This window comes from Thauera sp. DNT-1, assembly GCF_055393985.1.
The window spans coordinates 2,532,584-2,589,219 of sequence record NZ_AP043752.1; the positions used below are offsets into that span (position 1 = coordinate 2,532,584).

52 protein-coding genes (1 of these 52 cut by a window edge) are annotated in these 56,636 nt (G+C 68.7%); 25 read left to right on the forward strand and 27 right to left on the reverse strand.

Translation table 11 applies throughout. The annotated features are described in order from the left end of the window. Positions 1-488, forward strand: partial view of a hypothetical protein gene (locus tag ACZ5PP_RS11710; protein ID WP_004322380.1) — the 3' portion only. 163 nt of this gene lie to the left of the window's left edge; the window shows 488 of its 651 coding nt (coding positions 164-651); its start codon lies beyond the left edge, outside the window; it ends in the stop codon at positions 486-488. Positions 489-736: 248 nt separating this feature from the next. Here ACZ5PP_RS11710 and ACZ5PP_RS11715 read toward each other — a convergent pair whose 3' ends face one another. The 7 genes from ACZ5PP_RS11715 to thiS form a co-directional block, all read right to left on the reverse strand. Beyond that, on the reverse strand, positions 737-1,957 hold the full coding sequence (locus ACZ5PP_RS11715; RefSeq protein ID WP_464826059.1) for a toxic anion resistance protein: 1,221 nt from the start codon (positions 1,955-1,957) through the stop codon (positions 737-739). Positions 1,958-1,973: 16 nt separating this feature from the next. Next, positions 1,974-2,903: a hypothetical protein gene (locus ACZ5PP_RS11720; protein WP_012586308.1), complete on the reverse strand. Its 930-nt coding sequence runs from the start codon at positions 2,901-2,903 to the stop codon at positions 1,974-1,976. Positions 2,904-2,973: 70 nt separating this feature from the next. Further along, positions 2,974-3,606: a YbhB/YbcL family Raf kinase inhibitor-like protein gene (locus ACZ5PP_RS11725; RefSeq protein ID WP_004330286.1), complete on the reverse strand. Its 633-nt coding sequence runs from the start codon at positions 3,604-3,606 to the stop codon at positions 2,974-2,976. A gap of 44 nt (positions 3,607-3,650) precedes the next feature. Beyond that, complete coding sequence (sppA, locus tag ACZ5PP_RS11730) at positions 3,651-5,492, reverse strand: signal peptide peptidase SppA (protein WP_464826060.1); 1,842 nt, start codon at positions 5,490-5,492, stop codon at positions 3,651-3,653. A 25-nt stretch (positions 5,493-5,517) separates the two neighbouring features. Then, complete coding sequence (gene trmB / locus ACZ5PP_RS11735) at positions 5,518-6,261, reverse strand: tRNA (guanosine(46)-N7)-methyltransferase TrmB (protein ID WP_012586311.1); 744 nt, start codon at positions 6,259-6,261, stop codon at positions 5,518-5,520. Continuing rightward, entirely contained in the window at positions 6,258-7,043 is a 786-nt protein-coding gene (locus ACZ5PP_RS11740; protein ID WP_004325777.1) for a thiazole synthase, read from the reverse strand. The genes trmB and ACZ5PP_RS11740 overlap by 4 nt, the downstream gene beginning before the upstream one ends. Positions 7,044-7,239: 196 nt before the next feature. Then, entirely contained in the window at positions 7,240-7,443 is a 204-nt protein-coding gene (gene thiS, locus ACZ5PP_RS11745; protein WP_004325779.1) for a sulfur carrier protein ThiS, read from the reverse strand. A gap of 195 nt (positions 7,444-7,638) precedes the next feature. On the opposite strand from thiS, the gene metX reads away from it, so the two are divergent. From metX to ACZ5PP_RS11760, 3 genes are all read left to right on the forward strand, one after another. Then, the gene (gene metX / locus ACZ5PP_RS11750) at positions 7,639-8,766 is read left to right on the forward strand and encodes a homoserine O-succinyltransferase MetX (protein WP_004325782.1); all 1,128 of its coding nucleotides are present in this window, start codon (positions 7,639-7,641) and stop codon (positions 8,764-8,766) included. Positions 8,767-8,849: 83 nt separating this feature from the next. Continuing rightward, positions 8,850-9,440 (forward strand): methionine biosynthesis protein MetW, encoded by a 591-nt coding sequence (gene metW, locus ACZ5PP_RS11755; RefSeq protein ID WP_004325783.1) that lies wholly within the window; start codon positions 8,850-8,852, stop codon positions 9,438-9,440. A gap of 74 nt (positions 9,441-9,514) precedes the next feature. Further along, positions 9,515-11,200, forward strand: coding sequence for a hypothetical protein (locus ACZ5PP_RS11760; RefSeq protein WP_464826061.1), 1,686 nt, complete (start codon positions 9,515-9,517; stop codon positions 11,198-11,200). Between the two features lie 13 nt (positions 11,201-11,213). Here ACZ5PP_RS11760 and ACZ5PP_RS11765 read toward each other — a convergent pair whose 3' ends face one another. Then, positions 11,214-11,531, reverse strand: coding sequence for a hypothetical protein (locus ACZ5PP_RS11765; RefSeq protein ID WP_004324381.1), 318 nt, complete (start codon positions 11,529-11,531; stop codon positions 11,214-11,216). 154 nt (positions 11,532-11,685) lie between these two features. On the opposite strand from ACZ5PP_RS11765, the gene ACZ5PP_RS11770 reads away from it, so the two are divergent. Genes ACZ5PP_RS11770 through ACZ5PP_RS11785 form a run of 4 tightly spaced genes read left to right on the forward strand, consistent with a single transcriptional unit; the run spans position 11,686 to position 15,003 of the window. Then, positions 11,686-13,215 (forward strand): AmpG family muropeptide MFS transporter, encoded by a 1,530-nt coding sequence (locus tag ACZ5PP_RS11770; RefSeq protein ID WP_464826062.1) that lies wholly within the window; start codon positions 11,686-11,688, stop codon positions 13,213-13,215. After that, positions 13,215-13,958, forward strand: coding sequence for an AzlC family ABC transporter permease (locus tag ACZ5PP_RS11775; protein WP_464826063.1), 744 nt, complete (start codon positions 13,215-13,217; stop codon positions 13,956-13,958). Before ACZ5PP_RS11770 ends, ACZ5PP_RS11775 begins: the two co-directional genes overlap by 1 nt. Next, positions 13,955-14,284, forward strand: coding sequence for an AzlD domain-containing protein (locus tag ACZ5PP_RS11780; protein WP_004324376.1), 330 nt, complete (start codon positions 13,955-13,957; stop codon positions 14,282-14,284). Before ACZ5PP_RS11775 ends, ACZ5PP_RS11780 begins: the two co-directional genes overlap by 4 nt. Further along, entirely contained in the window at positions 14,281-15,003 is a 723-nt protein-coding gene (locus ACZ5PP_RS11785) for a uracil-DNA glycosylase family protein (RefSeq protein ID WP_464826064.1), read from the forward strand. The genes ACZ5PP_RS11780 and ACZ5PP_RS11785 overlap by 4 nt, the downstream gene beginning before the upstream one ends. 119 nt (positions 15,004-15,122) lie before the next feature. On the opposite strand, the gene ACZ5PP_RS11790 is transcribed toward ACZ5PP_RS11785, so the two are convergent. Together ACZ5PP_RS11790 and ACZ5PP_RS11795 are read right to left on the reverse strand one after the other, a co-directional pair. Continuing rightward, positions 15,123-15,956 (reverse strand): aldo/keto reductase, encoded by an 834-nt coding sequence (locus ACZ5PP_RS11790; protein WP_464826065.1) that lies wholly within the window; start codon positions 15,954-15,956, stop codon positions 15,123-15,125. Positions 15,957-16,198: 242 nt separating this feature from the next. Continuing rightward, positions 16,199-17,173: a YcjF family protein gene (locus ACZ5PP_RS11795; RefSeq protein ID WP_464826066.1), complete on the reverse strand. Its 975-nt coding sequence runs from the start codon at positions 17,171-17,173 to the stop codon at positions 16,199-16,201. A 199-nt stretch (positions 17,174-17,372) separates the two neighbouring features. On the opposite strand from ACZ5PP_RS11795, the gene can reads away from it, so the two are divergent. Then, a complete protein-coding gene (can, locus tag ACZ5PP_RS11800; RefSeq protein ID WP_464826067.1) occupies positions 17,373-18,020 on the forward strand; it encodes a carbonate dehydratase in 648 nt (215 codons plus the stop codon). Between the two features lie 16 nt (positions 18,021-18,036). Then, positions 18,037-18,942, forward strand: a complete 906-nt coding sequence (locus ACZ5PP_RS11805; protein ID WP_464826068.1) for an ROK family protein — start codon at positions 18,037-18,039, stop codon at positions 18,940-18,942. 267 nt (positions 18,943-19,209) lie between these two features. Here ACZ5PP_RS11805 and ACZ5PP_RS11810 read toward each other — a convergent pair whose 3' ends face one another. The 15 genes from ACZ5PP_RS11810 to rpmH all read right to left on the reverse strand — a co-directional run bounded on the left by ACZ5PP_RS11810 (position 19,210) and on the right by rpmH (position 36,972). Then, complete coding sequence (locus tag ACZ5PP_RS11810) at positions 19,210-21,384, reverse strand: primosomal protein N' (protein WP_276661082.1); 2,175 nt, start codon at positions 21,382-21,384, stop codon at positions 19,210-19,212. 391 nt (positions 21,385-21,775) lie between these two features. Further along, positions 21,776-22,846: a uroporphyrinogen decarboxylase gene (gene hemE, locus ACZ5PP_RS11815; RefSeq protein ID WP_004315390.1), complete on the reverse strand. Its 1,071-nt coding sequence runs from the start codon at positions 22,844-22,846 to the stop codon at positions 21,776-21,778. Between the two features lie 100 nt (positions 22,847-22,946). Next, positions 22,947-24,422 (reverse strand): TrkH family potassium uptake protein, encoded by a 1,476-nt coding sequence (locus ACZ5PP_RS11820; protein WP_012586319.1) that lies wholly within the window; start codon positions 24,420-24,422, stop codon positions 22,947-22,949. Between the two features lies 1 nt (position 24,423). After that, positions 24,424-25,827, reverse strand: a complete 1,404-nt coding sequence (gene trkA / locus ACZ5PP_RS11825) for a Trk system potassium transporter TrkA (protein WP_004315386.1) — start codon at positions 25,825-25,827, stop codon at positions 24,424-24,426. 130 nt (positions 25,828-25,957) lie between these two features. Further along, positions 25,958-27,205 (reverse strand): sigma-54-dependent transcriptional regulator, encoded by a 1,248-nt coding sequence (locus tag ACZ5PP_RS11830; protein ID WP_012586320.1) that lies wholly within the window; start codon positions 27,203-27,205, stop codon positions 25,958-25,960. A 9-nt stretch (positions 27,206-27,214) separates the two neighbouring features. Further along, a complete protein-coding gene (locus tag ACZ5PP_RS11835) occupies positions 27,215-29,332 on the reverse strand; it encodes a sensor histidine kinase (RefSeq protein WP_012586321.1) in 2,118 nt (705 codons plus the stop codon). Beyond that, positions 29,329-29,928: a DUF4390 domain-containing protein gene (locus ACZ5PP_RS11840; protein WP_012586322.1), complete on the reverse strand. Its 600-nt coding sequence runs from the start codon at positions 29,926-29,928 to the stop codon at positions 29,329-29,331. The genes ACZ5PP_RS11835 and ACZ5PP_RS11840 overlap by 4 nt, the downstream gene beginning before the upstream one ends. Further along, entirely contained in the window at positions 29,888-31,195 is a 1,308-nt protein-coding gene (gene rsmB, locus ACZ5PP_RS11845) for a 16S rRNA (cytosine(967)-C(5))-methyltransferase RsmB (RefSeq protein ID WP_464826069.1), read from the reverse strand. The genes ACZ5PP_RS11840 and rsmB overlap by 41 nt, the downstream gene beginning before the upstream one ends. 108 nt (positions 31,196-31,303) lie before the next feature. After that, positions 31,304-32,194, reverse strand: a complete 891-nt coding sequence (speE, locus tag ACZ5PP_RS11850; RefSeq protein ID WP_464826070.1) for a polyamine aminopropyltransferase — start codon at positions 32,192-32,194, stop codon at positions 31,304-31,306. A 137-nt stretch (positions 32,195-32,331) separates the two neighbouring features. Next, on the reverse strand, positions 32,332-33,102 hold the full coding sequence (locus tag ACZ5PP_RS11855) for a sulfite exporter TauE/SafE family protein (protein WP_464826071.1): 771 nt from the start codon (positions 33,100-33,102) through the stop codon (positions 32,332-32,334). Positions 33,103-33,270: 168 nt separating this feature from the next. Beyond that, positions 33,271-34,617 carry a tRNA uridine-5-carboxymethylaminomethyl(34) synthesis GTPase MnmE gene (gene mnmE, locus ACZ5PP_RS11860; protein ID WP_464826072.1) on the reverse strand — a complete coding sequence of 449 codons (1,347 nt, stop codon included), beginning with the start codon at positions 34,615-34,617 and terminating at the stop codon, positions 33,271-33,273. Then, the gene (gene yidC, locus ACZ5PP_RS11865; RefSeq protein ID WP_464826073.1) at positions 34,589-36,247 is read right to left on the reverse strand and encodes a membrane protein insertase YidC; all 1,659 of its coding nucleotides are present in this window, start codon (positions 36,245-36,247) and stop codon (positions 34,589-34,591) included. The genes mnmE and yidC overlap by 29 nt, the downstream gene beginning before the upstream one ends. 20 nt (positions 36,248-36,267) lie before the next feature. Beyond that, positions 36,268-36,477 carry a membrane protein insertion efficiency factor YidD gene (gene yidD, locus ACZ5PP_RS11870; protein WP_004329522.1) on the reverse strand — a complete coding sequence of 70 codons (210 nt, stop codon included), beginning with the start codon at positions 36,475-36,477 and terminating at the stop codon, positions 36,268-36,270. Continuing rightward, entirely contained in the window at positions 36,474-36,788 is a 315-nt protein-coding gene (gene rnpA, locus ACZ5PP_RS11875; RefSeq protein WP_464827054.1) for a ribonuclease P protein component, read from the reverse strand. Before rnpA ends, yidD begins: the two co-directional genes overlap by 4 nt. Positions 36,789-36,837: 49 nt before the next feature. Next, positions 36,838-36,972 (reverse strand): 50S ribosomal protein L34, encoded by a 135-nt coding sequence (gene rpmH, locus ACZ5PP_RS11880; RefSeq protein WP_002926183.1) that lies wholly within the window; start codon positions 36,970-36,972, stop codon positions 36,838-36,840. 318 nt (positions 36,973-37,290) lie between these two features. On the opposite strand from rpmH, the gene dnaA reads away from it, so the two are divergent. Genes dnaA through gyrB form a run of 3 tightly spaced genes read left to right on the forward strand, consistent with a single transcriptional unit; the run spans position 37,291 to position 42,514 of the window. Further along, the gene (dnaA, locus tag ACZ5PP_RS11885; protein WP_464826074.1) at positions 37,291-38,793 is read left to right on the forward strand and encodes a chromosomal replication initiator protein DnaA; all 1,503 of its coding nucleotides are present in this window, start codon (positions 37,291-37,293) and stop codon (positions 38,791-38,793) included. A gap of 60 nt (positions 38,794-38,853) precedes the next feature. Further along, a complete protein-coding gene (gene dnaN / locus ACZ5PP_RS11890) occupies positions 38,854-39,963 on the forward strand; it encodes a DNA polymerase III subunit beta (protein WP_004315516.1) in 1,110 nt (369 codons plus the stop codon). A gap of 49 nt (positions 39,964-40,012) precedes the next feature. Next, on the forward strand, positions 40,013-42,514 hold the full coding sequence (gene gyrB, locus ACZ5PP_RS11895) for a DNA topoisomerase (ATP-hydrolyzing) subunit B (RefSeq protein ID WP_464826075.1): 2,502 nt from the start codon (positions 40,013-40,015) through the stop codon (positions 42,512-42,514). Between the two features lie 392 nt (positions 42,515-42,906). Here the strand turns inward: gyrB and ACZ5PP_RS11900 are convergent, their stop codons facing one another. Both ACZ5PP_RS11900 and ACZ5PP_RS11905 read right to left on the reverse strand, forming a co-directional pair. Then, a complete protein-coding gene (locus ACZ5PP_RS11900; protein WP_464826076.1) occupies positions 42,907-43,194 on the reverse strand; it encodes an addiction module antidote protein in 288 nt (95 codons plus the stop codon). Beyond that, complete coding sequence (locus tag ACZ5PP_RS11905) at positions 43,172-43,498, reverse strand: type II toxin-antitoxin system RelE/ParE family toxin (RefSeq protein WP_464826077.1); 327 nt, start codon at positions 43,496-43,498, stop codon at positions 43,172-43,174. Before ACZ5PP_RS11905 ends, ACZ5PP_RS11900 begins: the two co-directional genes overlap by 23 nt. A 154-nt stretch (positions 43,499-43,652) precedes the next feature. On the opposite strand from ACZ5PP_RS11905, the gene ACZ5PP_RS11910 reads away from it, so the two are divergent. The 12 genes from ACZ5PP_RS11910 to ACZ5PP_RS11965 all read left to right on the forward strand — a co-directional run bounded on the left by ACZ5PP_RS11910 (position 43,653) and on the right by ACZ5PP_RS11965 (position 56,558). After that, positions 43,653-44,264, forward strand: coding sequence for a hypothetical protein (locus tag ACZ5PP_RS11910; protein ID WP_464826078.1), 612 nt, complete (start codon positions 43,653-43,655; stop codon positions 44,262-44,264). Then, the gene (locus tag ACZ5PP_RS11915; protein ID WP_464826079.1) at positions 44,261-45,451 is read left to right on the forward strand and encodes a hypothetical protein; all 1,191 of its coding nucleotides are present in this window, start codon (positions 44,261-44,263) and stop codon (positions 45,449-45,451) included. Before ACZ5PP_RS11910 ends, ACZ5PP_RS11915 begins: the two co-directional genes overlap by 4 nt. A 115-nt stretch (positions 45,452-45,566) precedes the next feature. Further along, complete coding sequence (locus ACZ5PP_RS11920) at positions 45,567-45,809, forward strand: type II toxin-antitoxin system Phd/YefM family antitoxin (protein ID WP_012584201.1); 243 nt, start codon at positions 45,567-45,569, stop codon at positions 45,807-45,809. Then, positions 45,806-46,069: a Txe/YoeB family addiction module toxin gene (locus tag ACZ5PP_RS11925; RefSeq protein WP_012584202.1), complete on the forward strand. Its 264-nt coding sequence runs from the start codon at positions 45,806-45,808 to the stop codon at positions 46,067-46,069. The genes ACZ5PP_RS11920 and ACZ5PP_RS11925 overlap by 4 nt, the downstream gene beginning before the upstream one ends. A gap of 125 nt (positions 46,070-46,194) precedes the next feature. Continuing rightward, positions 46,195-46,422, forward strand: a complete 228-nt coding sequence (locus ACZ5PP_RS11930) for a DUF2281 domain-containing protein (protein ID WP_012584203.1) — start codon at positions 46,195-46,197, stop codon at positions 46,420-46,422. Next, a complete protein-coding gene (locus ACZ5PP_RS11935; RefSeq protein ID WP_464826080.1) occupies positions 46,419-46,805 on the forward strand; it encodes a type II toxin-antitoxin system VapC family toxin in 387 nt (128 codons plus the stop codon). The genes ACZ5PP_RS11930 and ACZ5PP_RS11935 overlap by 4 nt, the downstream gene beginning before the upstream one ends. Before the next feature lie 35 nt (positions 46,806-46,840). Next, positions 46,841-48,295, forward strand: a complete 1,455-nt coding sequence (locus tag ACZ5PP_RS11940; protein WP_012584205.1) for a DUF3375 domain-containing protein — start codon at positions 46,841-46,843, stop codon at positions 48,293-48,295. A gap of 163 nt (positions 48,296-48,458) precedes the next feature. Then, a complete protein-coding gene (locus tag ACZ5PP_RS11945; RefSeq protein ID WP_464826081.1) occupies positions 48,459-49,130 on the forward strand; it encodes a DUF4194 domain-containing protein in 672 nt (223 codons plus the stop codon). A gap of 542 nt (positions 49,131-49,672) precedes the next feature. After that, positions 49,673-53,095 (forward strand): ATP-binding protein, encoded by a 3,423-nt coding sequence (locus tag ACZ5PP_RS11950; protein WP_464826082.1) that lies wholly within the window; start codon positions 49,673-49,675, stop codon positions 53,093-53,095. Next, positions 53,092-54,417, forward strand: a complete 1,326-nt coding sequence (locus ACZ5PP_RS11955; RefSeq protein ID WP_012584208.1) for a DUF3322 domain-containing protein — start codon at positions 53,092-53,094, stop codon at positions 54,415-54,417. Before ACZ5PP_RS11950 ends, ACZ5PP_RS11955 begins: the two co-directional genes overlap by 4 nt. A 369-nt stretch (positions 54,418-54,786) precedes the next feature. Beyond that, positions 54,787-55,980, forward strand: coding sequence for an AAA family ATPase (locus ACZ5PP_RS11960; protein ID WP_012584209.1), 1,194 nt, complete (start codon positions 54,787-54,789; stop codon positions 55,978-55,980). Then, entirely contained in the window at positions 55,977-56,558 is a 582-nt protein-coding gene (locus ACZ5PP_RS11965) for a DUF4276 family protein (protein ID WP_012584210.1), read from the forward strand. Before ACZ5PP_RS11960 ends, ACZ5PP_RS11965 begins: the two co-directional genes overlap by 4 nt. The last annotated feature ends 78 nt before the right edge of the window (positions 56,559-56,636 follow it).

The following is a 56,636-nucleotide window of genomic DNA, read 5'->3' on the forward strand; positions in this document are numbered from 1 at the left end:
GCCTGTGGGGCCTGTGCGAGAAGGCGGACCTGGTGCTGCCGCGGCAATTCCTGCGCTGGCTGATGAACGAGGGCGGCCTGCATCCCGACGGCACGGGCTACGAGCACCTGCTCGCGCATCCCGAGGGGCGGGCACAGATCGAGGCCTTCACCACCTCGCAGCAGCGCGAGATCCGCGCGCAGATGGTGGGCCTGATGGCCGGACCGGCGGCCGAGCAGCGGTTCACGGATGGGGAGGCGCGCCTGTGCAGGGGCAGCGCGCTGCATGAAGTGCGCAAGGCGGAGGACCTGTCGTGGCTGCTGCCCGGGCGCGACGACTTCGAGCATGCCGCCGAACTGACCGCGCTCACCTTGCGTCGGGCGGAGGTGTGGGCGGCGGTCGAGCACCTGGCCGACGCGCTCGAACGTGCCGGCACGCTCGCGCACGGCATCCGTGCGCTGCTTCCCGCCGCCCTGCCCGGCTGGCCCCCGCGCGGCGCATCGGCGTAGCGCTCTTCCTGCCTGTCGCCCCGGCGGCAACACCGCGGCGACCGCGGCCCGAAGAAGCGATCGCCGCAATCGCGCCTTGCGGCGCTCCTACAGGAAGCGCGGCACCCGGTAGCGAACCTGGCGTGCGGAGGGAACAGCCCGCGTGCGAGCCTGCGTCGCTTCTACAGGAAGCGTCGCGGCGCACCGGAGCGACGGAAGCGGCGAGCCGGGCTGTGGTGTTCATGCCCGGGGACAAAACGAGCGCCGGCTTAAGGCTGCGGCTCGGCGCGGTTGCCTTCGTCCATGCGCCGGATGGCCTGCGCGCCCTGGCGCGCCAGCGCGGCGAGGCGGTCGATCTGGGCATCGAGCTTGGGCAGGGCCTCGCGGCGGTAGCGCGACAGATCGTCGATGGCGCCGAGCACATCGCCGAAGGCCTGTTCGAGCCGGCCCATGTCGAGCATGGACGAAGAGGCGCGGGTCTGGATGTCCACCCCCTGGGTGCGCAGGGCCTGGGCAGTGCCGGCGATGAGCGCGGAGGTGGTCTCGTTGAGCGCGGCGACGCGGTCGAGCACGAGGCGCTGGTTGGCCAGCCCGAGCGCGACGGTGACGGCGACGTTGAGCGCCGAGACGGTGACGTTGATCGCGCGGTCCACGCCGCGGATGAGCTCGCGGTTGTTGCGGATCACCACCTCGAGCGCGAGCACGCCCTGCTGGCTCACCGCCACCTGCTGCTGCAGGTCGATGACGCGCTGGCGTAGCGGGAAGAGCAGCTCTTCCTCGACGAAGGCGCGCCGCGGCGCGGGCAGGCTGGCGGAGGCGGCCTCGCGGGCCAGGCGGCGGTCGATCATGCGGCCGAGTTCGACCTGGCGCTCGAGCTGGGCGAGGATGGCGCGCAGCGATTGCTGGTCGTCGGCCAGGGTGAGGTTGTCGCGGCGCAGCATGTCGGCGCCGCCCTGCAGGTCGCGGATGATGGCGTCGAGCGCGTCCTGCGCCTTCTCGTATTTCTGGAAGTAGCGCTGCATCGGCTTGCCGACGCCGGGGATGAAGGACAGCGCGCGCGACAGGCCCTCGCCGCTCAGCTTCTGGCGCGCAGGGTCGAGGTCCTGCATCTTGTCGCGCAGCGCGAGCAGGGCCTGCGCGACCGGGCCGCCTTCGTCGCCCTGGTGGGCGAGCTTGCGGATCGGCGCCTGCAGCATCTCGCTGCGCCAGGCGGCCTGGCGCTGCAGCTCGATGCCCATGGTGTCGACCGCCTCGCGCTGGCGCTGCAGGGCCTCCTCGCCGGCGGCGAGCGCGTCGCGCACGAAGGCGTCGGCGAGCGGGGCGAGCTCGGCGTCCTCCGCCGGCTCGGCGTCCTGCGGCGGCAGGGTCTCGCGCGCGATGTCCTCGATCGGCGGCAGCGACAGGCCCGAGCGCGGGCGCCCGCCGCCGCCCGGGTCGCCCTCGGGGGCGTGCGGGAGGATACGGAGAAGGGATCGCAGCGGCAGGCTCATCGGGAGGTTCCTCGGTTCATTGCTGGCGGCCGTAGAGGCCGGCGCGCTCGGCGAAGCGGCGCAGCTCCTGCAGGGCCTGTTCGGTGGCGCCGGCGGGCTGGCCGCGGCCGGTGTCGATGCGCGACACCGCCACCGCGACGTGGTCGAGCGCGGTCAGCGCCGCCTCGTTGCCGGCGGCGATCTCGCCCAGGCGGCGTTCGGTCTCGTCGGCGAGCGCGAGCCGGCGCTGCAGCGCCTCGCGCTCGGTGCCGCCGATGCGGGCGGCCTCGCGCTCCAGGCGCTCGCGCACGAAGTCGGCGTCCAGCCCGACGCTGCCCTGCACCAGCGCGACCATCGCTCCCAGCCCGGCGGCAGCGCCGCTGCCGACCTCGCCCACCAGGCCGCGGGCGCGCTCGTAGGTGACTTCGCGGCGGTCGAACTTCTCGTCGAGCACGTCGAGCGCGCGGTGGTAGCGGGTGAACAGGCGATCTGCCTGCACGGCGAGATCGGGCCGACGCAGGCCGACGAGTTCGCGCTTGACCTCCCATAGCTGCATCACCACCGCATCGGCGTCGGCAGGAACGAAATCGGGGTCCAGGGTCAGCAGGTCGCGCTCGCGGCGTTCACGCGCGAGCTCGGTGCGCGCACGCTCGCGCGCGGCGGCACGCTCCTTGCCGGCACGCGCCTGCCGCCAGCGCCGCCAGCGCCGCTCCAGGAAGAGCGCGGCCGGAGCCGCGGCGAGGCCGGCGAGCCAGCCGCCCAGGCTGGCGCCGAAGCCACCCCACAGCGAGGTCAGCAGCAGCACGGTCGCGATCGAGGGCATGGCCACCGCGTAGCGCAGGATGACCTGCCAGCGCGAGGCGAGCTCCTCCGGCACCACCAGGCGCGGGTCGTACATCCCGGCCATGAACCAGGGCACGAAGGAGACCAGCAGCCCAAAGGCGATCCCCTGCAGGAATTCAAACATCCAGACGACTCCGGGTCAGCGCGAAAATAGGGGACAGACCCCAATTTCCGGGGTCTGTCCCCTATTTCCCTTACGCCGCGGCGAGCGCAGGGTTGAGCGAATAGGTGCCGGTGAGCTTGGCCTCGGCGAGCACGTGGCCGGCGATCGCCGCGCGCACGTCCGGGCCGGTGAAGCGGCCCTCGACCGCGCAGCGCGCCACGTCGAGCGCGTACAGCGTGAACACGTAATGGTGCACGATCTCGTCGTTCCACGGCGGGCAGGGACCGTCGTAGCCGTGATAGTCGCCCTTCATGGCTTCATCGCCGGCGAACCAGGCGGTGTAATCGTTGACGCCGTGGCGGGCGCCGAGCGCGGCCTCCGGCCCGGGCTTGCCGCCCGGCGTGACCTCGGCGGAGAAGTGGCCGGCGTCGATCGCGCGCAGCTCGGCGGGCAGGTCGACCACCACCCAATGGAAGAAGTCCACCCGCGGCAGGCTGGCCGGCACGGTGCGGCCTTCCTGGTTGACGTCGTCGCCCTGGCTCGGCACGTCGGGGTCGTGGCAGACGAGCACGAATGACTTCGTCCCCGCGGGCACGTCTGCCCACGACAGCTGCGGGTTGCGGTTGCCGCCCAGGCAGACGTGCCCTTCGTCGGCCGGGATGCAGAAGGCGAATTCGCCCGGGATGCGGGCGCCGTCGGTGAAGCTCTGGCTGGTGAGTTTCAAGTCATCCTCCTTGCGGTGTGATGTGGGTACGCGAACGCGCGCTTTCAAGGCGCGTCGCACAGGCAGTGCAGGTAGTGGTGGCGCGGATCGTTCCAGCGCAGCAGCGCGCGGGCGGCGCGCTCCACGTCCGCGGCCGCGGCGGCGAGCGGCGCGGCCGGCGCGCTGCGGCCGGCCAGGTCGATGCCGAGGTCCTCGCCAGTGCGCAGCAGCCGGCGCAACACGCGCTGCTCGAGGGACTCGCCCGCCGCCGGCCACACCACCTGATGCTCGGCGAGGCCGGCGCGCGCGGCCGCGGCGGCGATCGCGTCGTCCAGGCTGCCGAGCTTGTCGACCAGGCCGAGGCCGCTCGCCGCCTCTCCGGTCCACACGCGACCGCGGGCGACCGCGTCGACCTCCGCGACCGTCAGCTTGCGCGCCTGCGCGACGACCTCCAGGAAGCGCCGGTAGCCGTGCTCGATGCCGAGCTGCATGGCCTCGGCCGCGGCCGGGTCGAGCGGGCGACGCGGGTCGAGCGCGCCGGCGAGCGGCGCGGTGGCGACGCCATCGACGCCGATGCCGAGGCGGCGCAGCGGCTCGGAGAACTCCGGGAAGAGGCCGAAGATGCCGATCGAGCCGGTCACCGTGGAAGGCGCCGCCCAGATCTCGTCGGCACCGGTGGCGATCCAGTAGCCGCCCGAGGCCGCCACCGAGCTCATCGACGCGATCACCGGCTTGCCGGCCTGGCGGGTGAGTTCGAGTTCGCGACGGATGAGCTCCGAGGCCCAGGCGCTGCCGCCCGGGCTGTCGATGCGCAGCACCAGCGCCTTGATGTCCTCGTCCTCGCGCGCCTCGCGGATCAGGCGGGCGAAGGTGTCGCCGGCGACCACGCCGGCCGGCTCGGCGCCATCGACGATGGTGCCCTGGGCGACGATCACCGCCACGCTGCCGGCGGCGTGACGGGTGTCGTCCGCAGCGAGCGCGAGATAGGCCTCGGCCTCGATGGTGCGCACGTCCTTGCCCTCGTGGTCGGTGCCGACGGCCTCGATCAGGCGGGCGCGCCATTCTTCGCGGGTGCTGAAGCGGTCCACCAGGCCGGCGGCGAGCGCGGCCTTGGCGGCATCGCCCCCGGCGGCGGCGAGCGCGCCGCGGATGTCGTTCACATGCGCGTCGATCGCCGCGGGCGCGAGCTTGCGGCTGGCGGCGATGTCGTCGCGCATGAAGCGCCACAGCCCGTCGAGGAGGTCGCGGGTGGCCTCGCGGTCCTCGTCGGACATGTCGCTGCGGGTGAAGGGCTCGGAGAAGGACTTGTACTCGCCGACGCGGAACACGTGCACCTTGACCCCGAGCTTGTCGAGCGCGTCGCGGAAGTAGGTGCCGTAGCGCGCCAGGCCGCGCAGCAGCACGAAGCCGTCCGGCGACAGGTGGAGTTCGTCGGCCACCGAGGCGAGGTAGTACTGCGACTGGGTGAAGCGCTCGCCGCGCGCCAGCACCGGCTTGCCCGAGGCCTTGAAATCGGCGATCGCGGCGCGCAACTCGGCAAGCTTGGAGAAGCCGCCGCCGACCAGCTCGTCGGTCTCGATCACCAGCGCGGCGATGCGCGCGTCGTCGCGCGCCTTGCGCACCGCGTCCACCAGATCCGCCAGACGCAGCTGGCCGGCCGGTGCGCCCCCGGCGCGCAGCAGCGCCAGCGGTGGCTCGAGCTCGGCCTGCTCGACGATCGTGCCCACCGGTCGCAGCACCAGCGCGGACCCGGCTTGCACCTCGGGCTCGGGGTGGAAGAAGAAGGACACCAGCACACCGAGGCCGAAGATCAGCAGGGCGTAGAAGACGCCGCGCACGACGAGGTCGAGCGCGCGCACGAACATGCGCAGCACGTTCAATAGGAAGCGGAACAGGCCCCGGATCATGCTGCTTGTCCTCGTGACGGATGGTTCAGCCCGCGCGGCGGCGGAAGACGAGGTCCCATACCCCGTGTCCCAGCTTCAGACCACGGTTTTCGAATTTCGTCAGCGGACGATGCTCGGGACGCGGGGCGAAGCCGTCGGCGGTGTTCTCCAGCGCCGGCTCGGCGGAGAGGATCCCGAGCATCCAGTGCGCGTAGTCCTCCCAGTCGGTGGCGCAGTGGAAGTAGCCGCCGGGCGCGAGCTTGCGCGCGATCAGGGCGACGAAGTCGGGCTGCACGATGCGGCGCTTGAAGTGGCGCTTCTTGCGCCAGGGGTCGGGGAAAAACAGATGCACGCCGGCGAGCGCGCCGTCGCCGATCATGTCGCGCATCACCTCGACCGCGTCGTGCTGCATGATGCGCAGGTTGCCCAGATGGCCTTCCGCGATCAGCTTGCACAGCGCGCCGACGCCGGGCGTATGCACCTCGATGCCGAGGAAGTCGCGATCCGGCATCGCCGCGGCGATCTTCGCCGTAGTCTCGCCCATGCCGAAGCCGATCTCGAGGATCTTCGGCGCCTTGCGGCCGAAGGCCTCGTCCAGATCGAGCGGCGCGGCGCGGTAGTCGATGCCGACCTTCGGCAGCATGTCGTCGAGATAGCGCTGCTGCGCCTCGGACATGCGCCCCTGGCGCAGCACGAAGCTGCGGATGCTGCGGCTGGAGAAGCGGTGCTCGGGGCTGTCGCGGCCGATGATCTCGACACCGGCGACGGGTTCGTCAGGCACTTCGCTCATGAACCGATCAACCCCTGGGTCGGCGAGCTCGGGTCGGCGGTGTAGAACTTGCGCGGCATGCGCCCGGCGAGGAAGGCCTCGCGGCCGGCCTCGACCGCCTTGCGCATCGCGCTCGCCATCAGCACCGGCTTGCCGGCGGCGGCGATCGCGGTGTTCATCAGCACGCCGTCGCAGCCCAGCTCCATCGCGATCGCGGCATCCGATGCGGTGCCGACGCCGGCGTCGACCAGCACTGGCACCTTGGCGTTGTCGATGATCAGGCGCAGGTTCCACGGGTTGAGGATGCCCATGCCGGAGCCGATCAGCGAGGCCAGCGGCATGATCGCGACGCAGCCGATGTCTTCCAGCATCTTCGCCTGGATGGGGTCGTCGGCGCAGTAGACCATGACGTCGAAGCCGTCCTTGACCAGGGTCTCGGCGGCCTTGAGCGTCTCGGGCATGTTGGGGAACAGGCTCTTGGGGTCGCCGAGCACCTCCAGCTTGACCAGCGCGTGGCCATCGAGCAGCTCACGCGCAAGGCGCAGCGTGCGCACCGCGTCGTCGGCGGTGTAGCAGCCGGCGGTGTTGGGCAGGATGGTGAATTTCTCCGGCGGCAGCACGTCGAGCAGGTTGGGTTCGCCCGGGTTCTGGCCGATGTTGGTGCGGCGGATGGCCACGGTGACGATGGCAGCGCCGCTGGCGTCGATGGCCTCGCGCGTCTCGGCGAAGTCCTTGTACTTGCCGGTGCCGACAAGCAGGCGGGAGTGGTAGGCCTTGCCGGCGATGACCAGGGGGTCGTTCATGTTGGGAGCCTGTGAGGGTTTGTCTGAGGAATGGGAGCCAGTCGATGCACCGCCGCACGGTGCAGGACCCTGCAGGAGCGGCGCAAGCCGCGATCGGGGCGCCGGACCTCGGCGCGGTGCTGAGGGAGCGCGGTCGCCGCCGCCCGGCCGTAATCGCGGCTTGTGCCGCTCCTACGGGACACGCAGGTCGGGGGCTTCAGCCGCCGCCGACCGCGACGACGATTTCGAGCTTGTCGCCGTCGGCGAGCTTCACCTCGGCGTGGCGGGCCTTGGGCACGATCTCGCCGTTGCGCTCGACCGCGAGGCGCTTGCCGACGAGGCCGCGCGCCTCGAGCAGCGCAAGCACCGAGAGGTCGGGCTGGAGCGATTCGGGCTGACCGTTGAGGAGGACCTGGATCATGGCGTTCGAGGCTGTTCGGGAGCCGAAAATCTTATCACGCCAGCCGTTTGACTTTTCCCTTCGCGGGCGCTAAGTTCCAGCCACCTAGCGCCGATTTGATCAACAGCTTGCGGGCGCTCAACAAATACGGCTAAAGCGAGGGCACCCAGTCCGCGTTTGCAGCCGGCTGGGTTTTTTGTTTTGCAGATGACGAAAATGATCGCACCCCAATCGGTCGGCGTGGTCGTGCCGCAGCGGGCCGAGTTCACCACGCCGCTCGCGCTGCGCAGCGGCGGCACGCTGAACAACTACCACCTCGTCTACGAAACCTACGGCACGCTCAATGCGGACCGCAGCAACGCGGTACTGGTGTGCCATGCGCTGTCGGGCTCGCACCACGTCGCCGGCACCTACGCCGACGCGCCGCACAACGTCGGCTGGTGGGACAACCTGATCGGGCCGGGCAAGCCGCTCGACACGCGCAAGTTCTTCGTGATCGGGGTGAACAACCTCGGCGGCTGCTACGGCTCCTCTGGCCCCAACCAGATCAACCCCGCCACCGGCAAGCTGTGGGGGGCGGACTTCCCCTTCGTCACCGTGGAAGACTGGGTCGAATCGCAGGCGCGCCTAGCCGACCGGCTCGGCATCGAGCGCTTCGCCGCGGTGGTCGGCGGCTCGCTCGGCGGCATGCAGGCGATGTCGTGGGCGCTGCAGTACCCGGACCGCGTCGGCCACGTCGCGGTGATCGCCGCCGCGCCCAAGCTCACCGCGCAGAACATCGCCTTCAACGAGGTCGCCCGCCAGGCCATCCTGAGCGACCCCGAGTTCCACGGCGGCCACTACTATGCGCACGGCGTGGTGCCGACGCGTGGCCTCAAGCTGGCGCGCATGGTGGGTCACATCACCTACCTGTCCGACGACTCGATGGCGGAAAAATTCGGCCGCAGCCTGCGCCACGGCCGCAACACCTACAGCTACGACGTCGAATTCGAGATCGAGTCCTACCTGCGCTACCAGGGCGACAAGTTCGCCGGCTACTTCGACGCCAACACCTACCTGCTGACCACCAAGGCGCTCGACTACTTCGACCCCGCCTTCGAGTATGGCGGCCATCTGCCCGCGGCGCTTGCCCGCGCCAGCGCCGACTTCCTGGTGATTTCCTTCACCACCGACTGGCGCTTCTCGCCCGAGCGTTCGCGCGAGATCGTCTACGCGCTGCTGCACAACAAGCGCAACGTCAGCTACGCCGAGATCGACTGCCCGGCCGGCCACGACTCCTTCCTGCTCGACGAGACGCGCTACCACAAGCTGCTGTCGGCATGGTTCGACCGCATCGAGGTTTAAATTGATACAACCCCCACGCTCACTGCGTTCGCTGCCCCCCGAGGGGGCGTCAGTACGCTTGAGACGGCTCGGCGCACACTGACATGACTTCCTATCGCTACGACTACGACGTGATCACCCAGTGGATCGAGCCCGGCGAGAAGGTGCTCGACCTGGGCTGCGGCGACGGCGAACTGCTGCGCCACCTGATGGACGTGCGCCAGGTGCAGGGCTACGGCGTCGAGAACGACCCCGACAAGCTGCTCGCCAGCGTCAATAACGGCGTCAACGTGATCCAGATGGACCTCGAAAAGGGCCTCGTCGGCCTGGAGGACGGCTTCTTCGACCATGTGATCATGAGCCTGTCGCTGCAGGCCATGCACAACACGCTGGGCATTCTCGCCGAGATGCTGCGCGTGGGCCGCGAGGCCGTGGTGAGCTTTCCCAACTTCGGCTACTGGCGCCACCGCCAGAGCATCCTCAACGGCCGCATGCCGGTGTCGGAGAGCCTCCCGCACCAGTGGTTCAACACCCCCAACGTGCGCTTCTTCACCATCGCCGACTTCGACGCGCTGTGCGAGATGAACGGCATCGCGGTGCGCGAGCGCCTCGCCTTCGACGAAGGCAAGCTGGTACTCGACGAGGCCAACTTCCTCGCCAGCGTGGCGGTGTACCGCCTGGGACGCAACGGCTGAGGCGCCCGCTGCCGCGGGCCTCCCAGACTGAACCGTGACCGCGCTGCGGTCACGGGCACAGGAGACGCGCAGCGATGCAGGAGAACAGCCAGGCCGTCCTCGTCGCCACCGGCGCGCTTCCCGCGTTGATCCTGATCGCCGCGGCGCTGACCTTGCCGGTGTGCCTGACGCTGCTCGCCTTGTACCGACGGGCGGTGCTGCGCTCGATGGCGCTCACCAGCCCGGCCGCGGGGCTCGGCGGCTCGCGCCCGCCGCAGACCGCCCCCGCCGCACCACCAGCGGCAGCGCTGCACCTGGAGTTGTGCGGGGCAAACGCCGCGCACGACAGCCCGACGCTGGCGGCACTGCGGCGATCTTTGCGCGCGGCCGGCCTCGTCCATCTGCTCGCCGGGCTCGCCTGCGCCCTGGTGCTCACCGCCGCCTGGATGCAGTTCACCTGGGGGGACGGCGGCTTCGTGCTGGTCCGCTTCCTGCTGGTGTTCGCCTGTCACGCGTGGCCGGCCGTGCTCGCGGTCGGGCTGGTGACGGCGGGCACGACGCGACAACGTCTGGCGCTGGGACTGGCCTACGTCCTGCTCATGCTCGCCCTCGCCGCGTGGGCGCTGGCGCGCAACCCGGAGCTTTCCGCGCTCGATCTCGCGCGTTTCTGGGCCAGCACCAACCTGCCGCCGACCGTGCTGCTGCTCGCCTTCCTGCACCGGCGCATCCGTGCGGTAGGACCGCTGGTGCTCGCCTTCATGCTGGTCGCGGTGATCGGCGCAGAGGCGGCGGTCCGGCTGGCGGGGCAGAGCGAGGCGACGATGCGCCTGGCGATCGGCGTCGGCGGCACGCTCGGCCTCGACGGCACGCAGACCTTCTGGGCACTCCTGCTCGTCGGGGCCGCCGTCACCGCACTGCTCGGCCGGCGGGTGCTGAAGTGGCTGGGCAGGCGCCACGTCGCACGCCGCAGCAGCGACCAGCTCCTCACCCTGGAGGCGATGTGGCTGCTGTTCGCGGTCGTGCAGTCGGTGGGCTTCGCCTTCGAGGGGCTCGCCTGGCTCGCGGCCGGCCCGCTCGCCTTCCTCGCCTGGAAGCTGACGACGGTGGCCGGCTTCCGCCTCGCCGGGCTCGGGCACGCGCAAGCCCCGGAACCCGGGCTGCTGCTGCTGCGCGTGTTCGCGCTCGGGGCGCGCAGCGAGCGCCTCTTCGACGCCTTCGGCAAGCGCTGGCTGCGCATCGGCAACATCGACATGATCGCCGGCCCCGACCTCGCCACCACCGCGGTGGAGCCGCACGAGTTCCTGGATTTCGTCGGCGGACGGCTGTCGCGCGCCTTCGTGCGCGACGAGGCCGACCTCGCGCGGCGCCATGCGGCACGCGCGCTGGGGCCGGACCCGGACGGCCGCCACCGCGTCAACGAGTTCTTCTGCCACGACGACACCTGGCGCCCGACCATGCTGCGCCTGGCGCGGTCTGCGGATGCGGTGCTGATGGACCTGCGCGGCTTCTCGCCGCAGAACGAGGGCTGCCGCTACGAGCTGCAGCAGCTGCTCGACCACGTGGCGCTGGAGCGCGTGGTGGTGCTGGTCGGGCGCGATACCGACCGCGGCTTTCTGGAAAGCACGCTCGCCGCGCTATGGCAGTCGAGCCGGGCAGAGTCCCCTAACCGCGACAACCCGGGCCCACTGCTGCGCATGGTGGAGGAGCGCGGGGACGAGACCGCCGCGCGCCTGGTCGAGGCCTTGCTGGAAGCACCGCCGCGGAAGGCGGCGGTGGCTTGAACGGACGAAAGGATCAGCCGACCACGAAGGACGAGACGTCCACCCGCACGGTCGGACGATCGAGCGCGACCGCGGTATGGAGCGCGTACTTGCGCGCCCATTCGCCAGCCTGCTCGAAACGGCTCTCGCCGCCGTACTTGGCAACGTTGAGCACCATATCGAGGACGAGCACCTTGCCCATCGGGTTGGACGGGGTGCACTCGAGATCCTCGAATTCCCTGGCGAGCCAGCTGCGGGCCTGCTCCTTGGTGGTCGAGGCGACGTCGGCATCGCGCAGCGGGAACTCGTACTCGCGCTCGCCTCCGAAGACCACGGTCACGGTGTGGGACATGAAAAACGACCTCCACGAATCGGGGAATTTTGCTTTGCCGGCATTGTTGAGTCAGAACGTTTCAGACGCAAGCAAAGTATCGAATTGTGTAAACCGGGGGGTCGCGGATGATCTGCGATAATGCGCGGCCCTGCAACACCCCGGCCGCTCCTCCTTGTCCGCACCTCCCTCTCCTGCGTTCTCGCGTGCCTGGCGCCTGTCCGCCATCCTGGTGCTCGGCTTCGCCTCCGGCCTGCCGTTGGCGCTGACCGGCCAGGCCATGCAGGCCTGGCTGACGGTCGACGGCGTGGACCTCGCCACGATCGGTTTTTTCGGCCTGGTCGGCGTGCCGTATACCTTCAAGTTCCTGTGGGCGCCGCTGATGGACCGCTTCGAGCCGCCCTGGCTGGGGCGCCGGCGCGGCTGGCTGGCGCTGACGCAGCTCGCGCTGGCGGCGCTGCTGTGGTGGATGGCGAGCCTGTCGCCGACGGCCGCGCCCGGCCTGTTCGCCATCGCGGCCGTGGCGATCGCCTTCCTCTCGGCCTCGCAGGACGTGGTGGTCGATGCCTACCGCACCGACCTGCTGCCCGAAGCCGAGCGCGGGCTGGGCGCGTCGGTGCATGTCTTCGCCTACCGCCTGGCGATGATCCTGTCTGGCGGCATCGCGCTGATCTGGGCCGGGCAGTGGGCGTCGTGGCCGCGGGTATACGAGACCATGGCGCTGATCATGGCGGCCTGCGCGGTGGTGTCGCTGCTGGCGCTGCCGCGCGTGTCGGCGGCGCTGAAGCCGCTCGATTCCGACCCCAGGCGCGAGCTGCTCGGCTTCGCCGCGATGCTCGCCGGGGTCGCCGCCGGCTACTGGATCGCCCGCCAGGCGCTGATCCTGCTCGGGCTCGACCCGAACGACGCCAACCGCTGGATCCAGCTCCTGTTCGTGATGGCGGAGATCGCGCTCGCGCTGCCGCTGGCGGGCTGGGCGGCGCGTCGTGCCGGCTTCGAGACGCTCAACCGCTCGCTGTCGAGCTACTTCGCGCAGCAGGGCGCGGCGGCCTTCCTGGCGCTGATCATCCTCTACAAGCTCGGCGACGCCTTCGCCGGCAGCCTGACCACGCCCTTCCTGATCAAGGGCATGGGCTTCTCGCAGGAAGAGGTCGGCATCGCCAACAAGGTGATCGGCATCTGGCTGACCATCCTCGGCGCCTTCATCGGCGGGCTGATCATGACGCGGCTGGCGCTGTACCGCTCGCTGCTGCTGTTCGGCGTGCTGCAGCTGGTGTCCAACTTCGGCTTCTACCTGCTCGCAGAGCTCGGCAAGGGCGCCTGGGGCGCAGTCATGGTGCCGGCCTTCGACTGGGGCTTCGTGGCGATCGACACGCCGGCCGCGCTCGACTGGCTGCTGCTGACCGTGATCGCCGGCGAGAACATCAGCGGCGGCATGGGCACGGTGGCCTTCGTCGCGCTGCTGATGGGGCTGTGCAACCAGCGCTTCACGGCGACCCACTACGCCATGCTGTCGGCCTTCGCCGCAGTGGGGCGGATCTACGTCAGCCCGCTGTCGGGCGTGCTGTCGCAGAGCATCGGCTGGCCGGCCTTCTTCCTCTTCTCGATCGTGGTCGCCGTACCGGGCGTGGTGATGGTGTGGTGGCTGCGCGACGCGCTCGCGCGCCTCGGCCGCCCGCAGACCGACGGCATGGTGGACGACTGATGGCGCACACCGGCACGAGCGCACGCCGCGAGTTCCTCGCAGGCTGCCGCGACGAGGCGCCGCTGCTGCTCGGCGTGGCGCCCTTCGGCATGATCTACGGCATCGCGGCGCTCGCCGCCGGGGTGCCGGCCTGGCTGGCGCAGCTCGCCTCGGCCATCGTCTTCGCCGGCGCCGCCCAGCTCGTCATCGTGCAGATGCTGGCCGCCGGCGCGGGCTTCATTCCCATCGCGCTCACCTCCGGCCTGCTCAACCTGCGCCACGTGCTCTACAGCGCCTCGATGGCCGAATACGTGCGCCACCTGCCGCGGCGCTGGCGCCTGCTGCTGGCCTACGTGCTCACCGACGAGGCCTATGCGGTGGCGGTGCTGCGCTACCAGCAGCGTCATGCGGCAGCGGCGGACCACGCCGAGCACACGAACGCCACCTCCGACCTGCGCCACTGGTACTTCCTCGGCGCCGGCTTCACGCTGTGGGCGGGCTGGCAGTTGTCCACCGCCGCCGGCCTGCTGTTCGGCACCACCATCCCGCCCGAATGGGAACTCGACTTCGCCGTGCCGCTCACCTTCATCGCCCTGCTCACCCTGCTGCTGCGCGAGCGCGCAGGCCAGGCCGCAGCGCTGGTGGCCGGCCTCGGCGCCCTCGCCTTCGCCGCCCTGCCCTACAAGCTCGGCCTGGTGGCGGCGATCGTGCTCGGGCTCGCTGCTGGCGCGTGGACGGTGCGCCGGCTGGAGCTGGCACGATGAGCACGACAGCCCTGCTCCTGCTGCTGGTGCTGGTCGGCCTGCTGACCTACCTGTACCGCTACGCGATGATCGGCCTCTTCGCCAGCCGCAGCCTGCCGCGCTGGCTGCATGCCTTGTGCCTTCACATCGCACCGGCAAGCTTCGCCGCGCTGACCGCGAGTGCCCTCTTCGTGGCCGGCGGCGAAGTCGTTTTCGCCTTCGACACCCCGCGCCCCTGGGCGGCGCTGGTCGCGGTGCTGGTGGCCTGGCGCACGCGCAACGTGCTCGCCACCATCGGCGCCGGCATGGCCGCCCTCTACCTGCTCAAGCTGCTCTTCCCGACATGACCGCCCGCATCCTGATCGACGCCGCCCGCGAACTCTCCGCGGCGGTGGACGCGCTCCCCTTCGCTCCGCCCGTGACCCACGTGTACAACCCGCTCGACTACGCCTGGGAGGTGCACCGACGCTACCTCGAGCGCTATGGCGACAGCCGCCGGCGGGTGGTCTTCGTCGGCATGAACCCCGGCCCCTTCGGCATGGCGCAGATCGGCGTGCCCTTCGGCGAGATCGCCAGCGCGCGCGACTGGCTGGGGCTGGAGGGCCCGGTCGGGCAGCCGCTCATCGTCAACCCGAAACGGCCGGTGGAGGGCTTCGCCTGCGCGCGCTCGGAGGTCAGCGGCCAGCGCCTGTGGGGCCTGTTCCGCGCCCGCTATGGCGCACCCGAGGCCTTCTTCGCCGAGCACTTCGTCGCCAACTACTGCCCGCTGGTGTTCTTCGAGGGTGGCCGCAACCTCACCCCCGACAAGCTGCCGGTGGCCGAGCAGCGCCCGCTGCTGGCGGCCTGCGACGCGCATCTGCGCATCCTGGTCGGGGCGCTGCAGCCCGAGTGGGTGATCGGCATCGGCAACTGGGCGGAAAAGCGCGCCAGCGAGGCGCTTGCCGGCCTGCCCGGGGTGAAGTTCGGCCGCGTGCTGCACCCCAGCCCCGCCAGCCCTGCCGCCAACCGCGGCTGGGCCGAGGCGGCGACGAGGCAGCTGACGGAGCTGGGGGTCTGGCGCAGCTAGCCGGCGCCGATCGGTCGATGGGTGGCGTTCACGGCTTGCGCCGCTCCTGCAGGAAGCGGGAGCCGCGCCGGTTCTCGTAGGAGCGGCGCAAGCCGCGAACGCCGACCGCGGCAGCGGCCTCAGTGCCCGAACACGTCCGAATCCAGCATCTCCGGATCGGGGCGGTCGAGCGCACCGATCGCGGCGAGCTCCTCGGCGGAGAGCTCGAAACCGAACACGTCGAGGTTCTCGGCGAGACGCGTCGGGTTGGACGACTTCGGGATCGGCACGTAGCCGAGCTGGGTGTGCCAGCGCAGGATCACCTGCGCCGGCGTGCGGCCGTGGCGGCGCGCGACGTCCAGGATCACCGGGTCGGCCAGCATGGCGTTGGCGCGTCCGAGCGGGCTCCACGACTCGGTGACGATGCCGCGCGCCTCGTGCACCTCGATGTGGTCGCTGCGCGCATGCCAGGGGTCGAGGTGGATCTGGTTCACCTGCGGGCACAACCCGCGATCGAACAGTTGCTGCAGGTGGGCGGGCTTGAAGTTCGAGGTGCCGATCGCGCGCACGAGGCCGGCCTCCTGCAGCTTCACCAGGCCTTCGAAGGCCTCCACGTAGCGGCCCTGGTCCGGGTTGGGCCAATGCACCAGGAAGAGGTCGATGTAGTCCAGGCCGAGGCGCTCGAGGCTGGCCTCGCAGGCCTGGCGCGCGCCCTCGACGCTGTGCCATTTGCGGTTGAACTTGGTGGTGACGAAGAGCTCGCCGCGCGCGACACCCGCGCGCCGGATACCTTCGCCGACGCCACGCTCGTTCTCGTAGTTCTCGGCGGTGTCGATCAGTCGATAGCCCATGTCGAGCGCGAGAGCGACCGTCTCGGCGGCCTCGCTGTCGTTCATCGGCCAGGTGCCGAGGCCGAGCCGCGGCATCTCGACACCGTTGGACAAGGTGAGCAGGGGAACTGGCGTGATTTTCATGAAAATCTCGAGAAAGAGAGAGGGACTACAGGATTCCACATTCCGGAGTCTTATGTAAGGACCCTAGGAACCACGCCAGTGCAGATCCGTCGGGCGTGGCGCCGTCGCAGGGTCAGCGCGCACCGAGGCATGGCCTCGAAACGGGCAGGCCGGCGGGGCGGCCTCCGCGTGCCATCTCCCGCCTTGCAATCACTCCCGAGGGCGGTTCCACGTGAAACCGCCCTCGCGCGGCCCTCCCCGGCTCAGCGCCGCAATTCATCCGTGAGCCGCTTCAGATCCAGCGTGCGCGCACGCTGCGCGATCTCGGGCGCGTAGCGCTCCTGCATCGCCTTGGCCTGCTCGAACAGGCCTGCGAAGGCCTGGCGCAGTGCATCGCCATCGAGCGTGCGGCCGCCACCGTAGTACTGCACCGCGACCTTGCCGATCGCCCAGGTGGTCGCGAAGGAGAAGGCCGAGCCGGTCGCCTGGCTGCCCACCGCGCGCCCCGCCCCGCCGAGCACCTTGCCGAGCAGGCCGCCGATCAGCCGGCGGCCGAACTGCTCGACGTACTGACCGGTCAGGCCCACGCCCGCTGCGGCGAGGAAGTCCTTGATATGCCCGCGGTCGAGCTCGTACCCATGCGCCTGGCCGATGCGATACACCAGGCGCAGCTGCAGCGGGATGATCGCCATCGAGGCCATCGACTGCGGCAGCAGCTCGAGCGCGCCGTTGAGGATCGACGCATTCAGGATGGTCCGGTCGAGCGCTGCCGCATCGGGGGCGGCGGCGGCGGACGGCGCAGCCGCCGGCTCGTCCTCGCCCAGGCCGGGAAGGCTGGCGAGCGGCCCGTCGGCCGGCGCCTGGCCGAGCGCTTCCGCCTCGCGCACGAAGGCGTCCGCAGCCGGCCGCGAGAGCTCGAGCAAGCCGGACAGGCGCTCGAGGAAGTCCTTCTCGCGCGCATCCAGCCCACCATCGGCCTCGCACACCCCGACCGCCAGCTCGAAGGCGAGCTGGCGCAGGTTCGCCTCGCCCAGCCCGGCCACCGCCGCCTCCAGGCCGAGCCCGCCGAGCAGGACGTCCTGGTAGAGCGCGATGAAGTCGATCTCCGCCTCGCGCCCGAGCGATTCGGCGACCTTGCGCACATGGTCGCGCTCTACCGCCCCCTGGTGACCGTCGGCGAAGGCCGCATGCAGGCAGATCGCGACGAGGGAACGGGCTTGCTGTGGATTCAGGTTCATGGACGGACTCCGCGGTGGAAAACATTCAGGTTGGGGATGGGCGGCGGCGCTTCAAGCGCGCATGACACGCTGTAACGATTCGACCGGCCCGGCGGCGGGACGATCCCCCCAGTGCTGCTAGCACGGCGCGCCGATGCTGGCCGCCGCCGGCCGGCACGGACATAATTACGCATTACCGCACTCCAGGCCCGCACACACCATGTCCCAGTCGATCGAACATCTCTTCGCCAACAACAAGAACTGGTCGGAACGCATGCACTCCGAGGACCCCGAGTTCTTCTCGCGCCTGGTCAAGCAGCAGTCGCCGGAATACCTGTGGATCGGCTGCTCCGACAGCCGGGTGCCGGCGAACCAGGTGATCGGGCTCGCGCCGGGCGAGGTCTTCGTGCATCGCAACATCGCCAACGTCGTCGTGCATACCGATCTCAACGCACTCTCGGTCATCCACTATGCGGTCGAGATCCTGCGCGTGAAGCACATCCTCGTCGTGGGCCACTACGGCTGCGGCGGCGTGAAGGCGGCGATGAACGACAACAAGACCGGCCTCACCGACAACTGGCTGCGCCACATCCAGGACGTGCGCGACCGCCACATCGATCGCCTGGAGCGCTTCACCGACCCGGCCGAGCGCGCCGACCGCCTGTGCGAGCTCAACGCCATGCACCAGGTGGTGAACGTGTGCCAGACCTCGGTGCTGCGCGAGGCCTGGCAGCGCGGCCAGGGCGTCACCGTGCACGGCTGGTGCTACAGCCTGCAGGACGGCCTCGTGCGCGACCTCGCCGTCAGCGCGGGCACCCGCGAGGAGGCCGTGGAGCGTTATCGCGACGCGGTCGAGCGCATCGGCTGACGCCGCCCGCCACGGCATGGGGACCCGCATCGGCATCGACCTCGGCGGCACCAAGATCGAGCTCGTGGTGCTCGACGCCGACGGTCGCGAGCGCTGGCGCCGCCGGGTGTCGACCCCGCAGGGCGACTACGGCGGCACGCTGCGAGCCATCGCCGCGCTGGTCGAGGAGGCCGAGCGCCTCACCGGCGCGGGCGCCCGCATCGGCGTCGGCACACCGGGGTCGCCTTCGCCGCGCGACGGCCGCATCCGCAACGCCAACTCCACCTGCCTGAACGGCCAGCCGCTGCAGCAGGACCTCGAAGCCCTGCTGCGCCGACCGCTCCGCCTCGCCAACGACGCCAACTGCCTGGCCATGTCGGAGGCCGCCGACGGTGCCGGCGCGGGTGCGCGGACCGTGTTCGCGGCCATCCTCGGCACCGGGGTGGGCGGCGGCATCGTCGTCGACCAGAAACTGCTGGTGGGCGCCAATGCGGTGGCCGGCGAATGGGGCCACAACCCGCTGCCGCTGCCCGCGCCCGACGACCTCCCCCTGCCCGCCTGCTATTGCGGACGCGCCGGCTGTATCGAGACCTACCTGTCCGGTCCCGGCCTGGCCGCCGATCATCTGCGCCATGGGGGCGAGCCCCTCGACGCTGCAGCCATCGCCCGCCAGGCCACCGAGGGCCAGCGCGCCTCTCAGGCCAGTCTCGAACGCTACGAGCTGCGGCTCGCGCGCGCACTCGCGGGCGTGATCAACCTGCTCGACCCCGAGGTCATCGTGCTCGGCGGCGGCCTGTCGCAGATCGCGCGCCTGTACGAGCACGTACCGCGGCGGTGGGCTGCGCACGTGTTTTCCGACACCGTGTCCACGCGCCTGCTGCCGGCACGGCACGGCGACGCCTCGGGCGTGCGCGGGGCGGCCTGGCTGTGGCCGTCGAACTGAGCGCGTCGAGCGGGAATTCTCCCAAGCAGCGCGGCACGGTGTGAATCGCGACTTGCGTCGCTCCTACAAGCGCCTGCGGAGGCGCGGCGGTGTGAATCGCGACTGGCGTCGCTCCTACAGAAAACCGCCGCGCCCCCGCAGGCGCCTGTAGGAGCGACGCCAGTCGCGATTCGGCCGCCAGGATCCTCACGCAGCCCGTCGGGGCACGACGCCGGCGACCGAGACGAACATTCCCGCCTGGCTGCCCTGACGAACCATCACCCTGCCTCAGACCTCCAGCGGATCCACGTCCAGCTGCCAGCGCAGCTCGCGCGCGGTGCGCTGGCGGTAGAGCACCGCGACCCACTCCGCGAGGAAGGCCTGCAGCGGACCGCGGTGGTCGGCCTCCACGAGCAGCTGCGCGCGTTCGCGGCGGGCGAGGCGGGTCATGCGCATCGGCACTGGGTCGTACAGACGCAGCCCCACGGGCGCGCGCTCCTCGGCGAGCCGGCGCGCATGGCGCAGGAACTCGACGGCATCCTCCAGCGCCGGCGCATCGGCACGCAGCATGGCCTGGTGGGTGAAAGGCGGGAAGCCCGCGGCACGGCGCTCCTGCAGGGCCATGCGGGCGAAGGCGTCGAAGTCGTGCTTGGCCAGGTGCAGATAGAGCGGGTGCATGGGGTATTCGGTCTGGATCAGCACCTCTCCGGGCAACGCGCCGCGACCCGCACGGCCGCCGACCTGCATCAGCTGCTGGAACAGGCGCTCGGGGGCGCGAAAGTCCGCGGCATGCAGCGAGGCGTCCGCCCCCACCACCCCGACCAGGGTGAGCTTGGGGAAGTCGTGGCCCTTCGCCATCATCTGGGTGCCAACCAGGATGTCGGCCTCGCCGGCGGCGATGGTGTCGAGCAGCGTCTCCCACTGGCTGCGCGTGCGCGCCGCGTCACGATCGACGCGCAGCACGCGCGCCTGCGGAAAGAGTTCGGCGAGGCGCGCCTCGATACGCTGGGTGCCGCGGCCGAAGGGCTGGATGTCCTGGTCACCGCAGCTCGGGCAGGCGTGCGGGATCGGACCGTCGCAGCCGCAATGATGGCAGCGCAGGCGGCGATCGGCGAGGTGCACCACGAGGTTGGCCGAGCAATGCGGGCAGCGGCTGACCCAGCCGCAGGACGGACACGACAGCACCGGCGCGTAGCCGCGGCGGTTGAGAAAGACCAGGCTCTGCTCGCCGCGCTCCAGGCGCTGCGTGATCGCGACATGCAGCGCCGGGCTCAGGCCTTCGTCGAGCTTGGTCCTGCGCGTGTCGATGCAGCGCACCGCCGGCAGCGTGGCGGCGACCGCACGCCGGCTCAGCCTCTGCAGCGCATAACGCTCGCTGCGGGCGTGGAACCAGCTCTCCAGCGAGGGCGTCGCCGAGCCGAGCACCACCGGCACGTCGCGCTGGCGGCCGCGCCACACCGCCACGTCGCGCGCCGAGTAGCGCACACCTTCCTGCTGCTTGTACGAGGCATCGTGCTCCTCGTCGACCAGGATCAGGCCTAGCCGCGGCAGCGGCGCGAACACCGCAAGGCGGGTGCCGAGCACGATGTCGGCACGACCGCTGAGTGCCTGCACGAAGCCGCGCGAACGCGCACCGTCGGCGAGTGCGGAATGCAGGCTGACCACGTTGGCGGCGGCAAAGCGCTGCGCCACGCGCTGCTCGAGCTGCGGCGTCAACGCGATCTCCGGGACCAGCATCAGCACCTGACGACCCTGCGCGAGCGCGTGCGCGGCGAGGCGCAGATAGACCTCGGTCTTGCCGCTGCCGGTGACGCCATGCAGCAGCCAGGGCCGGAAACGCATCCCGGCACCGACGATCGCGTCCACCGCGGCGGCCTGCTCCGGCGTCGCCAGCGGCTGCGCCCCGGCTTCGTGACGCGCGCCGGGGTCGGCCACGATCTCCAGCCAGCCACGGCGCAGCAGTTCGCCCACCGCCTCGCCACCCTCCCGGGCACGGATCACGCTGCGCCGCCACGGCCCCGGCTCCGCAGCGAGCGCCTGCAGCAGCGCGAGCGCCCGGCTCGCCCGCCGCGCCGCGCAAAGCGCCTCGCCGCCCTTCGGGGCGACGCCAAGCAGCGGATCCTCGTCCTCGTCACTGACGCCGTCGGCGCGACGCAGGCCAGGAGGCAGCGCGAGCGCCACCACCTCGCCGAGCGGCGCGTGGTAATAGCGCGCCACGAAGGACACCAGTTCCAGCCAGTCCGCAGGCAAGGCCGGCACGCCGCGCTGGATGTGCAGCACGGGCTTGATCCGTGCGAGTTCCACACCCGCTTCGTCGCCGATACCGACGATCAACCCGGTGCGTTCGCCGCGCCCGAACGGCACCTTCACGCAGCGCCCGACGTCTCCCACGCCCGCATCCGCGGCCGTGTAATCGAAGGCTTGCGGCAGCGGGATCGGCAGGGCGACGCGGACGATGGCCATGGAGCGGCGGAGGTTGGAGAAAAAATTGTTCTTCTTCAGCGACTTGTACGACTTCGCTGAGAGCGGGCCGAGAAAACGGCGGGCAAGTGGCTGGCGGGAAATGAGGCTTCCAGCTTGTCCACAAAACCTGTGGATAAGTTTGTGGGAAAGCTGGGTGAATCGGGCTCAAACCTGCGCCGCACAAGGGGTTTCGTCACAATGCCTTAACATTGCGCGAATTTTTCTATTTTATTTTCAATGACTTATGAAAGCTATCGGGCAAAGCCCGTTATGGGCGGCATTCCCGGGCAGAACCCGTGAAATGTGCATAAGTCAAGCCCGGAAAACACGAATTCGTGCTTGACAGATGGCGGCGGAGGCCTGTTCTGCACCGCACCGCCGCCCGCACGCCTCAAGCCCCGGCGCGGATCGCCCGGCTGTGCGCGTGCACGGTGTCTACCAGCACGCTCACGCTCTCCGGAGGGGTGTACTGCGAGATGCCATGGCCGAGATTGAAGACGTGTCCCGGATGGTTGCCGAAGGCGTCGAGCACCCGGCGCGTCTCCGTCGCGACCGCCTCGGGCGGGGCGAACAACACGTTGGGGTCGAGGTTGCCCTGCAGCGCCACCTTGTCGCCCACCAGGCGACGCGCGCGGCCGATGTCCATGGTCCAGTCGAGGCCGACCGCGTCGCAACCGATCGCGGCGATCGACTCCAGCCACAGGCCGCCGCCCTTGGTGAACACGATGCTGGGCACGCGCTGGCCGTCGCGCTCACGGATCAGGCCTGCTACGACCTGTTCCAGGTAAGGCAGCGAGAACTCCTTGTACGCGGCCTCGGACAGCACACCGCCCCAGGAGTCGAACACCATCACCGCCTGCGCGCCGGCCTCGATCTGCGCGTTGAGGTACTTCACCACCGCCTGCGCGGTGACGTCGAGGATGTGGTGCATCAGGTCGGGGCGGCTGTAGGCCAGCGACTTGACCTTGCGGTAGTCGTCGGAGGAGCCGCCCTCGACCATGTAGCAGGCCAGGGTCCACGGGCTGCCCGAGAAACCGATCAGCGGCACGCTGCCGTCGAGCGCACGGCGGATCTCGGCGACCGCATCCATCACGTACTGCAGCTCGGCGTGGGGGTCCGGCGCGCTGAGGTTGCGGATCTCCCACTCGTCCTTGAGCGGGCGCTCGAAGCGCGGGCCCTCGCCCTCGGCGAAGTACAGGCCGAGGCCCATCGCGTCGGGCACGGTGAGGATGTCCGAAAACAGGATCGCGGCGTCGAGGTCGTAGCGCGCGAGCGGCTGCAGGGTCACCTCGCAGGCCATCGCCGGGCTCTTGCACAGCTGCAGGAAGCTGCCCGCGCGCTTGCGCGTCTCGCAATATTCGGGGAGGTAGCGCCCGGCCTGGCGCATCAGCCAGACGGGGGTGTATTCGGTGGGCTGGCGCAGCAGGGCGCGCAGGAAGGTGTCGTTCTTCAGGCGGCTCACGTCGAGTCCTCTATCGGGGCGTTCATGCACAAGCCGGGATTATCGCCTGTCCGGCCCCCGAACGGGCTTGTCGTCGGTCAAGCAGTCGCGGCAGGGCCGCTCAGCGCCGCCAGAACGTGGGGGTGAGCACCACCAGGAAGGTGAAGATCTCCAGGCGGCCGAGGATCATCGCGAAACACAGCACCCACTTGTGGAGGTCGTCGAGCCCCTGGTAGTTGGACGCCGGCCCCACGAGGCCGAGCCCCGGGCCGGTGTTGTTGAGGCAGGCCACGACCGCCGAGAACGCCGTCACCAGCTCCAGCCCGGCGGCGGAGAGCACCAGGGTCAGGCTGACGATGCTGACCATGTACATGAAGCTGAAGCCGAGCACGGCGTGCAGGATGTGCTCGGGCACCGGGTTCCTGCCCATGCGCACCGGGCGCACCGCGTTCGGATGCAGCGAGCGCACGATCTCGCGGATGACCTGCTTGTACAGGATCATCGCCCGCATCATCTTGATGCCGCCGCCGGTCGAGCCCGAACAGGCGACGAAGCTGCCCAGGAAGAGGATCCAGATCTGCGCGAACATCGGCCACAAGGTGTAGTCGTGCGTGGCGAGCCCGAGCGAGGTCGAGATCGAGACGACGTGGAAGGCGACGTAGCGCAGCGCCTCGCCGAAGTCGGTGAAGATGCCCTGGGCGAGGAGGTACGCGGTGAGCATCAGCGTGGAGAGCGCGAGGACGCCGAAATAGAAGGGGATCTCGGGATCGCGCCGATAAGGCGCCGACGAGCGCCGGACCAGCGCGAGATAGTGGGTCGCGTAGTTGAGTCCGGCGAGCAACGCGAAGCCGGCGGTGACCAGCTCCACCCCGACGCTGTCGAAATGCCCGAGCGAGGCGTCGCGGTTGGAGAAGCCGCCCAGGCCGGCGACGGAGAACGCGTGGATCACCGCATCCCAGGGCGCCAACCCTGCCCACCACAGGCTGAATCCGCAGGCGATGGTCAGCAACACGTAGGTCAGCCACAGCCCCTTCGCCGTCTCGGCGATGCGCGGGGTCAGGCTGGAGTCCTTCATCGGCGTCGGCACCTCGGCCTTGTAGAGCTGACGACCACCGATGCCGAGCAGCGGCAATATCGCCACCACGAGCACGATCACCCCCATGCCGCCGACCCAGTGCATGAAGGTGCGCCACAGGTTGATCGAGATCGGCAGGTGCTCGAGCCCGGTGAGCACCGTGGCGCCGGTCGCGGTGAGTCCGGAGACCGCCTCGAAGTAGGCGTCGGTGAAGCCGAGATCGGGGATGTAGGCCAACAGCGGCAGCGCGCCGAAGAGCGGCAGCACCACCCAGGTCGCCGCCACCAGCAGGAAACCGTCATGCACCCGCAGATCGCGCCGCTTGCTGCGCGTCGCCGCCCACAGCAGCAGGCCGGCGACGAAGGTGACGAACAGGCCCTGGTCGTAGGCCAGGGTCGCGCCGTCGCCCAGCACGGCCGACACGACGAGCGGGAAGCCCATCAGCAGCCCGAAGATCATGATGATCAGGCCGAGGGCGTTGAGCGCGGGGTAGTACGCGCGGGCGCGGGCATCGGACGACATGTCAGAGGAAGTGGAAGCCGACCTGGAACAGCTTCTCGACCTTCTGCACCAGCTTCTTGTTGGTGCAGAACACGATCACGTGGTCATCCTCGCGGATCACCGTGTCGTGGTGCGGGATGATCACCTCGCGGCGGACCACCCTGCCCTCCTCGTTCTTCTCGTCGCGCACCACCGCGCCGATGCTCGCGCCACGCGGCAGGGCGATCTGCTCGATCGGGCGCCCGACCACCTTGGAGTCCTTGCTGCTGCCGTGGGCGATGATCTCCAGGGCCTCGGCGGCGCCGCGGCGCAGGCTGTGCACCGCGACCACGTCGCCGCGGCGCACGTGGGCAAGCAACGTCCCGATCGAGGTGTGCGCGGGCGAGATCGCAATGTCGATCGGTCCGCCCTGCACCAGGTCGACATAGCTCTTGCGGTTGATGAGCGCGAGCGTGCGGCGCGCGCCCATGCGCTTGGCGAGCGAGGCGGACATGATGTTGTCTTCCTCGTCGTTGGTGAGCGCGACGAATAGGTCGGTCTCGTCGATGCCCTCGGTCTCGAGCAGCTTCTCGTCGGTGGAGTCGCCGCGCAGCACGAGCGCATTCGACAGATGCGAGGCGAGCATCTCGGCGCGGGTGCGATTGAGCTCGAGGATCTTGACGTGGTGGTTCTCCTCGATCGACTGCGCGAGCCGGAAGCCGATGTTGCCGCCGCCGGCGATCATGATCCGCCGCATCGGCCGGTCGGAGCGGCGCAGCTCGCGCATCACCTGGCGGATGTGCACCGTGGCGGCGAGGCAGAACACCTCGTCGCCGGGCAGGATGATGGTGTCGCCCTCCGGCATGATCGGCTCGCCGTTGCGATAGATCGCGGCGATGCGGACCTCGACGTTGGGCAGGTGGAAGCGCAGCGCCTTGAGCGGATGGCCGACCAGCGGCCCACCCTCGAAGGCGCGCACGCCGATCAGGCTCACCACGCCGTCGGCGAACTCGAGCACCTGCAGGGCCTCGGGGAAGGCGATCAGGCGCTTGATGTAGTCGGTGACGACCTGCTCGGGACAGATGGAGAAATCCACCGCGAAGTTGTCGTCGTCGAGCAGTTCGGGATGGTCGACGTAGTCGGTCGAGCGCAAGCGCGCGATCCGCGTCGGCAGGTTGAACAGCGCCTTGGCGATGCGGCAGGCGCACAGGTTGGTCTGGTCGGACTGGGTCACCGCGATGAGCAGGTCGGCATCGTCCGCGCCGGCCTCGCGCAGCACTCGCGGCGAGGCGCCGTTGCCGCACACGGTGCGGATCTCGAGGCGCTCGCGCAGCGCGCCGAGATACTCCTCGCTGGTGTCGACCAGGGTGATGTCGTTCGCTTCGGAGACGAGGTTCTCGGCCACCGAGGCGCCGACCTGGCCTGCACCCAGAATGATGATCTTCAACGTTGTATCCGGAAGTGTCCAAGCCGCCGATTCTACGCCCCCCACCCGGCCCGGCAAACGCAGACGTTGCGCCGCAGCAACCGCCGGATCCTGCCGAGCCGTGGCGCAGCGGCAGGAGAGCGCGCAGGGTTCAGGACTCCTCGTGCCGGCGCCCGGCCTGCAGGCCGAGTTGCTTGAGCTTGCGGTAGAGGTGGGTGCGCTCCAGGCCGGTCTTCTCCGCCAGGCGGGTCATGTTGCCGCCCTCGAGGCGCAGATGATGTTCGAAGTACATGCGCTCGAAGGCCTCGCGCGCCTCTCGCAGCGGCTGGTCGAGCGACACGCCGCAGGCGCCGGCGCCCAGATCCGGTGGCAGCAGGCGACGCACTTCGCCGGCGCCGATCTCCTCCTCCAGCGTGCCGAGCGCGAGCGACTTCACCGCGGCGCGCAACTCGGGGTAGCCCCCCGGCCACGGCAGGTTGCGCAGCTGGTTGAGCGCGGCGGTGGAAAAGCGCCGCAGCGGCACTTCACCCGCCTCCACCAGATGCAGCAGCATCTGGCTGGCGAGCTCGGGCAGGTCCTCGCGGACGTCGGCGATCGAGGGCGGCGCGAGGCTCACCTCGAACAGGCGGGCGAGCAGCCCCTCCTCCCAGCCCTCGCCGACCAGGGCCTCGAGACTGCGGTCGGTGGCGACGACGAGGCGCAAGTCGTAGCGCTCGAGGCGGTCGAGCGCGAAGGCGAGGTTCTTTTGCTGCGCGCGCGACAGGCGGGCCAGCTCGCCGACGAACACCACGCCGCCCTGGGTGGACTGCAACTGGGTGATGTCGAGCGGCGCGGTGACGGCGGCGAGGTCGAGCCAGGGGGCGTTGGCGGGTTGCACGCTGCGTGCGACCAGTTCGGCGAGCGACCCCGCGCCGACGCGCAGCAGCAGCACGCGAGAACTGCCGACGATCTGCTCGAGCCGGCGGCGCAGCTCGCGCAAGGGCACGGAGCGATGAAAGGCGGCGAGTGTCGGTGCCGACTGCACGCCGGGCGCCTGCGGACGCTGCAGCCCGCGCTTGACCGCGGCGAGCAGCTTCTGCAGCGCGATCGGCTTTTCCAGATAGTCGATCGCGCCGATGCGGGTGGCCTCGACCGCGGTGTCGATGGTGCCGTGCCCCGACATCATCACCACCGGCATGTTGAGCTGGCCATTGGCCGCCCATTCCTTGAGCAGGGTGATGCCGTCGGTGTCGGGCATCCAGATGTCGAGCAACACCATGTCCGGACGCACTGCGTTGCGTGCTGCGCGCGCGGCGGTGGCATTCTCGGCGAGCAGGATGTCGTGCCCCTCGTCGCGGAGGATCTCCGAGAGCAGTTCGCGGATGCCGATTTCGTCGTCAACGATCAGAATCTTTGCCATTTTTCTTCGTCATGCTTCCTTGTTTTCGGCCAGCCGCAGGCGGATGCGCACTTCGGCGCCACCGCCCTCGCGGTTGCTGAGGCGGACCTCGCCGCCATGCTCGTCGACGATCTTCTTGACCATCGCCAAGCCCAGGCCGGTGCCGCGCGACTTGGTAGTGAAATAGGGCTCGAAGGCGCGCGCCAGGACTTCGGGCGGAAAACCCGGGCCATTGTCGCGACACAGCAGCAGCGCGCTCTCGCCGTCACGACGGGTGATCACCGAGATCTCCGCGTCCTCCTGCGCGCCAAGCGCGTCCTGCGCATTTTGCAGCATGTTGTGGATCACCTGCCGGATCTGCGTCGGATCGCCCTGCACCGGAGGCAGCGCTCCCCCCAGCTCGGTGCGGATCTGCACCGCGGCACTCTCGTACAGGTGGAGCACCTCGCGGATCAGCGCGTTGAGGTCGAGCGGCGCGAGCTGGGGCGCCGGCAGCCGCGCATAGTCCCTGAAGGCGTTGACCAGGTTCTTCATCGCCTCGACCTGATTCACGATGGTGGTGGTTGCGCGCTCGAGCATCTCACGCCCGTTGTCGTCGAGGCGATCGGCGAGCTTGAAGGAGAGACGCTCGGCCGAAAGCTGGATCGGCGTCAGCGGGTTCTTGATCTCGTGCGCGAGCCGGCGCGCGACCTCGCCCCACGCCGCCGTACGCTGCGCGGCGATCAGGCTGGAGATGTCGTCGAACACCACCACCAAGCCACCCCCCGTGCTCTCGGGCAGGCGCGAGCCGCGGATCAGCAGGGTGCGCGGCGGGCGGTCCCTGACCGGCAACTCCATCTGCTTCTGCCAGTCTCCCGTGTTGGCGGTGAAGCCCTCGCGCAGCATGTGGCCGAGCTCGGCCTGGCGTGGCCAGGCCTCGAGCGGGATGTCCTCGAATCCGCCCAGATCATCCTCGAGGATTTGCAGCGCACCATGGTTGGCGGCGCGCAGGTGACCGTCGGCCGAGAAGGCGAGGACGCCGGTGGACAGATTCGCCAGCACCGACTCCAGGTAGGCGCGCGCAGCCTCGACCTCGGCGCGATTGCGGTCGGCCGCCGCGCGCGCCTCCTGCAGCTGGCGCGTCATGCGGTTGAAGGACTGCGTCAGCACGCCGAGTTCGTCGTTCGCCGGCAAGGCCTGGCGCGGGCTGAAATCGCCCTGCGCCACCGCCTGCGTGCCCTCGGCCAGGATCAGCAGCGGTTGCGCCAATCGACGCGCGATCAGCACCGCGACCGCGAGCGCGCCAAGCAGCGCGAGCAGCAGGGTCAGGCTCAAGGTGACCGTGTAGATGCGCTTGAGCCCGCTGCGTCCGAGCGTCAGCTGCTGGTACTCGCGGTATGCCTCCTGGACCGCCTCGGCATTGCGACCGAAGGATTCGGGGACCGGCTGCTGCAGCATCAGCAGGTTGGACTCGCCCGCCAGCGTGCGCACCGGGATCGGCGTCAGCACGCGGATCACCAGGCGACCGTCGGGTTCGGCGATCACAGAATGAAAATGGCGGCTCTGACGGGCCTGTCGCAGTTCGGCCGTGCCCGGAAGCTCGGGAAGCAGCGTCCGACCCGACTCGGCCGCGGTGGCGAGCACCTGGCCCGCGGGGGCAAGGATGGTGGCGCTCGCGATCCCGGCCTGCTCGCGCAGCCGATTCAGCCGGGTACCCGCGCCCTGCCCGGCCCCCTCGAGCTCCAGCACCATGTCGTCCGCCTTGTCTCGCACCTGGCTCACCAGGTAATCGAGCGCGTTCTGGCCGAGCGCGATCCCGCCTTCGAGCGCCGAATCGACCCGCACGTCGAACCAGGATTCGATGCTGCGCACCACGAACTGCAGGGACACGCCGTAGATCACCAGCCCCGGCACCACGCCCATCAGCGCGAACATCAGCACCAGGCGCATCTTGAGACGGGAACCGAACTGCCCCTCGCGGTGCTCGCGCAGCAGGCGATGCAGCTGCATGCCGACGAGCGCGGCGAGGACCACGGCCATGCCGCCGTTGAGCGCGAGCAACCAAGGATAGCTGGTCGCGAACAGGGTGGTGTTCGAACTCGCCGAGGTGAGCAGGAACAACGAGATCCCCGACAGCGCTGCGGCGACGGCGAGCAGGACGCGCTTCATCGGAACCCCGGCGCCCCCGGCAGGAAGGTCCAGCGCACCCACTCGGTCTCGACGTTCCAGTCGTTGCTGCCGATCGCGGTGACCTGAAAGGGCTTGGGAAGCTGGCTGGTGTCGAGCCGGAAGCGAAGGGAAACCTCGTGCGAGACCCCGGACTGGAGGACGCCGGTCTCCGCGACAAGCCAGTTGCGCACGCGCTGCATGGTGCGCAGCGCCTCGTCGAGTTCGTCGAAGTTCTGGTGCAGATTGCCGACCGAGAGCCGGAAGCTGCGCGTGATCGCGTGGTAATAGAGCCGGTAGTCCAGGCTACGACGCGCCACCGTCTCGTTGAGCCAGTACCAGCGCGGGCGCTCGATCAGCACCTCGGTGGTGAAGTAAAGCGAGACGCCGCGCGTGACCACGTCGATCAGGCGGGGATTGAGATCGATCGCGATATCCGCGTTGAGGACATAACCGCCGTCACCGGGCACGATCTCGGCGCTGCGGATGACGCTCTCCGCGCGTACGCTCAGCGCCCACAACAAGAGCAGCGCGGCCACGGCGAAGCGAACGGCGCGCTCAGGGCCGCTTGCGGAGGAGCGCGTAATAGAAGCCGTCATGGTCGGCACAAGGCAGCAGCTGCAGGTCGGAAGATCCGCGAATCGGGAGTCGCTCCGCGTCGGCATGGCGGACGCAGAAGCGGGCGACCTGACCGGCGTTTTCCTCGTCGAACACCGAGCAGGTGACGTAGAGCATTGTGCCACCCGGGGCGAGCGTGCGCCAAAGTGCCTCCAGGATTTCCGCCTGCTGTGCGGCAAAGTTGGCGATATCGCTGTCCCGGCGCAACCATTTGATGTCCGGATGTCGGCGCACCACGCCGGAGGCCGAGCACGGCACATCGGCCAGGATGCGGTCGAAGGGACGACCATCCCACCACGCTGCCAGGCGGCGGCAGTCGGCGACCTTCAGCTCCGCGCGCAGGCCGAGGCGGTCGAGGTTGCGCGCCACCCGACCCGCCCGCAGCGGATCAAGCTCCAGCGCGAGCACGTCAGCATCGGCCCTCTCGAGGATGTGTGCAGTCTTGCCGCCGGGGGCCGCGCAGGCGTCGAGCACACGCTCGCCGGCTCGAGCATCGAGCAGTTGCGCCGCCCACTGTGCCCCCGCGTCCTGCACCGACAAGCGCCCTTCGGCGTACCCGGGCAGGCGTGCGACCGCCAGCGGACGCGCGAGCACCAGCGCGTCGTTGTCGAGTCGCCGGAACTCCAGCCCGGCTGCGGCAAGCTCCGCCTCGACCTCTGCCAACGTCGCACGGCGCTGATTGACCCGCAAGGCCATGGGGGGACGCGTATTGCCGGCCGCGAGCAGATCCTGCCAGGCCTGAGGATGCGCGCTGCGCACACGCTCCACCCACCAGGCCGGAAAGGCATGACGCGCCTCGGGCTCGGCCTCGATCCAGCCTTGCCACTCCAGCTGCCGACGCAGCGCATTGCGCAGCACACCGTTGACCAGGTTGCGCAGGCCGGGCATCGCCACGGCCGTGGCGCCCACAGCCTGATCGACCACCGTGTGGGCTTGCTCGGGGCGCTGCGTCAGGCGCTGCAGGGCAACCAGCAGAAGCGCCCGAATCTCCACCGGAGGAGGACTATGCAGCAGGCGGGAAAGGATCGCATCACCGCGCCCGAACTCGCGCAAGGTCGACCAGGCGAGGTCGCGCACGGCGCCACGCGTGCCTTCCGGCCACTCCGGATGCCCGGCCTGCATGCGCTCGAAGGCATCGGTCAGGTTGGCGCCGTCGATCACGCCAGCGACCAGTTCGGTTGCCCGTGCGAGCGCGTAGCCGAGGCTGTCGATGGGCTGTTCCGGAGCACGGCGTGGGGCACCACGCACACCGGCTGTGCGGGAGCGGGGCGAGCCGGCGGCCGGCAGGGCGGACCGTCGGTCTTTGGGGTGGGCTGGGGTCAAGGTCTGGAGAACGGCCGAAGAAGCGGCACTGGCTCAGGCCAGCAAGGCACGCAGATGATTGGGCAGGGCGAACTGCGCACAGTGTACCGCACCATTGAAGTGCTGCAGTTCGCGGATGGCGCGCTCGGCAAGACGGCGGTCCACCTCGTTCGCGTCGAGCGCAGCCGGGTCGAGCGTATCGGACGCGCAGGCCATGCCCCAGAGGCTCCCATAGAGCGGAATGTAGAGGAAGTACGGCCGCACCCGCGCAAACACCCGACGCAGGCGGGCGAGCAACTCTCGCACACGCTCGGGCTGGAATACCGGCGTACCGATATGCAGCGTCAGCGCCCCGCCCTCGGCCAGCAGGGCCTTGCAGGCTGCGAAGAAGTCGGCGGTGTAGAGCGCTTCCGCCGGCCCGATCGGGTCGGTCAGATCGAGCACGATCAGGTCGTAGCGCTCGCCCCTGGCGGGAGCATGCTCGCACACATGGGCCATCCCGTCCCCGATGTGGATCTCCACGCGGGGATCGTCGAGGGCGCCATGATGCACGGCATCGAGGTAGCGCCGGGCGATGTCGACCACCTTCGCGTCGAGCTCGGCGATCACGATACGCTCGATGCCCGGATACTTGAGCAGCTCTTCGGCCGAACCGCCATCCCCTCCCCCGATGAGCAGCGCCCGGCGCAGGCCGGGATGGGCAACCCCGGGGACGTGGATCAGGTTCTCATGGTAGTGGAACTCGTCGCGCTCGGACGTCATGAAACAGCCATCGAGGCGAAAGAGCTTGCCGAAGCGCGGCGTTTCCCAGACCTCGTAGTCTTGCCACTCGGAGCGGCCGGACTCGAGCAGGCGCGCACCACGGAGAAAGTAGCCGGCATCCTCGCCGAGGAGCTCGGCGAGGACATCCTTCGGCAGATCGGCAAACCAGGACGCTCCGCTCATGATCTTCTGCACTCCACAGCTTTCGATTTCAGGCAGCCACGACCACCTCCCGCCGCCACCCCGGCCGCGTCAAGCCGTACCCCCATCCAAACACGAGGTGCATCCGCACGCGCGGCTGTTCCACGTGAAACAACCCGTCAGCGCAGGAAGGTATCGTAGGCAAGGCGAAGGATCAGCACCGCCACCACTGCAAGGAACATCTTTCGCACAAAACCCGTACCGTGCCTCAGCGCCATCCGGGAACCGAGGATCGAGCCGCTCAGATTGCACACCGCCATGAGCGCCGCCAGCTTCCACATCAGCTCCACATTGCCGACAAAGAAACTGATCGCCGCGAGGTTGGTCGCCACATTCACGATCTTGGCCGAAACCGATGCGCGGAGAAAGTCCATCCCCAGCAAGCGGATGAAAAGGAAGATCAGGAAGCTCCCGGTTCCAGGCCCGAAGAAGCCATCGTAGAACCCGATCACTCCACCCACGCCGAGCCCGATCGCGACCGAACGCGCCCCGTGCTCCGGCTCGCGCGAGACCGCGCCGAGATCCTTGCGCAGGACGGTGTACAGGGCCACCAACACCAACAGTGCCAGAATCAACGGACGCAAGATCGCGGGATCCAGGTAGGCCACCGCCTTGGCTCCGTACCACGACCCGACAAGCGCAGCGAGGGCACCCGGCGCCGCGACGCGCCACGGAATCTCGACCCGTCGGCTGTACTGGACGGCGGCACTGGTCGTGCCGACGATGCTCGCGAGCTTGTTGGTGCCGAAGAGCGTCGCAGGCGCGGTCGTCGGAAAGGCCGCAAAAAGTGCGGGCAACTGGATCAAGCCGCCACCGCCCACGATGGAGTCCACGAAGCCGGCAAACAGCGCGGCGACACCGAGGACGAGGAAGAGGAATTCGGTTTCCATGGGAGGGGTGTTTCACGTGGAACAGAGAGACTGCCGAGGAGGATCGCGACGGTTTGACGCGACGGCGGGACGGCGCGCACGCGACACCGGATCCCGGCATGACCGTCGACTGTCCGCGCGCCTCTGTTTGCGACTTCCGCTGCGCCAACCGACCGACGGTCAGCCCACTTACTTTCCGATGCAGAAGCGGGCGAAGATCACCCCGAGCAGGTCGTCGGCGCTGAACTCGCCGGTGATCGTGCCAAGTTCCTCCTGCGCGAGGCGCAGCTCCTCGGCAAAGAGTTCGAGCGCACCGAGTTGCGTGCCTGCAGCCTCCACATGGCGGAGCGCCTCGCGCAGCGCGAGCAGATGACGCTCGCGCGCAAGAATCACATCCTCGCCGTGCGCATGCCAGCCGGCGATCCGCAACAGCTCCTGGCGCACCAGCTCGACACCCTCCCCGCTTCGCGCCGACACCTGCAGGCGAACCCGTCCGCCCGCCTCCACTCGGCCCGCGGGCAATCCTGCGAGGTCGATTTTGTTCGCCACCATGATGCGCTCGACCCCTTGCGGCAGACGCTCGTCGAGATCCCCCTCGGAAGCCACCCCGGCCTCGACCAGGTGCAGGATCACGTCGGCGCGCGCGATCTCGCGCCAGGTGCGCTCGATGCCGATGCGCTCGACCCGGTCCTCGGTCTCGCGCAGCCCTGCGGTGTCGATGATGTGGAGCGGGATACCCTCGACCTGGATCGTCTCGCGCAGCGCGTCGCGAGTCGTTCCGGCGATGTCGGTGACGATCGCGCGCTCCTCGCCGGCGAGCTGGTTGAGCAGGCTGGACTTGCCGACGTTGGGCGCACCCACGAGAACCACGTCGAGCCCGCTGCGCAGCAGCGCCCCCTGGCGCGCGCGCTCGAGCACGCCCTCGAGCGCCTCGCGGATGGATTCGAGGCGCGGCATCGCGCGCGCGCGCTCGAGGAAGTCGATCTCTTCCTCGGGAAAGTCGAGCGTCGCCTCGACCAGCATGCGCAGGTCGATGAGCGCGTCGACGATGCGATGGACTTCCTCGGAGAACTGTCCGGACAGCGAGCGCACCGCCGAGCGCGCAGCCGCCGCGGTCGAGGCCTCGATCAGGTCGGCGACACCCTCGGCCTGAGCGAGATCGAGCTTGCCGTTGAGAAAGGCGCGACGGGTGAATTCGCCGGGCTCGGCCAGGCGGGCGCCGAGTTGCAGGCAGCGCTCGAGCAGCATCTGCATGACCACCGGGCCGCCGTGGCCCTGCAGCTCGAGCACGTCCTCGCCCGTGAAGGACGCCGGCGCGGCGAAGTAGAGCAGAATCCCCTCGTCGATCGGCCGCTCGTGCTCGTCGAGGAAGCGGGTGAAGTGCGCGATGCGCGGCTGCGGCGTACGGCCGCACAGCGCGAGCGCGAAGGCGCCGAGACCGGCACCCGAGACGCGGACGACACCGATGCCGCCGCGGCCCGGTGCCGTCGCGATCGCGGCAATCGTGTCAGGCGGGCTTGCCGGCCGACTTTCCACTTTCGATCATCCGCGTGATCTGCCACTGCTGGGCGATCGACAGGCAGTTGTTCACCACCCAGTACAGCACCAGGCCGGACGGGAACCACAGGAACATGAAGGTGAAGATGATCGGCATCGCCATCATGACCTTGGCCTGGATCGGATCCGGCGGCGTCGGGTTGAGCTTCATCTGCACGAGCATGGACACGCCCATGATGATCGGCAGGATGAAGTAGGGATCCTTGGCCGAGAGGTCCTGGATCCAGCCCAGCCACGGCGCGTGGCGCATCTCGACGCTGCCGAGCAGCACCCAGTACAGGGCGATGAACACCGGGATCTGCACCAGGATCGGCAGGCAGCCGCCGAGCGGGTTGATCTTCTCGGTGCGGTAGAGATTCATCATCTCCTGCTGCATCTTGGCCTTGTCGTTGCCGTACATCTCCTTCATGCGCTGCAGGCGCGGGCCGAGCACGCGCATCTTGGCCATCGACTTGTAGCTCGCCGCCGACAGCGGGAAGAAGATCGCCTTGATCGCCACCGTGACCAGGATGATCGCCCAGCCCCAGTTGCCGGTGAGGCTATGGAACCAGGACAGCACCCAGAACAGCGGCGCCGCGATCACGGTCAGCCAGCCGTAGTCGACCACGAGGTCGAGGCCCGGGGCGATGCCTTCGAGCTTGTCCTGCTCCTGCGGGCCGGCATACAGACGATTGGACACCGTACCCTCGGCACCCGGGGCGATCGCAGTCACCGGCAGGATCACGCCCGCCGAGAACAGGTTGTTGCCCAGCGCGCGCGCGAAGTACTCGCGCTGCAGGCCCTGCTCCGGCAGCCAGGCGCCGACGAAGTAGTGCTGCACCATCGCCACCCAGCCGTCGCTGGCCGTCTTCGCGAACTTGGCGCTGCCGTCGGTGATGTGCTCGAAGGTAACCTTCTGGAACTTGGCCGCATCGGTGTAGAAGGCCGGGCCCGTGAAGGTCCGCACGCCGAAGGCCTCGACCTGCTCGGCCGGGTTGCCGTCGCGGGTGAGCTGGAAGTAGGCGTGCGGCGCGAGCGCCTGGCCCGATCCGTTGCGGATCTCGTAGGACACGTCGATCAGATAGCTGCCGCGCGCGAAGCGCATCACCTTGGTGACCTGCACGCCGTTCTGCTCGGGCGCCTGCAGACGCAGCTCCACGCCGTTCTCGCCGTCCTTCAGGCGCAGCTCGCCGGCCGGAAGCTGGAACAGGGTCTTGTGGGTGGGCAGGCCCTCGCCGATCAGGCCCGACTGCGCGGCGTACTGGTGCCGCGTGGTGCCGTCGTCGAGCAGCACGAAGTTGCCGCCCGCCTCGCCGCTCGCCTTGTGCTGCTTGAGCTCGAGGCGAACGATGTCACCGCCCTGCGCCGAGACCTCGGCACGCAGCAGATCGGTCTCGACCACGGCACGCGGCGCGGCCGCAGCCTGGGCGGCCTGCTCGCCCGGCACCACCGGCTGGCCGGGCGTGGCGCTCAACGTGGGCGTGGGCACCGCGCCGTCGGCCGGCGCCGCGCTTCCGGCGGCGGCCTGCTGCTGGGCCACGGGAGGCTGGTTCTGCTTGATCCAGCCGTCCCACAGCATGACGAGCGAGAAGGAGAAAATCAGAAAGAGGATGAGGCGGCGTTGATCCATCGGAATCGTTCTGTCTCAGGTCAGGGAACGGGATCATACCCGCCCGGATTGAAGGGATGACAGCGCCCCACCCGTTTCGCGGCCATCCAGCCGCCACGCAACGCACCGTGGCGCTGCACGGCCTCGATCGCGTACTCGGAGCAGGTCGGGTGGAAGCGGCAATTGCGGCCGAGCATCGGGCTGATCGCGTAGCGGTAGAAACGCAGCAGGGCGATCAGCACGGTCTTCATTGCCGGGGCAGCCTTTGCAGAAGGGAGAGCAGGTCGAGGTTGATCTCGGCGCGCGTGGCCTTGGCCACCGGCGCGTTCAGGCGCACGACCAAGTCCATCGCCGGAAGCTCGATGCGCTGGCGCCGGAAGATCTCGCGCGCGATGCGCTTGACCAGGTTGCGCACGTTGGCGCGCTTGGCCAGCTTCTTCGCCACCACCACGCCGAGGCGGGCGGTGTCCAGACCATTGGGCCGGTAGTGCAGCATGTAGAACCGGCCGCGCAGCGCCCGCCGAAAAGCAAAAACGGATGAATACTCATCCGTTTTGTGCAATCTGTGAGCGCTGCGGAAACCCTGGTCAGCGCCCGTGGGCGAAACCACCTCAGACGGCGAGGCGGTGACGACCCTTGGCACGGCGTGCGCGGATGACCGCACGGCCGCCACGGGTCTTCATGCGGACCAGGAAACCATGGGTGCGCTTGCGGCGGACAACGGAGGGCTGATAAGTGCGTTTCATGATCGGACTGCCAGTGTTAGGTCAAACGCGAGAGTTAAATGGATAATGCCATGTTTGTCAATAAGAATTTTTGCCCGAGCCTGTGGATAAGTCTGCCTCCGCAGTTTAGAATGCTGTCTTTCGACGCCACGCTCCCATGCGCTGCTGCGCGGGGCGAGGCGCGCACAGTGCGCCGCTCGAGTGCACCGTCGGTACAACTCCCCGACTCGTACAGCAACCCGGCCGCGCCCCCAGGCGCCGCGCATCAGGAATCCCGCTGCAGCCTGACCCGCCGCACGCTTTCCCGCCATCCTGCCCGACGACATCCAAGCCCCCGCCGTGACTCAAGATTTCTGGACCTTCTGCCTGTCGCGCCTTGAACAGGAGCTGCCCCAGCAGCAGTTCAACACCTGGATCAAGACCCTGCGGGCCGAACCCGGCGAGGGTGGCTGGGCGCTCATCGCGCCCAACCGCTTCGTGCTGCAATGGGTGCGCGAGCGCTACCTGCGCCGCGTCGAGGAACTCGGCGAAGAGTTCGCCGGCGCCCCGCTCGCCATCGAGTTGCAGCTGCCACCGGCCGGCGGCGCACGCCCGGCGCGCGCCGCAGCCACGGCGGATGTCGCTCCGGCGCGCGCGAGCGCGCCGAGGTCGACGATCGAGGCCACGCCCGCCCAAGCGGTCGAAACCGCCGAAACAGCGCCTGCAGTCCTCGATACGGTGGACGCCGCCGAGCCGGCGGAGCCGCCCGTGCGCCCCCGGCGTGCCGCAGCACCCCGCTCCCACAGCAGCGAACCGAGTTCCGGCCTCGACCTCGCCTACGAGAAGACCCGACTCAACCCCGACTTCACCTTCGACACCCTGGTCACCGGCCGCGCCAACGACCTCGCCCGCGCCGCCGCCATGCAGGTGGCGCAGAACCCGGGCACGTCCTACAACCCGCTGTTCGTCTACGGCGGCGTCGGCCTGGGCAAGACCCACCTGGTGCACGCCATCGGCAACGCGGTGTTCCGTCACAACCCGCGCGCGGTCATCCGCTACGTGCACGTCGAGGACTACTACGCCGACGTGGTGCGCGCCTATCAGCAGAAGAGCTTCGACGCCTTCAAGCGCTACTACCGCTCGCTCGACATGCTGATCATCGACGACATCCAGTTCTTCAATAACAAGAACCGCACCCAGGAAGAGTTCTTCCACGCCTTCAACGCGCTCACCGAGGCGCGCAAGCAGATCGTCATCACCTGCGACACCTACCCCAAGGACATCCAGGGCCTGGAAGACCGCCTCATTTCCCGCTTCGACTGGGGCCTCACCGTGCAGATCGAGCCGCCCGAGCTCGAGATGCGCGTCGCCATCCTCAAGAAGAAGGCCGAGGCGCTGCGCGTGCTGGTCGACGACGACGTCGCCTTCCTGATCGCCAAGAACCTGCGCTCGAACGTGCGCGAGCTCGAGGGCGCGCTCAACAAGGTCGTCGCCTACGCACGCTTCCACGGCCGCCAGATCGGCCTCGAAGTCGCCAAGGAGGCGCTCAAGGACCTGCTGCACGCGCACAACCGCCAGCTGTCGATCGAGCACATCCAGAAGACCGTCGCGGACTACTACAAGATCAAGATCGCCGACATGCACTCCAAGAAGCGCACGCGCGTGATCGCGCGCCCGCGCCAGGTGGCGATGTGGCTGGCCAAGGAGCTCACGCCGATGTCGCTGCCGGCGATCGGCGAGGCCTTCGGCGGTCGCGACCACACCACCGTGCTGCACGCCTGCCGCACCATCACCGAGCTGCGCCTCGGCGACGCCCAGCTCAACCACGACGTCCACGTGCTCACCCAGGTCCTGCGCGGCTGAGCCGGTTGAACGCCAATCCATCGAACACTCCCGATCAACCCATCGACCCGATCTGACGCCATGCTCCTGCTCACCACCACCCGCGATGCGCTCCTGGCCCCGCTGCAGTCGGTCGCCGGCATCGTCGAGAAGCGCCACACCCTGCCCATCCTGTCGAACGTGCTGATCGAGAAGCACGCCGACCAGCTCACCATGCTGGCCACCGACATCGAGATCCAGATCCGCACCACCACCGGCGGCCACATCGGTGGCGAGGACGCCTCGATCACCGTCGGCGCGCGCAAGCTGCAGGACATCCTGCGCGCCCTGCCCGACTCCGCCGAGATCTCACTGACGCTCGACGACAAGCGCCTCACCGTCAAGGCCGGACGCAGCCGCTTCCAGCTCCAGACCCTGCCCGCCGCCGACTACCCGCGCCTGAACCCGCCCACCGATGCCGCTGCGCACCTGAGCATCGGCCAGCGCACCTTCAAGCGCCAGCTCGCCCAGGTGGCCTACGCGATGGCGCAGCAGGACATCCGCTACTACCTCAACGGCCTGCTGCTGATCGCCGACGGCGGCGAGCTGCGCATGGTCGCCACCGACGGCCACCGCCTCGCCTACGCCGCGTCCGACCTCGAGGCGCCCATCGCCACCCGTACCGAAGCCATCCTGCCGCGCAAGACCGTGCTCGAGCTTGCCCGCCAGCTCGCCGACAGCGACGACCCGCTCGAGATCCTGCTCGCCGGCAACCAGGCCGTGTTCCGCTTCGGCCCGATCGAGCTCGTCACCAAGCTCATCGACGGCAAGTTCCCCGACTACGAGCGCGTGATCCCGACCGCGCATCCCAAGCTGATCCACTTCGCCCGCCAGCCGCTGCTGTCCGCGCTGCAGCGCGCCGCCATCCTCACCAACGAGAAGTTCCGCGGCGTGCGCATGGTGCTCGAGGACGGCGTGCTGCGCATCGCATCGACCAACGCCGAGCAGGAAGAGGCCATGGACGAGCTCGAGATCGACTACCAGGGCGACAAGCTCGACATCGGCTTCAACGTCACCTACCTGCTCGACGTGCTCAACAACCTGAGCTCCGAGACGGTCGACTGGCGCTTCAATGACGGCAACTCCAGCGCCCTCATCACCCTGCCCGGCAACGACAAGTTCAAGTACGTCGTGATGCCGATGCGCATCTGAGTAGCCGCCGCACCGCAGCACCCGTTCTTTACGAATCACCGAGATGACCATGTCCGAACCGCAAGACCAGCCCACCGCATCCGCCAAGGCGCACGAAGACTACGACGAAACCAGCATCCAGCAGCTCGAAGGGCTGGAAGCGGTGCGCAAGCGCCCCGGCATGTACATCGGCGACACCTCCGACGGCACCGGCCTGCACCACATGGTCTTCGAGGTCGTGGACAACTCCATCGACGAGGCCCTGGCCGGTCACTGCGACGACATCGTCATCACCATCCACGCCGACAACTCGATCTCGGTCACCGACAACGGCCGCGGCATCCCGGTCGGCGTCAAGATGGACGACAAGCACGAGCCCAAGCGCAGCGCGGCCGAGATCGTCATGTGCGTGCTGCACGCCGGCGGCAAGTTCAACCAGAACAGCTACAAGGTCTCCGGCGGCCTGCACGGCGTGGGCGTGTCCTGCGTGAATGCGCTGTCCAAGTGGATGAACGTCACCGTCGCCCGCGACGGCAAGCGCCACCTGCTCGAGTTCGAGCGCGGCAAGCCGCAGAACCGCGTCATCGAGGTCGTGGATGGCGTCGAGGTCAGCCCGGCGCGCGTCATCGGCGAGACCACCAAGCGCGGCACCAAGGTGCATTACCTGGCCGACGAGGAGATCTTCGGCACCATCGAGTACCACTACGACATCCTCGCCAAGCGCCTGCGCGAGCTCTCCTTCCTCAACAACGGCGTCAAGATCCGTCTCATCGACCAGCGCACCGGCAAGGAAGAAGACTTCGCCTTCGCCGGCGGCGTCAAGGGCTTCGTCGAGTACATCAACCGCGCCAAGACGGTGCTGCACCCCAACGTCTTCTACGCCACCGGCACCACCCGCATCCCCACCGGCCACGGCCACGACGCCGAGCTCTCGGTCGAGGTCGCCATGCAGTGGAACGACAGCTACCAGGAACAGGTGCTGTGCTACACCAACAACATCCCGCAGGCCGACGGCGGCACCCACCTCACCGGCCTGCGCGCGGCGATGACGCGGGTCATCAACAAGTACATCGAAGAAAACGAGATCGCCAAGAAGGCCAAGGTCGACATCACCGGTGACGACATGCGCGAAGGCCTGGCCTGCGTGCTCTCGGTCAAGATGCCCGACCCCAAGTTCGCCAGCCAGACCAAGATGAAGCTGGTGTCCTCCGAGGCCCGCCCGGCGGTGGAAGAAGTCGTCGCCAACAAGCTCGGCGACTTCCTGCTCGAAAACCCGATCGACGCCAAGACCATCTGCAACAAGATCGTCGAAGCCGCCCGTGCCCGCGACGCCGCCCGCAAGGCGCGCGAGATGACGCGCCGCAAGGGCGTGCTCGACGGCGTCGGCCTGCCCGGCAAGCTCGCCGACTGCCAGGAGAAGGACCCCGCGCTGTGCGAGCTCTACCTCGTCGAGGGCGACTCTGCAGGCGGCTCCGCCAAGCAGGGCCGCGACCGCAAGTTCCAGGCGATCCTGCCGCTCAAGGGCAAGATCCTCAACGTCGAGAAGGCGCGCTTCGACAAGCTGCTGCAGAGCCAGGAGATCGCCACCCTCATCACCGCGCTCGGCACCAGCATCGGCAAGGACGACTACAAGCCCGAGAAGCTGCGCTACCACCGCATCATCCTGATGACCGACGCCGACGTCGACGGCGCCCACATCCGCACCCTGCTGCTCACCTTCTTCTACCGCCAGATGCCCGAGCTCGTCGAGCGCGGCCACATCTACATCGCCCAGCCGCCGCTGTACAAGATCAAGCACGGCAAGAGCGAGATGTACATCAAGGACGACAGCGAGCTCTCCAACCACCTGCTGCGCCTCGCCCTCGACGGCGCCGTGCTGGTGCCGCGCGAAGGCGCCGAGCCGATCAGCGAAGAGGCCCTCGGCGGCCTGGCGCGCACCTACCTGCTCGCCGAAGCCGTCACCCGGCGCCTGGCCAGCTACATAGACCCCGAAGTGCTGCAGGTGATGCTGGCGCACGACATCGAAGTCAGCCTCGACGACGAAGCCGCCGCCCGCGCCTCGGCCGAGCGCATCCAGCCCCACCTGCCCGAAGGCCTGCAGATCTACGCCGAATACCACGACGAAGCCGAGGGCTGGCGCCTCACCATCGAGCGCCTGCACCACGGCAACCGCAAGTTCGGCTGGGTCGAGCACGACTTCCTCGTCTCCGGCGACTACCGCGCCATCCGCAACGCCGCCGAAGCCATCTCCGGCCTCATCGGACCCGGCGCCGAGATCCGCCGCGGCGAAAAGCGCCAGACCGTCTCCCGCTTCGCCGACGCCATCAAGTGGATGCTCGCCGACGTCGAACGCGGCATCACCAAGCAGCGCTACAAGGGTCTGGGCGAGATGAACCCCGAGCAGCTGTGGGAGACCACCATGGACCCCGCGGTGCGCAGGCTGCTGCGCGTGCAGATCGACGACGCGATCGCGGCGGACGAGATCTTCACCACGCTGATGGGCGACAACGTCGAGCCGCGCAGGGCGTTCATCGAGGGCAACGCGCTGTATGCGCAGAACATCGATGTGTGACACCTTGTAGCGGCGAGCATAAACTGGCAAATGGCTAGTCAATTATTGGCAGACGGCCGGGAAGGGGCGGGTGAATCCGATGGGTTCCTCGCCCTTTTCTTTTGGCTGCTACAGACGGGAAGGCTTGCCCTGACTGGGCTCCCGAGCGCATGCCTGATCGCCTTTATGACATGTACCTGCCGCGTGACGACCTTGTCGCTCTCGGTGAGTGCAGATGTCCCAGTCCGGCCCGTTGCCGTCGTTCGGACCACGAAGGCATCTGTCGTTCGAGCCACCGACTCGATCCGAAACTTGCCTGACGTTCGACCGTCAGAGATTGAAGCTCGGAGGGAGACTGCAGGCGGTTCTGTCGATCGACTGCTCGGGCGCGGTGGCCGACGCTAGCGCAAGTCTCAAGAATGGACTGGCGTTGCGGTGATCTTGACGCCCAGAGCATGAAGCAGCTTGAGCACTGTGTCATAGCGAGGCTTCGCGCCGGGCGTGAGCGCCTTGTACAGGCGCTCACGGCCAAGACCCGCATCCTTGGCGAGTTGCGCCATGCCGCGGGCGCGCGCAACGTCGCGAACGGCAGCGAGGAACACATCAGGGTTTGGGTCTTCCAGGGCGGCCGTCAGATACTCCGCGATGGTTTCCGCGTCGTTCAGGTAATCGGCAGCATCAAAGCTGGCGGTCTTGACCATCGTTCACTCCTTGTCCAAAGCCCGCGCCATCTCGATGGCGCGTTTGATGTCGCGCTTTTGCGACGACTTGTCCCCGCCCAGCAGAAGCAGATAGATCACTGCCCCCACGTCGCGTGTAGTAAGCGCGATACCCAGGGCCGACGTGGATGCGCATTTCCGAAACGCCTTCACCTACCGGCTCACAGTCACCAAGATTTCCATGCTCGGCAGAGCGGATACGGTGGATGATGCGGGCTCGAGCCACGTTGTCTTTCAAGCCGGCAAGCCAGGCGTCGAAATCGTCGGTGCGCAGGAAAGTGTTCATGCCGGCATGTGTGTCCATACGGATACGCTCGCACAAGGGCGAACCAGTGGCGAAGACCGAGCTTCCGCGGCACCAAACGCCCCCGCGATCCCGCTGCTATGCTCACGCGCTCGGACTAGCATGCCCCCAAGCCACCGGGACCGGAGCGACCTGCATGAAACAATTCATCCGCGACAACCCGACCATCGCCTTCGGGCTCGGCCTGCCGCTGCTGCTCGTCGCGGTCTTCCTCGCCATCTCGGGCATTCCCGTCCTGCTGGTCGCACCGGCGCAGTACGAGGTGCTGTACGCGACCCATTACAACTTCCACAACAACCCGCACAACGCGATCCGGATCGCGGTCGTCGGTGATCGCGTGCAGGTCAGCTACGTCGGCAACACGCAGCCCTACCAGACCCCGCGGCTGTGGCGCTTCAATCCGAAGACCGGCGCGGTGAAGGAAATCGCGCTGCCCTTGCCGCCCGGCCTCGCCCCCAACAGCGGGCGCCCGGTCGAGGCGGAGAAGACACCGAGCGTAACGCCCATCGACGTCCCCGACCTCGCCGGGCTCAGGGTCGATTCGTCGAGCCTGGCGCCCGACGGCTACAGGTTCAGCAGCGGCGCCGATGGCTACGGCGGAAAGGTCTTCGACGGCCTGTTCCTCGGTTCTTCGCACTACCGGGTCCACGCCGAACTCGTCAAGGACGGGCGCAGCATCCGACTGCCCGAAACCGAAGGCGCCTACTACGGCAACGCTGTCCGCTTCGTCGGCTGGGTGCTGCCGTGACCTGGCTCCTACTGCTGATCGTGCTGATCGTCCTCGCCGGCGGCTGGTGGGGCTGGCCGCTGGCCGCGGCGCTGTTCGGCAGCCGCGCGGTGCATGACAAGACCAGTGCGCTCGGCAGGATCGCCGAGCTGATGCGTGCCCATGACATCTCGCCGGCTGAAGTCGCTGCGGTATACCGCGATCCGACCCTGCTCGCGACCACGGCGCCCAAACGCAGCAGCGGCGAGATTGCACGGACGCTCTTCATCTATCTCGGCGCGATCTTCATCCTCGCCGGCATCGGCACCTACATCGGCATGTTCTGGAACCGCATGGGCAGCGTCATGCGGATCGTCGTCACCCTCGGCGTCGGCTATGCGCTGCTGGTGGTGCTGGTCTCGGCACTGCACGAGAAGAAGTTTCCCAAGCTCGTCCTGCCGCTGACGCTGGCGACGGCGTTCATGCTGACGAACGGCTGGTTCGTCTTCATCCACGAGGTCTTTCCGCGCGGCGACGACTGGCGGCTGGCTGCGCTCGCCGTCTTCGGCACGATGGCGATTCATCAGGGCGTGCTGTTTCGCCAGTACGCGCTGAGCGTGCTCGCCTTCACCGCCCTGTGCTTCGTCTACGCCTTTCTGTCGGTCGGCCTCGACCTGCTCGACGTGCCGGCGGGCTTCAGCGCGATCCTGCTCGGCGCCTCGCTGTGGCTGGTCGCCAGCGGGCTCGAGAAGTCGCCGCAGCGCAGCCTCGCCGAGTTTGCCCACCTGATCGCGCTGTGCTGGCTCAACGCCGGCCTGTTCGACCGCGTCGCCATCGCCGCCGCGGCCGACTGGGCCGCGCTGCTGACCGGCGCCTCGGTCATGTCGGCCGCCTACGGCCTGCACAAGGACGGGCGCCAGCTCCGGCTATCCGGCCTCGGCTACCTGATCGGCTCGGCGCTCGCCTACAGCGGCCTCTTCGACCTGCTGCGCCAGACCCCGGTCGAGCTGCTCTATTTCGCCGTCACCGCGGCGATGCTCTACGCCTGCGTGCGGCTGCAGAGTCGCGCGCTGCTCCTGACCACGGTGCTCGCGATGCTCGGCTTCATCGGCTACTTCACCGCCCAGCACTTCGTGGACTCGCTCGGCTGGCCGATCTCGCTGGTCCTCATGGGCGTCGCCTTCATCGGCGTCGGCGCGCTGGCGATGCGGATCAAGCGGCAGATGTGAGGGCCTTGGCCTGGAAGGGGCAGCATTAAACGGGAACTTGCGACCCTCGAACGAACGCCAGGATTGACGCCACGTACGCTAACGCGTACGTTAGCCGCATCGACGGAGACCCGCAATGACCACGCTCACCGCTTCCGAAGCACGGGCCAACCTGTACCGCCTCATCGATCAGGCCGCAGAGTCCCATCAGCCCATCCACATCGCGGGCAAGCGCACGAGCGCCGTCCTGCTCTCCGCGGAGGACTGGCAGGCCATCCAGGAAACGCTTCACCTGCTTTCCATTCCGGGGATGCGCGAGTCCATCAAGGAGGGCATGGCCGAGCCGCTTGACGAGAGCGCCCGGGAGCTCGACTGGTGAGCTGGCAGCTCGTGTTCTCGAAGTACGCCCGGAAGGACGCGAAGAAACTGGCGGTAGCCGGCCTGAAGTCGAAAGCCAAGGACTTGCTTGCGATCCTGGCGAAGGATCCCTTCCAGAAGCCTCCGCCCTACGAAAAGCTCGTGGGTGATCTTGCCGGGGCTTACTCGCGCCGGATCAACATCCAGCACCGCCTGGTCTATGAGGTCTTCGCCGAGGAGCGCGTGGTTCGCGTGCTGAGGATGTGGTCGCATTACGAATAGGAAGGCGGGAAACGTGGCGGGCGACGACGCCTCGCAACCGTTTCCAAAAATGGAACGGTTCAAAAGGAAGGCGCTCGTGTTCGACCCTTCAGCGTGTGCGAGAATCCAGCGCGGGAGCTATTCACATGAACCTTGCAGAAGCCATCTATCGACACAGCCAGCGCCTGCCGGATGAAGCGGCTCGCGAGGCGCTCGACTTCATCGAGTTTCTCGAACAGCGCTATGGCGTGAAGCCTGCTGAAACCACCGCTACGCCGCGCGAATTTCGCGAGCCGGGCAGTGCCCGCGGCAAGCTGGAGATTGTCGCGGACGATGACGACCACTTGGTCGACTTCAAGGACTACATGCCTTGAAGGCCCTGCTCGACACCCATACCCTGCTGTGGTTTCTGCTCGACGACCCGGCCTTGTCGGGCACTGCACGGGAGTTGATCCGCAGTCCGGAGACCGAGGTCTTCGTCAGCCCGGCCAGCTACTGGGAAATCGCGATCAAGATCAGCATCGGCAAGTACCGCTTGCCCGAACCGCTTGCAGCATTCATGGATCGAGAACTGTCCCGCAACCGCTTCGACATCCTGCCCATCTCGGTCCGCCATGCCGATCGCGTCGCACGCCTGCCCTTCCATCACCGCGATCCATTCGATCGCCTGATCGTCGCGCAGGCCCTGGAAGACGCGATGCCGCTGCTGAGCGCCGACCAGGTCATGGACCACTACGGAGCTCAACGCGTCTGGTAAGCGACGTCCTCCATTCACGCTGACCTCCGCAGTCCATGCCCCTCGACTTCACCACCCTCGACACCCTGCGCAGCCACCACCCCGCGTGGCGGCTACTGCGCTCGGACCACGCGGCGCTGGTGGCGAGCTTCCTGCACCGCGTCTTCGTCGCCCCCAACGTGCGCGGCATGGCGGCGGCGGACCTCGCCGAGGCGCTCGAGGACGAGCTCTACGCGCTGCGTCTGCTGCGCGGCGACGACGCCTTCCCCAAGCCGGCGCTCGACTACCTCAACGACTGGGCCGCGGCCGACAAGGGCTGGCTGCGCAAGTACTACAGGCCCGGCACCGACGAGGCCCAGTTCGACCTCACCCCGGCCACCGAGAAGGCGCTCGCCTGGCTGGCGCAGCTGAGCGAGCGCCAGTTCGTCGGCACCGAGTCGCGCCTGCTCACCTTGTTCGCCCTGCTCAAGCAGATGGGCGAGGGCAGCGAGACCGACCCCGCGCGCCGCATCGCCGAGCTGCAGCGCAAGCGCGACGAGATCGACGCCGAGATGGCGCGCGTGCTCGCCGGCGACATCCCGCTGCTCGACGACACCGCGCTCAAGGACCGCTTCCAGCAGTTCATGCAGGGCGCACGCGAGCTGCTCGCCGACTTCCGCGAGGTCGAGCACAACTTCCGCCAGCTCGACCGCCGCGTGCGCGAGCGCATCGCGCTGTGGGAGGGCAGCAAGGGCGCGCTGCTCGAACAGATCATGGGCGAACGCGACGCCATCGCCGACTCCGACCAGGGGCGCAGCTTCCGTGCCTTCTGGGACTTCCTGCTGTCGAGCCGGCGCCAGGAGGAACTCAGCGACCTGCTCGACCAGGTGCTCGCCCTGCCCGCGGTGGCCGAGCTGAACCCCGACGCCCGCACCCGCCGCGTGCATTACGACTGGCTCGAGGCGGGCGAGCACACCCAGCGCACGGTGGCGCAGCTGTCGCAGCAGCTGCGCCGCTTCCTCGACGACCAGGCGTGGCTGGAAAACCGCCGCATCATGGACCTGCTGCACGGCATCGAGAGCAAGGCGCTCGCCCTGCGCGCCGCGCCGCCGCCCGGCCCCGTGATGGAGATCGCCCTGCCCGGCGCGGCGATCGAGCTGGCGCTGGAGCGCCCGCTGCACACCCCGCCCACCCGGCCGGCGATCGCCGCGCTGCGCGTCGAGGCCGGCGACGAGGATGTCGACCCGCACGCGCTCTTCGAGCAGGTCACGGTGGACAAGGCACGCCTCGCCCGCCACATCCGCCACGCCCTGCAGGACCGCGCCCAGGTCACGCTCGCCGCGCTGGTCGCCGCGCAGCCGCTGGAGCAGGGCCTGGCCGAGCTGATCGCCTACCTGCAGCTCGGCAGCGACGCCTTCACCACCACCGTCGACGAGGCCACCCCCGAGCCGATCGAATGGCAGGCGAGCGCCGCCGACGGCGCCATGGTCACCCGCAAGGCCCGCCTGCCGCGGGTGATCTTCATGCGCTGAGCGCGCGCACGCGCAACCAAGCCGGGCATCGGATCAGATGCTTGCACAGGGCGGGCAGGATGAGGAACATGCCGACCCGACAGGGCGACAATCCATGCGCTCACTCGATCGATTTGCGCGCCCCGAGGCGCAACCCGACAATCCCCAACCGATGAAGCACTCGATGGACGACGAAGACCTCGCCCCCAGCCCGGCCGAGCCGCCCGGCCCCGCCGCCGCGCCCGACCTTTCGGTGCTGCTCATCGGCCTGCTCAAGGGCGTGCTCTACCGCGAAGCCGACGAGCGCCAGTGGTCCGGCCTGCTGCAGCTGCAGGCGCGGGTGCGCGAATACGTCGCCGTGCTCAATCTCGAGCTGGTACTCGACGAGGCCGAGGGCTACGCCTTTCTGCGCGGCCGCCCCGAACCCGCCGACGACGACCCGTCGCCGCGCCTGCCGCGGCTGGTGGCGCGCCGGCCGCTGTCCTACCCGGTGAGCCTGCTGCTCGCCCTGCTGCGCAAGAAGCTCGCCGAGTTCGACGCCGGCGGCGGCGACACCCGCCTGGTGCTTGGGCGCGACGACATCGTCGAGCTGGTGCGCGTGTTCCTGACCGAAGGCCCCAACGAGGCGCGCCTGATCGACCAGATCGAGACCCACATCAACAAGGTCGTCGAGCTCGGCTTCCTCGCCCGCCTCAAGCCCGCCACCGCCAGCGCCGGGGCGCCCGCCAGCTTTGAGGTGCGCCGCATCCTCAAGGCCTTCGTCGACGCACAGTGGCTGGCCGATTTCGACGCCCGCCTCGCCGCCTACCGCGCCGCCCTCGCCGATGGCAAGGAGACCCCGTCCGATGAGCCCTGAAACCATCGAGCCCCCCCCTGTAGGAGCGACGCAAGTCGCGATTGCAGCGCCAGGAATCCGCGCCGGCGCTGCGGTGACCACCGAATCGCGACTTGCGTCGCTCCCACGGGCGCGCCGCAGACCGCGTGGGTTCCTGCCAGCGCCAACGAAGAGCAAGGGCCGTGATGCCGGCGCCGACATCCGCGAGCGCAGCCTGCGCTCCGATGTGCTCGGCCACTGCAAGTCCGAACGCAACGAGGTCACCGGCGCCGCGCGCCCGCCTCGCCGGCTACCGCACCGCCCTCGCCGACCGCAAGGAAACCCCGTCCGATGAGCCCCGAAACCTTCGAGCACCCCCCCGTAGGAGCGACGCAAGTCGCGATTTCAGCGCCGGGAATCCGCGCCGGCGCAGCAATAGCCGCCGAATCGCGACTTGCGTCGCTCCTACGGGCGCTCCTACGGGCGCGCCGCAGACCGCTTGGTTTCCTGCCAGGAGCGGCGGCGAGCAAGGGCCGTGATGCCGGCGCCGTCGATGGCGCGTATGCGCAGCGCAGGTGCAGCCCATGAACGACCCGCAATCCCTCGGCCTCGACTTCGTCGCCGACGACACCCTGTCGGGCTTTCGCCTGCAGCGCCTGGAGGTGCTCAACTGGGGCACCTTCGACCGTCACGTGTGGACGCTGCAGCTCGACGGCCGCAACGGGCTGCTCACCGGCGACATCGGCTCGGGCAAGTCCACCCTGGTCGACGCCATCACCACCCTGCTCGTCCCCGCCCACCGCATCGCCTACAACAAGGCCGCCGGCGCCGACACCCGCGAGCGCAGCCTGCGCTCCTACGTGCTCGGCCACTACAAGTCCGAGCGCAACGAGGTCACCGGCGCCGCGCGCCCGATCGGCCTGCGCGAGCCCGGCAGCTACTCGGTGATCCTCGGCGTGTTCCACAACGCCGGCTACGACCAGACCGTGAGCCTGGCCCAGGTGTTCTGGTTCAAGGAGGCGCAGGGCCAGCCGGCGCGCTTCTACCTCGGCGCCGAGCACGCGCTGTCGATCACGGACGATTTCTCCGGCTTCGGCCCCGACATCACGCAGTTGCGCAAGCGCCTGCGCGGCGCCGGGGCCGAGGTGTTCGACAGCTTCCCGCCCTACGCAGCGTGGTTCCGCCGCCGCTTCGGCATCGACACCGAGCAGGCGCTCGAGCTCTTCCACCAGACCGTGTCGATGAAGTCGGTCGGCAACCTCACCGACTTCGTGCGCAACCACATGCTCGAGCCCTTCGAGATCGGCCCGCGCATCCAGGCCCTGATCGGCCACTTCGACGACCTCGACCGCGCCCACCAGGCGGTGCTCAAGGCCCAGCGCCAGGTCTCCCTGCTGGGCCCGCTGGTGGACGACTGCCACCGCCACGACGCGCTCGCCGCCGACATCGGCGCGCTGCGGCGCTGCCGCGAGGCGCTGCAGCCGCACTTCGCCGCGCGCAAGCTGGCCCTCCTCGACCACCGCCTCGAACTCGCCGCCGAGGAGTGGGCGCGTGCCGACGCCCAGGTCATGCGCCTCGACACGCTGCGCGAGGAACAGGCCGGCCGCATCGACGCGCTCAAGCAGGCGATCAATGCCAACGGTGGCGACCGCCTCGAGCGCCTCGCCGCCGAGATCCGCAAGCAGGAGCAGGTGCGCGACGCGCGCCTGGCCAAGGCACGCCGCTACGGCGAGCTCGCCGCGGTGCTCGGTGCGTCCGCGGCCGACGCCGAAGCCTTCGCCAGCCAGCGCCTGCACTTCGCCGCCAGCCGCGAGGAGGCGCGCAACCGCGACGCCGAGCTGCAGAACACGCTCACCGAGCACGCCGTCAGCCTGCGCCAGGGCAAGCTCGAGCACGACGCGCTGAGCGCCGAGATCGACAGCCTCAGGCGCCGCCGCAGCAACATCGACGACCGCCAGATCCAGATCCGCGCCGCGCTCTGCGGCGCGCTCGGCATCGACGTCGAGGACATGCCCTTCGCCGGCGAGCTGCTCCAGGTGCGCGAGGACGAGCGCGACTGGGAGGGCGCCGCCGAGCGCCTGCTGCGCGGCTTCGGTCTCGCCCTTCTGGTGCCCGACGCGCACTACAAGGCGGTGGCCGAGTGGGTGGACGGCAACCACCTGCGCGGCCGTCTGGTGTATTTCCACGTCCGCCCGCCACGCGCCGGCGAGCTGCCCGCGCTGCACCCCGACTCGCTGGTGCGCAAGCTCGCGATCAAGCCCGACAGTCCGCACTACGACTGGCTCGAGCGCGAGCTCGCCCACCGCTTCGACGTCGCCTGCTGCGCCACCCAGGAGCAGTTCCGCCGCGAGACGCGCGCGATCACCCGCGCCGGCCAGATCAAGGACCCCAGCGGCCGCCACGAGAAAGACGACCGCCACGCCATCGCCGACCGCAGCCGCTACGTGCTGGGCTGGAGCAACACCGCCAAGATCGAGGCCCTCGAGGCCCAGCGCCGCCAGCTCGCAGCCCGCCTCGGCGAAGTGGGCAGCCAGATCGGCCGCATCGAGGCCGAGCGCCGCGCCCTCGCCGGCCGCCTCGACGCCCTCACCCGCCTGGAAGAATTCACCGCCTTCGACGAGCTCGACTGGGAGAGCATCGCCGGCGCGATCGCCACGCTGGAGGACGAACGCCGCGCGCTCGAAGCCGCCTCCGACCTCCTCAAGGAGCTCAACCGCCAGCTCGCCGACCTGCAGCGGATCCGCATCGACACCGAGCACGAGCTCAACGCGGCGCGCGAGCGCCGCGCCAGGGTCGATCAGCGCCGGACCGACGCCGCGGCGTTGCGCGCGAGCACGCTCGCCCTCGTCGACGCCGCGCCGATCGACCCGGAACTCGTCCCCCGGCTCGACGCCCTGTGCGCCGAAGTGCTCGGCGAGCACCACCCGCTCACCGTCGAGTCCTGCGACAACCGCGAGCAGGAGGTGCGCACCGCGCTGCAGTCGCGCATCGACGCCGAGGACCACCGCCTCAAGCGTCTCGCCGAGAAGATCATCAAGGCGATGGCGGCCTTCAAGCAGCAGTTCCCACTCGAGACCGCCGAGATCGACGCCAGCCTGGAGGCCGGCTTCGAGTACGAGAGGCTGCTCGCGCAGCTCGACCGCGACGACCTGCCGCGCTTCCTCGCCCGCTTCAAGGAGCTGCTCAACGTCAACACCATCAACGAGATCGCCAACTTCAACGCCCAGCTCGCGCGCGAGCGCGAGACCATCAAGGAGCGCATCGCCCACATCAACAAGTCGCTCGGCGAGATCGACTACAACCCCGGGCGCTACATCGTGCTTGAATCGCAGGCGAGCCCCGACGCCGAGATCCGCGACTTCCAGCAGGAGCTGCGCGCCTGCACCGAGGGCGCGCTGACCGGGGCGGGCGAGGGCGACGACGAGCAGTATTCCGAGGCGCGCTTCCTGCGCGTCAAGGGCATCATCGACCGCTTCCGCGGCCGCGAGGGCCTCTCCGACCAGGATCGCCGCTGGACCGCCAAGGTCACCGACGTGCGCAACTGGTTCCTCTTCGCCGCCAGCGAACGCTGGCGCGAGGACGACAGCGAGCACGAGCACTACTCGGACTCCGGCGGCAAGTCGGGCGGGCAGAAGGAGAAGCTCGCCTACACCATCCTCGCCGCCAGCCTCGCCTACCAGTTCGGCCTGGAGTGGGGCGCGGTGCGCTCGCGCTCGTTCCGCTTCGTCGTCATCGACGAGGCCTTCGGCCGCGGCTCGGACGAATCCGCGCAGTACGGCCTGCGCCTGTTCGAGCAACTCAACCTGCAACTGCTGATCGTCACCCCGCTGCAGAAGATCCACATCATCGAGCCCTTCGTCGCCAGCGTCGGCTTCGTGCACAACGAGGGCGGCAGCGCCTCGAAGCTGAGGAACCTGTCGATCGAGGAGTACCGCGCGCAGAAAGCCGAGATGCGGGCGGCGGCGCAGGCCGCGCCCCGCGCCGGCGGCGGCGCATCCGCATCATGAGCTGGAGCACCGCGCAGGACCTGAGGGCGCAGGTGATGCGCCTGTGGGAGCGCGGCGAGCTGCTGCGCGAGGGGCTGCCGCAGGACAGCGGCGCCCCCCCGTGCGCGTGCTTGCCGGAGGAGGAGAGCGAGGGCTCTGGCGCTCAGCCTTGCGAGCTACCGGCCGATGCCGCGGCGTACACGGCCGTGGGACCACCTGCAGGCCACAGCCGCTTCCCGCTGCGACTCACCCTGAAGACCCCAACCTCGGACGACATCACCCGCCACTTCGATGCCGTGCGCGCCTGGGTTGCGGCGATCTCGGCCACGCCCCATGTGCGCCTCGAATGGCAGGAGACCCGCCACCGCGTGCAGGGCAGCCAGCGCCTGCCCGCGAGCGCCTGGGTCGACCGCCTCGACGACGCCCTGGCCTGGATCGGCAAGCGCGCCGAGGACGCGCGCTTTCGTGCGCTGCACGCCGAGACTGCCGCACGCCAGCCCCTGCTGCTGCCCTGGCTGCACAAGCGCCCGCTGCGCGCGCTCGAACTCGCCGCCGAGTGGTCGCGCCTGCTCGACGTGGTGGCCTGGCTGCAGGCCCACCCGCGCCCGGGCATGTATCTGCGCCAGGTCGACCTGCCCGGCATCCACACCAAGTTCATCGAATCCCAGCGCGGCGTGCTCGCCGAGCTGCTCGACCTCGCCCTGCCCGCGGCGGCGATCGACCCGAGCCGCACCGGCGCGCAGCAGTTCGCCGCCCGCTACGGCTTCCTGGACAAGCCCGTGCTGCTGCGCTTGCGCATCCTCGACCCGGCGCTCGGCCTGCTGCCTGGCGCGCCCTGCCCCGACCTCGCCCTCGACGCCGACAGCTTCGCCCGCCTGCGACTCGACGTGGCGCGCGTCTTCATCACCGAGAACGAGACCAACTTCCTCGCCTTCCCCCGCGTCGACAAGGCCATCGTGATCTTCGGCGCCGGCTACGGCTGGGAGGCCCTCGCGCGCGCCGAGTGGCTGCAGCGCTGCCCGATCCACTACTGGGGCGACATCGACACCAACGGCTTCGCCATCCTCGCCCAGCTGCGCGCCCGCTTCGCCCATGTCGAGTCCCTGCTGATGGACCGCGCCACCCTGCTCGCACATGAGGCGCTGTGGGGCCGGGAAGACAGCCCGCGCCCGGCCGACGTCTCGCGCCTCAGCGCCGAGGAACGCGGCCTGTACGAAGACCTGCGCAACCACCACATCCGCCCGTCCCTGCGCCTGGAGCAGGAACACATCGGCTTCGGCTGGCTGGAGAAGGCGCTGAGAATCGTCCACGCGGTGGATGATTTTCAGCCATCTGATGGTTGATTTTCATCCAAGGCGTCCCGGGAAACGGCTGGTCAGAACGACCATCGCCCTTCCTGCCCATCTTGGGCCTGCGCCATCTCCAAGACACCGAACCCGAACGCATCCAGCACGGCAGCGCCTGGGTACCGGACGGCTTCGTGTCAGCAGTGGGGAAAGCGCAGGCGTTCGCGTTAAAGTCCGATCTGTCTGTCCTTCTACCCCACCGCTTATGACGCCCGAAGGCCACGCCCGGAGCTGCATCGACGCCCGTCTGCAACAGGCAGGCGAACCGGCCAGCGTGCTGCCCAAACGCATCCGAAACCAAGCTGCAGCCACGAGTTCTGCCAGAAAGGCTGACGATAACCGTCACTGCCCGTCCAAGGTCCGTTCATGAAAATCGAATCCATCCGTCTCAAGAACTTCAAGGCCTTCCGCAATGTGCACCTGAAGGACATACCTTCCTTTCTGGTGGTCGTCGGCGCAAACGGGTCGGGGAAATCGACGTTGTTCGATGTCTTCGGCTTCCTGCACGACTGCCTGAAAGGCAATGTCCGGCAAGCGCTCGACAAGCGCGGCCGCTTCGGCGAAGTGCTGAGCCGGGGTTGCGATCCGAAGAAGGACACGATCCTCATCGAGTTGCAGTACCGCATGGAGATCACTGACGTCGAGCGGCTGGTGACGTACTCGTTGGAAATCGGTGAGCGGCAAGGGCTGCCGGTGGTCTGCAAGGAGCTGCTGCGATACAAGCGCGGCCGCTACGGAAGTCCCTACCACTTCCTCAGCTTTGCCGAGGGCGAAGGCTACGCGATCACCAACGAGGAAGACTTCAACAAGACCGACGAGGAACTCGACCGCGAAACCCAGCGGGTCGCGCCGGACACCCTTGCGATCAAAGGTCTTGGGCAATTCGAGCGTTTCAAAGCCGCCAATGCCTTCCGCAGCCTGATCGAGAACTGGCACGTGTCCGATTTCCACATCAGCGCCGCGCGAGGGCGCAAGGACGCATCGGGCGAAATGGAGCACCTGTCGGAGACCGGCGAGAATCTACCCTTGGTCGCTCGTTACCTGCATGAGCAGCATGCCGAGATCTTCAGCAGAATCCTTGCGACGATGACCAAACGGGTACCCGGCGTGACTTCGGTCGAACCCAAGCTGATGGATGATGGCTACCTCACGCTGCGTTTTCAGGATGGCTCGTTCAAGACGCCTTTCCTCGACCGCTACGTGTCCGACGGCACCATCAAGATGTTCGCCTATCTGGTGCTGCTGCACGATCCGAAGCCGCACCCCTTGCTGTGCGTGGAAGAGCCGGAGAACCAGCTTTATCCGCAGTTGATGCCTGAACTCGCGGAGGAATTCCGTAGCTACGCCAATCGTGGCGGACAGGTTTTCGTATCCACGCATTCACCGGATTTCCTGAACGCCATCGAACTCGACGAGGTGTATTGGCTGGTCAAGCAACAGGGCTACTCCGAGATTCATCGCGCGCGCGACCATGCACAAATTGCCGCTTACGTCGCTGAAGGTGATCAACTCGGCTACCTGTGGAAGCAGGGCTTCTTCGACGGGGTCGATCCGCGATGAGGGAACTCGTGTTTCTACTGGAAGAGCCGTCGGCCAAAGCCATGCTGGAATCCCTGCTCCCCCGGATGCTGAAGGAAGACACCCGTTTCCGCTGCATCCCGTTCGAAGGCAAGCAGGATCTGGAAAAACAACTGACTCGCCGGATTCGTGCGTACCAGAACGAACGCGCTCGCTTCATCGTACTGCGCGATCAGGACAGTCACCCCGACTGCACCGCGGTGAAGCAAGGTTTGCTCGATCTGTGCGATAAGTCCGGCAAGTTTGCGCGATGCCTGGTTCGCATTGCGTGCCGAGAGCTCGAGGCTTTCTATCTGGCCGATCTGCAGGCTGTCGAACGAGCCCTCGAGATCGACGGATTGACTCGGCATCAGAACAGCAGGAAGTTCCGGTCCCCGGACGGACTCGGCAGCCCCAGCCGAGAGTTGAAAACCTTGACACGCAATCGCTACGAAAAGGTCGCGGGGTCTCGGGCAATCGGCAAACACCTGCAACTCGACAATGCCCGCTCCGCGAGCTTTCGTAATCTCATCGCAGCCATCCGGCGTTGCGAAGACGAACTCCTGCGGGAAGCAGTGTGAGTCCGCTTCTTGGTGCGTTTTAACCGATATTCATAATCCGCGGCCATCGCCAAGACGGAAACCCTTGTGAGCTCGCTG

What these genes read in the sequence shown, in the direction of transcription:
- ACZ5PP_RS11715 (WP_464826059.1), bottom strand. Translation starts at nt 1,957, where the DNA reads ATGAGCCTGCCGCTGCGATCCCTTCTCCGTATCCTCCCGCACGCCCCC.
- ACZ5PP_RS11720 (WP_012586308.1), bottom strand. Translation starts at nt 2,903, where the DNA reads ATGTTTGAATTCCTGCAGGGGATCGCCTTTGGGCTGCTGGTCTCCTTC.
- sppA (WP_464826060.1), bottom strand. Translation starts at nt 5,492, where the DNA reads ATGATCCGGGGCCTGTTCCGCTTCCTATTGAACGTGCTGCGCATGTTC.
- trmB (WP_012586311.1), bottom strand. Translation starts at nt 6,261, where the DNA reads ATGAGCGAAGTGCCTGACGAACCCGTCGCCGGTGTCGAGATCATCGGC.
- ACZ5PP_RS11740 (WP_004325777.1), bottom strand. Translation starts at nt 7,043, where the DNA reads ATGAACGACCCCCTGGTCATCGCCGGCAAGGCCTACCACTCCCGCCTG.
- thiS (WP_004325779.1), bottom strand. Translation starts at nt 7,443, where the DNA reads ATGATCCAGGTCCTCCTCAACGGTCAGCCCGAATCGCTCCAGCCCGAC.
- metX (WP_004325782.1), top strand. Translation starts at nt 7,639, where the DNA reads ATGATCGCACCCCAATCGGTCGGCGTGGTCGTGCCGCAGCGGGCCGAG.
- metW (WP_004325783.1), top strand. Translation starts at nt 8,850, where the DNA reads ATGACTTCCTATCGCTACGACTACGACGTGATCACCCAGTGGATCGAG.
- ACZ5PP_RS11760 (WP_464826061.1), top strand. Translation starts at nt 9,515, where the DNA reads ATGCAGGAGAACAGCCAGGCCGTCCTCGTCGCCACCGGCGCGCTTCCC.
- ACZ5PP_RS11765 (WP_004324381.1), bottom strand. Translation starts at nt 11,531, where the DNA reads ATGTCCCACACCGTGACCGTGGTCTTCGGAGGCGAGCGCGAGTACGAG.
- ACZ5PP_RS11775 (WP_464826063.1), top strand. Translation starts at nt 13,215, where the DNA reads ATGGCGCACACCGGCACGAGCGCACGCCGCGAGTTCCTCGCAGGCTGC.
- ACZ5PP_RS11780 (WP_004324376.1), top strand. Translation starts at nt 13,955, where the DNA reads ATGAGCACGACAGCCCTGCTCCTGCTGCTGGTGCTGGTCGGCCTGCTG.
- ACZ5PP_RS11785 (WP_464826064.1), top strand. Translation starts at nt 14,281, where the DNA reads ATGACCGCCCGCATCCTGATCGACGCCGCCCGCGAACTCTCCGCGGCG.
- ACZ5PP_RS11790 (WP_464826065.1), bottom strand. Translation starts at nt 15,956, where the DNA reads ATGAAAATCACGCCAGTTCCCCTGCTCACCTTGTCCAACGGTGTCGAG.
- ACZ5PP_RS11795 (WP_464826066.1), bottom strand. Translation starts at nt 17,173, where the DNA reads ATGAACCTGAATCCACAGCAAGCCCGTTCCCTCGTCGCGATCTGCCTG.
- can (WP_464826067.1), top strand. Translation starts at nt 17,373, where the DNA reads ATGTCCCAGTCGATCGAACATCTCTTCGCCAACAACAAGAACTGGTCG.
- ACZ5PP_RS11805 (WP_464826068.1), top strand. Translation starts at nt 18,037, where the DNA reads ATGGGGACCCGCATCGGCATCGACCTCGGCGGCACCAAGATCGAGCTC.
- ACZ5PP_RS11810 (WP_276661082.1), bottom strand. Translation starts at nt 21,384, where the DNA reads ATGGCCATCGTCCGCGTCGCCCTGCCGATCCCGCTGCCGCAAGCCTTC.
- ACZ5PP_RS11820 (WP_012586319.1), bottom strand. Translation starts at nt 24,422, where the DNA reads ATGTCGTCCGATGCCCGCGCCCGCGCGTACTACCCCGCGCTCAACGCC.
- ACZ5PP_RS11830 (WP_012586320.1), bottom strand. Translation starts at nt 27,205, where the DNA reads ATGGCAAAGATTCTGATCGTTGACGACGAAATCGGCATCCGCGAACTG.
- ACZ5PP_RS11835 (WP_012586321.1), bottom strand. Translation starts at nt 29,332, where the DNA reads ATGAAGCGCGTCCTGCTCGCCGTCGCCGCAGCGCTGTCGGGGATCTCG.
- ACZ5PP_RS11840 (WP_012586322.1), bottom strand. Translation starts at nt 29,928, where the DNA reads ATGACGGCTTCTATTACGCGCTCCTCCGCAAGCGGCCCTGAGCGCGCC.
- speE (WP_464826070.1), bottom strand. Translation starts at nt 32,194, where the DNA reads ATGAGCGGAGCGTCCTGGTTTGCCGATCTGCCGAAGGATGTCCTCGCC.
- ACZ5PP_RS11855 (WP_464826071.1), bottom strand. Translation starts at nt 33,102, where the DNA reads ATGGAAACCGAATTCCTCTTCCTCGTCCTCGGTGTCGCCGCGCTGTTT.
- yidC (WP_464826073.1), bottom strand. Translation starts at nt 36,247, where the DNA reads ATGGATCAACGCCGCCTCATCCTCTTTCTGATTTTCTCCTTCTCGCTC.
- yidD (WP_004329522.1), bottom strand. Translation starts at nt 36,477, where the DNA reads ATGAAGACCGTGCTGATCGCCCTGCTGCGTTTCTACCGCTACGCGATC.
- rpmH (WP_002926183.1), bottom strand. Translation starts at nt 36,972, where the DNA reads ATGAAACGCACTTATCAGCCCTCCGTTGTCCGCCGCAAGCGCACCCAT.
- dnaN (WP_004315516.1), top strand. Translation starts at nt 38,854, where the DNA reads ATGCTCCTGCTCACCACCACCCGCGATGCGCTCCTGGCCCCGCTGCAG.
- gyrB (WP_464826075.1), top strand. Translation starts at nt 40,013, where the DNA reads ATGTCCGAACCGCAAGACCAGCCCACCGCATCCGCCAAGGCGCACGAA.
- ACZ5PP_RS11900 (WP_464826076.1), bottom strand. Translation starts at nt 43,194, where the DNA reads ATGGTCAAGACCGCCAGCTTTGATGCTGCCGATTACCTGAACGACGCG.
- ACZ5PP_RS11905 (WP_464826077.1), bottom strand. Translation starts at nt 43,498, where the DNA reads ATGAACACTTTCCTGCGCACCGACGATTTCGACGCCTGGCTTGCCGGC.
- ACZ5PP_RS11910 (WP_464826078.1), top strand. Translation starts at nt 43,653, where the DNA reads ATGAAACAATTCATCCGCGACAACCCGACCATCGCCTTCGGGCTCGGC.
- ACZ5PP_RS11920 (WP_012584201.1), top strand. Translation starts at nt 45,567, where the DNA reads ATGACCACGCTCACCGCTTCCGAAGCACGGGCCAACCTGTACCGCCTC.
- ACZ5PP_RS11930 (WP_012584203.1), top strand. Translation starts at nt 46,195, where the DNA reads ATGAACCTTGCAGAAGCCATCTATCGACACAGCCAGCGCCTGCCGGAT.
- ACZ5PP_RS11940 (WP_012584205.1), top strand. Translation starts at nt 46,841, where the DNA reads ATGCCCCTCGACTTCACCACCCTCGACACCCTGCGCAGCCACCACCCC.
- ACZ5PP_RS11945 (WP_464826081.1), top strand. Translation starts at nt 48,459, where the DNA reads ATGGACGACGAAGACCTCGCCCCCAGCCCGGCCGAGCCGCCCGGCCCC.
- ACZ5PP_RS11950 (WP_464826082.1), top strand. Translation starts at nt 49,673, where the DNA reads ATGAACGACCCGCAATCCCTCGGCCTCGACTTCGTCGCCGACGACACC.
- ACZ5PP_RS11955 (WP_012584208.1), top strand. Translation starts at nt 53,092, where the DNA reads ATGAGCTGGAGCACCGCGCAGGACCTGAGGGCGCAGGTGATGCGCCTG.
- ACZ5PP_RS11960 (WP_012584209.1), top strand. Translation starts at nt 54,787, where the DNA reads ATGAAAATCGAATCCATCCGTCTCAAGAACTTCAAGGCCTTCCGCAAT.
- ACZ5PP_RS11965 (WP_012584210.1), top strand. Translation starts at nt 55,977, where the DNA reads ATGAGGGAACTCGTGTTTCTACTGGAAGAGCCGTCGGCCAAAGCCATG.